Source organism: Polymorphobacter fuscus, from assembly GCF_011927825.1.
GTDB lineage: Bacteria > Pseudomonadota > Alphaproteobacteria > Sphingomonadales > Sphingomonadaceae > Sandarakinorhabdus > Sandarakinorhabdus fusca.
The window spans coordinates 1,140,307-1,196,172 of the sequence record NZ_JAATJI010000001.1 but is presented as its reverse complement, the minus strand read 5'-3'; the positions used below and the strand labels follow the sequence as shown (position 1 = coordinate 1,196,172).

The 55,866-nt window shown below is 68.6% G+C and carries 55 protein-coding genes (1 of these 55 only partly in view); 14 read left to right on the top strand and 41 right to left on the bottom strand.

Annotated elements, in window-relative coordinates; genetic code table 11:
- Positions 1–744, top strand: the 3' portion of a protein-coding gene (locus GGQ62_RS05725; protein ID WP_152579124.1) for an enoyl-CoA hydratase-related protein. The gene continues 81 nt to the left of window position 1, outside the view; 744 of the gene's 825 nt are visible here — the last part of the coding sequence; its start codon lies beyond the left edge, outside the window; the stop codon is at positions 742–744.
- On the opposite strand, the gene GGQ62_RS05720 is transcribed toward GGQ62_RS05725, so the two are convergent.
- From GGQ62_RS05720 to aptA, 6 genes are all read right to left on the bottom strand, one after another.
- Complete coding sequence (locus tag GGQ62_RS05720; protein WP_152579125.1) at positions 731–1,681, bottom strand: L-lactate dehydrogenase; 951 nt, start codon at positions 1,679–1,681, stop codon at positions 731–733. The two genes, GGQ62_RS05725 and GGQ62_RS05720, sit on opposite strands and share 14 nt — an antisense overlap.
- Positions 1,682–1,837: 156 nt before the next feature.
- The gene (locus tag GGQ62_RS05715; RefSeq protein ID WP_152579126.1) at positions 1,838–2,068 is read right to left on the bottom strand and encodes a biotin/lipoyl-containing protein; all 231 of its coding nucleotides are present in this window, start codon (positions 2,066–2,068) and stop codon (positions 1,838–1,840) included.
- 139 nt (positions 2,069–2,207) lie between these two features.
- Positions 2,208–3,650 (bottom strand): TolC family protein, encoded by a 1,443-nt coding sequence (locus tag GGQ62_RS05710; RefSeq protein WP_152579127.1) that lies wholly within the window; start codon positions 3,648–3,650, stop codon positions 2,208–2,210.
- A gap of 13 nt (positions 3,651–3,663) precedes the next feature.
- Complete coding sequence (locus tag GGQ62_RS05705) at positions 3,664–4,734, bottom strand: efflux RND transporter periplasmic adaptor subunit (RefSeq protein WP_152579128.1); 1,071 nt, start codon at positions 4,732–4,734, stop codon at positions 3,664–3,666.
- Entirely contained in the window at positions 4,724–6,418 is a 1,695-nt protein-coding gene (locus GGQ62_RS05700) for an ATP-binding cassette domain-containing protein (protein ID WP_243446698.1), read from the bottom strand. Before GGQ62_RS05700 ends, GGQ62_RS05705 begins: the two co-directional genes overlap by 11 nt.
- 178 nt (positions 6,419–6,596) lie before the next feature.
- Positions 6,597–7,910, bottom strand: a complete 1,314-nt coding sequence (gene aptA / locus GGQ62_RS05695) for an omega-aminotransferase AptA (protein ID WP_243446322.1) — start codon at positions 7,908–7,910, stop codon at positions 6,597–6,599.
- A 166-nt stretch (positions 7,911–8,076) separates the two neighbouring features.
- Between aptA and GGQ62_RS05690 the strand changes: the two genes are divergently transcribed.
- Positions 8,077–8,454: a hypothetical protein gene (locus tag GGQ62_RS05690; RefSeq protein ID WP_153401504.1), complete on the top strand. Its 378-nt coding sequence runs from the start codon at positions 8,077–8,079 to the stop codon at positions 8,452–8,454.
- A gap of 21 nt (positions 8,455–8,475) precedes the next feature.
- Here GGQ62_RS05690 and GGQ62_RS05685 read toward each other — a convergent pair whose 3' ends face one another.
- Complete coding sequence (locus GGQ62_RS05685) at positions 8,476–8,964, bottom strand: glutathione peroxidase (protein ID WP_152579130.1); 489 nt, start codon at positions 8,962–8,964, stop codon at positions 8,476–8,478.
- Positions 8,961–9,542, bottom strand: coding sequence for a thymidine kinase (locus GGQ62_RS05680; RefSeq protein WP_152579131.1), 582 nt, complete (start codon positions 9,540–9,542; stop codon positions 8,961–8,963). The genes GGQ62_RS05685 and GGQ62_RS05680 overlap by 4 nt, the downstream gene beginning before the upstream one ends.
- Before the next feature lie 105 nt (positions 9,543–9,647).
- On the opposite strand from GGQ62_RS05680, the gene GGQ62_RS05675 reads away from it, so the two are divergent.
- The 6 genes from GGQ62_RS05675 (at position 9,648) to GGQ62_RS05650 (ending at position 14,280) form a co-directional block, all read left to right on the top strand.
- Positions 9,648–10,337 carry a peptidylprolyl isomerase gene (locus tag GGQ62_RS05675; protein WP_152579132.1) on the top strand — a complete coding sequence of 230 codons (690 nt, stop codon included), beginning with the start codon at positions 9,648–9,650 and terminating at the stop codon, positions 10,335–10,337.
- A gap of 185 nt (positions 10,338–10,522) precedes the next feature.
- A complete protein-coding gene (locus tag GGQ62_RS05670) occupies positions 10,523–11,053 on the top strand; it encodes a GNAT family N-acetyltransferase (RefSeq protein WP_152579133.1) in 531 nt (176 codons plus the stop codon).
- Positions 11,054–11,114: 61 nt separating this feature from the next.
- A complete protein-coding gene (locus tag GGQ62_RS05665) occupies positions 11,115–11,909 on the top strand; it encodes a cytochrome c (protein ID WP_152579134.1) in 795 nt (264 codons plus the stop codon).
- Between the two features lie 42 nt (positions 11,910–11,951).
- Complete coding sequence (locus tag GGQ62_RS05660; protein WP_152579135.1) at positions 11,952–12,524, top strand: DUF1285 domain-containing protein; 573 nt, start codon at positions 11,952–11,954, stop codon at positions 12,522–12,524.
- On the top strand, positions 12,524–13,111 hold the full coding sequence (locus GGQ62_RS05655; protein ID WP_152579136.1) for a CoA pyrophosphatase: 588 nt from the start codon (positions 12,524–12,526) through the stop codon (positions 13,109–13,111). Before GGQ62_RS05660 ends, GGQ62_RS05655 begins: the two co-directional genes overlap by 1 nt.
- A complete protein-coding gene (locus GGQ62_RS05650; RefSeq protein WP_152579137.1) occupies positions 13,108–14,280 on the top strand; it encodes a CCA tRNA nucleotidyltransferase in 1,173 nt (390 codons plus the stop codon). Before GGQ62_RS05655 ends, GGQ62_RS05650 begins: the two co-directional genes overlap by 4 nt.
- Positions 14,281–14,300: 20 nt before the next feature.
- On the opposite strand, the gene GGQ62_RS05645 is transcribed toward GGQ62_RS05650, so the two are convergent.
- Both GGQ62_RS05645 and GGQ62_RS05640 read right to left on the bottom strand, forming a co-directional pair.
- Positions 14,301–14,522 carry a hypothetical protein gene (locus GGQ62_RS05645; RefSeq protein ID WP_152579138.1) on the bottom strand — a complete coding sequence of 74 codons (222 nt, stop codon included), beginning with the start codon at positions 14,520–14,522 and terminating at the stop codon, positions 14,301–14,303.
- Positions 14,523–14,527: 5 nt separating this feature from the next.
- On the bottom strand, positions 14,528–14,665 hold the full coding sequence (locus GGQ62_RS05640) for a hypothetical protein (RefSeq protein WP_153401506.1): 138 nt from the start codon (positions 14,663–14,665) through the stop codon (positions 14,528–14,530).
- Between the two features lie 248 nt (positions 14,666–14,913).
- On the opposite strand from GGQ62_RS05640, the gene paoA reads away from it, so the two are divergent.
- From paoA to paoC, 3 genes are read left to right on the top strand one after another with little or no spacing between them, the layout of a single operon-like run.
- A complete protein-coding gene (gene paoA, locus GGQ62_RS05635; RefSeq protein WP_152579139.1) occupies positions 14,914–15,549 on the top strand; it encodes an aldehyde dehydrogenase iron-sulfur subunit PaoA in 636 nt (211 codons plus the stop codon).
- Positions 15,546–16,508, top strand: coding sequence for an FAD binding domain-containing protein (locus GGQ62_RS05630; protein ID WP_152579140.1), 963 nt, complete (start codon positions 15,546–15,548; stop codon positions 16,506–16,508). The genes paoA and GGQ62_RS05630 overlap by 4 nt, the downstream gene beginning before the upstream one ends.
- Positions 16,505–18,688, top strand: coding sequence for an aldehyde oxidoreductase molybdenum-binding subunit PaoC (gene paoC, locus GGQ62_RS05625; protein ID WP_152579141.1), 2,184 nt, complete (start codon positions 16,505–16,507; stop codon positions 18,686–18,688). The genes GGQ62_RS05630 and paoC overlap by 4 nt, the downstream gene beginning before the upstream one ends.
- A gap of 3 nt (positions 18,689–18,691) precedes the next feature.
- Here the strand turns inward: paoC and ubiM are convergent, their stop codons facing one another.
- From ubiM to bchE, 7 genes are all read right to left on the bottom strand, one after another.
- Complete coding sequence (gene ubiM, locus GGQ62_RS05620; protein WP_152579142.1) at positions 18,692–19,861, bottom strand: 5-demethoxyubiquinol-8 5-hydroxylase UbiM; 1,170 nt, start codon at positions 19,859–19,861, stop codon at positions 18,692–18,694.
- Positions 19,851–20,768, bottom strand: coding sequence for a ubiquinone anaerobic biosynthesis protein UbiV (gene ubiV, locus GGQ62_RS05615; protein WP_243446323.1), 918 nt, complete (start codon positions 20,766–20,768; stop codon positions 19,851–19,853). Before ubiV ends, ubiM begins: the two co-directional genes overlap by 11 nt.
- A complete protein-coding gene (ubiU, locus tag GGQ62_RS05610) occupies positions 20,765–21,769 on the bottom strand; it encodes a ubiquinone anaerobic biosynthesis protein UbiU (protein WP_152579144.1) in 1,005 nt (334 codons plus the stop codon). Before ubiU ends, ubiV begins: the two co-directional genes overlap by 4 nt.
- Positions 21,766–22,431, bottom strand: a complete 666-nt coding sequence (gene ubiT / locus GGQ62_RS05605) for a ubiquinone anaerobic biosynthesis accessory factor UbiT (protein WP_152579145.1) — start codon at positions 22,429–22,431, stop codon at positions 21,766–21,768. The genes ubiU and ubiT overlap by 4 nt, the downstream gene beginning before the upstream one ends.
- A gap of 87 nt (positions 22,432–22,518) precedes the next feature.
- Complete coding sequence (locus GGQ62_RS05600; RefSeq protein WP_152579146.1) at positions 22,519–25,035, bottom strand: ribonucleoside-diphosphate reductase; 2,517 nt, start codon at positions 25,033–25,035, stop codon at positions 22,519–22,521.
- Between the two features lie 86 nt (positions 25,036–25,121).
- Positions 25,122–25,769, bottom strand: coding sequence for a bacteriochlorophyll 4-vinyl reductase (gene bchJ / locus GGQ62_RS05595; protein ID WP_152579147.1), 648 nt, complete (start codon positions 25,767–25,769; stop codon positions 25,122–25,124).
- Positions 25,756–27,375, bottom strand: a complete 1,620-nt coding sequence (gene bchE, locus GGQ62_RS05590; protein WP_152579148.1) for a magnesium-protoporphyrin IX monomethyl ester anaerobic oxidative cyclase — start codon at positions 27,373–27,375, stop codon at positions 25,756–25,758. The genes bchJ and bchE overlap by 14 nt, the downstream gene beginning before the upstream one ends.
- Before the next feature lie 103 nt (positions 27,376–27,478).
- Between bchE and hemN the strand changes: the two genes are divergently transcribed.
- From hemN to GGQ62_RS05575, 3 genes are read left to right on the top strand one after another with little or no spacing between them, the layout of a single operon-like run.
- Complete coding sequence (gene hemN, locus GGQ62_RS05585; protein ID WP_152579149.1) at positions 27,479–28,798, top strand: oxygen-independent coproporphyrinogen III oxidase; 1,320 nt, start codon at positions 27,479–27,481, stop codon at positions 28,796–28,798.
- Positions 28,799–28,845: 47 nt separating this feature from the next.
- On the top strand, positions 28,846–29,619 hold the full coding sequence (locus tag GGQ62_RS05580; protein WP_207790575.1) for a threonine/serine exporter family protein: 774 nt from the start codon (positions 28,846–28,848) through the stop codon (positions 29,617–29,619).
- Positions 29,620–29,647: 28 nt separating this feature from the next.
- Positions 29,648–30,115, top strand: coding sequence for a threonine/serine exporter family protein (locus GGQ62_RS05575; protein WP_152579150.1), 468 nt, complete (start codon positions 29,648–29,650; stop codon positions 30,113–30,115).
- On the opposite strand, the gene GGQ62_RS05570 is transcribed toward GGQ62_RS05575, so the two are convergent.
- The 24 genes from GGQ62_RS05570 to rnc all read right to left on the bottom strand — a co-directional run bounded on the left by GGQ62_RS05570 (position 30,112) and on the right by rnc (position 55,846).
- Positions 30,112–31,461, bottom strand: a complete 1,350-nt coding sequence (locus GGQ62_RS05570; RefSeq protein ID WP_152579151.1) for an NADH-quinone oxidoreductase subunit N — start codon at positions 31,459–31,461, stop codon at positions 30,112–30,114. The genes GGQ62_RS05575 and GGQ62_RS05570 overlap by 4 nt on opposite strands.
- Positions 31,462–31,465: 4 nt before the next feature.
- Entirely contained in the window at positions 31,466–32,920 is a 1,455-nt protein-coding gene (locus tag GGQ62_RS05565) for a complex I subunit 4 family protein (protein ID WP_152579152.1), read from the bottom strand.
- Complete coding sequence (locus GGQ62_RS05560) at positions 32,911–34,854, bottom strand: NADH-quinone oxidoreductase subunit 5 family protein (RefSeq protein WP_153401508.1); 1,944 nt, start codon at positions 34,852–34,854, stop codon at positions 32,911–32,913. The genes GGQ62_RS05565 and GGQ62_RS05560 overlap by 10 nt, the downstream gene beginning before the upstream one ends.
- A gap of 4 nt (positions 34,855–34,858) precedes the next feature.
- Positions 34,859–35,143: an NADH-quinone oxidoreductase subunit NuoK gene (gene nuoK / locus GGQ62_RS05555; RefSeq protein WP_152579175.1), complete on the bottom strand. Its 285-nt coding sequence runs from the start codon at positions 35,141–35,143 to the stop codon at positions 34,859–34,861.
- A 5-nt stretch (positions 35,144–35,148) separates the two neighbouring features.
- Positions 35,149–35,640: an NADH-quinone oxidoreductase subunit J gene (locus tag GGQ62_RS05550; RefSeq protein WP_152579153.1), complete on the bottom strand. Its 492-nt coding sequence runs from the start codon at positions 35,638–35,640 to the stop codon at positions 35,149–35,151.
- Positions 35,637–36,125, bottom strand: a complete 489-nt coding sequence (gene nuoI, locus GGQ62_RS05545; protein WP_152579154.1) for an NADH-quinone oxidoreductase subunit NuoI — start codon at positions 36,123–36,125, stop codon at positions 35,637–35,639. Before nuoI ends, GGQ62_RS05550 begins: the two co-directional genes overlap by 4 nt.
- The gene (gene nuoH, locus GGQ62_RS05540; protein WP_167649491.1) at positions 36,122–37,069 is read right to left on the bottom strand and encodes an NADH-quinone oxidoreductase subunit NuoH; all 948 of its coding nucleotides are present in this window, start codon (positions 37,067–37,069) and stop codon (positions 36,122–36,124) included. The genes nuoI and nuoH overlap by 4 nt, the downstream gene beginning before the upstream one ends.
- Complete coding sequence (gene nuoG, locus GGQ62_RS05535; protein ID WP_167649490.1) at positions 37,066–39,651, bottom strand: NADH-quinone oxidoreductase subunit NuoG; 2,586 nt, start codon at positions 39,649–39,651, stop codon at positions 37,066–37,068. The genes nuoH and nuoG overlap by 4 nt, the downstream gene beginning before the upstream one ends.
- Entirely contained in the window at positions 39,648–40,910 is a 1,263-nt protein-coding gene (locus GGQ62_RS05530) for a complex I 51 kDa subunit family protein (RefSeq protein WP_152579157.1), read from the bottom strand. Before GGQ62_RS05530 ends, nuoG begins: the two co-directional genes overlap by 4 nt.
- On the bottom strand, positions 40,907–41,413 hold the full coding sequence (gene nuoE, locus GGQ62_RS05525; protein ID WP_207790546.1) for an NADH-quinone oxidoreductase subunit NuoE: 507 nt from the start codon (positions 41,411–41,413) through the stop codon (positions 40,907–40,909). The genes GGQ62_RS05530 and nuoE overlap by 4 nt, the downstream gene beginning before the upstream one ends.
- Positions 41,410–43,173: an NADH-quinone oxidoreductase subunit C/D gene (nuoC, locus tag GGQ62_RS05520; protein WP_152579158.1), complete on the bottom strand. Its 1,764-nt coding sequence runs from the start codon at positions 43,171–43,173 to the stop codon at positions 41,410–41,412. The genes nuoE and nuoC overlap by 4 nt, the downstream gene beginning before the upstream one ends.
- 2 nt (positions 43,174–43,175) lie before the next feature.
- Positions 43,176–43,796 (bottom strand): NADH-quinone oxidoreductase subunit B, encoded by a 621-nt coding sequence (locus tag GGQ62_RS05515; RefSeq protein WP_152579159.1) that lies wholly within the window; start codon positions 43,794–43,796, stop codon positions 43,176–43,178.
- Complete coding sequence (locus GGQ62_RS05510) at positions 43,793–44,203, bottom strand: NADH-quinone oxidoreductase subunit A (protein ID WP_152579160.1); 411 nt, start codon at positions 44,201–44,203, stop codon at positions 43,793–43,795. The genes GGQ62_RS05515 and GGQ62_RS05510 overlap by 4 nt, the downstream gene beginning before the upstream one ends.
- A 128-nt stretch (positions 44,204–44,331) precedes the next feature.
- Positions 44,332–45,207, bottom strand: coding sequence for a CbbX protein (gene cbbX / locus GGQ62_RS05505; RefSeq protein WP_207790547.1), 876 nt, complete (start codon positions 45,205–45,207; stop codon positions 44,332–44,334).
- Positions 45,197–45,622, bottom strand: a complete 426-nt coding sequence (locus tag GGQ62_RS05500; protein WP_152579162.1) for a ribulose bisphosphate carboxylase small subunit — start codon at positions 45,620–45,622, stop codon at positions 45,197–45,199. The genes cbbX and GGQ62_RS05500 overlap by 11 nt, the downstream gene beginning before the upstream one ends.
- Positions 45,623–45,633: 11 nt before the next feature.
- Complete coding sequence (locus tag GGQ62_RS05495; RefSeq protein ID WP_152579163.1) at positions 45,634–47,091, bottom strand: form I ribulose bisphosphate carboxylase large subunit; 1,458 nt, start codon at positions 47,089–47,091, stop codon at positions 45,634–45,636.
- Complete coding sequence (gene fba / locus GGQ62_RS05490; protein WP_152579164.1) at positions 47,088–48,182, bottom strand: class II fructose-bisphosphate aldolase; 1,095 nt, start codon at positions 48,180–48,182, stop codon at positions 47,088–47,090. Before fba ends, GGQ62_RS05495 begins: the two co-directional genes overlap by 4 nt.
- Positions 48,182–49,057 (bottom strand): phosphoribulokinase, encoded by an 876-nt coding sequence (locus tag GGQ62_RS05485; RefSeq protein WP_152579165.1) that lies wholly within the window; start codon positions 49,055–49,057, stop codon positions 48,182–48,184. Before GGQ62_RS05485 ends, fba begins: the two co-directional genes overlap by 1 nt.
- A gap of 1 nt (position 49,058) precedes the next feature.
- The gene (locus GGQ62_RS05480) at positions 49,059–50,090 is read right to left on the bottom strand and encodes a class 1 fructose-bisphosphatase (RefSeq protein WP_152579166.1); all 1,032 of its coding nucleotides are present in this window, start codon (positions 50,088–50,090) and stop codon (positions 49,059–49,061) included.
- Positions 50,091–50,275: 185 nt separating this feature from the next.
- A complete protein-coding gene (gene parC / locus GGQ62_RS05475) occupies positions 50,276–52,549 on the bottom strand; it encodes a DNA topoisomerase IV subunit A (RefSeq protein WP_167649489.1) in 2,274 nt (757 codons plus the stop codon).
- A 45-nt stretch (positions 52,550–52,594) separates the two neighbouring features.
- The gene (gene recO / locus GGQ62_RS05470; protein ID WP_152579168.1) at positions 52,595–53,335 is read right to left on the bottom strand and encodes a DNA repair protein RecO; all 741 of its coding nucleotides are present in this window, start codon (positions 53,333–53,335) and stop codon (positions 52,595–52,597) included.
- 216 nt (positions 53,336–53,551) lie between these two features.
- The gene (locus tag GGQ62_RS05465; protein WP_152579169.1) at positions 53,552–53,977 is read right to left on the bottom strand and encodes a fasciclin domain-containing protein; all 426 of its coding nucleotides are present in this window, start codon (positions 53,975–53,977) and stop codon (positions 53,552–53,554) included.
- A gap of 283 nt (positions 53,978–54,260) precedes the next feature.
- The gene (gene era, locus GGQ62_RS05460) at positions 54,261–55,169 is read right to left on the bottom strand and encodes a GTPase Era (protein ID WP_167649488.1); all 909 of its coding nucleotides are present in this window, start codon (positions 55,167–55,169) and stop codon (positions 54,261–54,263) included.
- A complete protein-coding gene (gene rnc, locus GGQ62_RS05455; RefSeq protein ID WP_152576131.1) occupies positions 55,166–55,846 on the bottom strand; it encodes a ribonuclease III in 681 nt (226 codons plus the stop codon). The genes era and rnc overlap by 4 nt, the downstream gene beginning before the upstream one ends.
- Between the last annotated feature and the right edge of the window lie 20 nt (positions 55,847–55,866).

Sequence of the window (55,866 nt, the reverse complement as noted above, 5' to 3'; positions counted from 1 at the left end):
ACGCCGGACATGCTCAGCGGCTTTTTCGCAGCGGTGGCGCGGGCGGCAGAGGATGCGGCGGCGAAGGTCATCGTCGTCACCGGCGCCGGGCGCGGCTTTTCGGCGGGGCTCGACCTGGGCCTGATCGGGCAGGGCGCCGGCGCCACGGTCGAACCGCGGCCCGGCCATGTGCCGCAATGGGGGGACGATGTCGGCCCGGCGCTGGCGCCCTATTACAGCGGCGGCTGGCCGGTGCTGATCACCTGCCGCAAGCCGACGATCGCGGCGATCAACGGCCCGGCGTTCGGCTGGGGCTTCATCCTGTCGCTCCACTGCGACATCCGCTTTGCGGCGCGATCGGCGCTGTTCAACGCCACTTTCGCGCGCATCGGCGTGCCGGGCGAAAAGGGTTCGGCGTGGCTGCTGACCCGGCTGATCGGCCAGGCCCGGGCCATGGACCTGCTCTACAGCGCGCGCCGCTTCGACGGGGTGGAGGCGGAACGGCTGGGGCTGGTCAACGCCGTTCTCGACGATGCCGCGCTGATGCCGCATGTCATGGCCTATGCCCGCGACATCGCGACCTATTCGGCGCCGCGGGCGCTGGCGGCGATGAAGGCGCAGGTGTGGACGGCGCTGGACGAGGATTATGCCACTGCCTTTGCCGCCGCCGACCGCGAACAGGACATCGCCGTGACCACCGCCGATTTCCGCGAGGCCTTCGCCAGCTATCGCGAGAAGCGCGCGCCCGACTTCAGCGGGCGGTAGCGCTGTCCGCCGGCAGCCGCGCCAGCGCGGCACGCAGCGTGTCGGCCGAATGGCGCAGCGCCTCGATCTCCGCCGGGTCGAGCGCCGGCGGCAGGATGCGCTTGATACCGCCGCGGCCGAGGATGCACGGCAGGCTGAGGTACAGGTCGTCGATGCCGAATTCGCCGGTCAGGCGGCACGATACCGGCAGCACGGCATTCTCATCGCGCTGGATCGCCTCGCAGATCCGCACGATCGCGGTGGCGATGCCGAACGAGGTGAAACCCTTGCCGCTGACGATGTCATAGCCTTCCTGCCGGACCTGCACGGCCAGCGCGGTGCGGTCGCTGCCGTTGCTCGCCGGCAGCCAGTGATCGAGCGGCAGGCCGCCGATGCGGATGGTGGAAAAGGCGGTGACCGATGTGTCGCCATGTTCGCCCAGCACCAGGCCTTCGACCGCCATGGTGGCAACGTCGAAGCGGTCGGCGAGCGCCTGGCGCAATCGGCACGAATCGAGCAGCGTGCCGGTGCCGATCACCCGGCCGGCGGCCAGGCCCGAATGCGCCGCCGCCACCTGGGTCATCACATCGACGGGGTTGGCGGCGACCAGGATGATCCCGGTGAACCCGGCGGCCGCCAGCTGTTCGCTGCAACTGGCGACGATCTCGGCACTGCGCGCGGCGACGCCGAGCCGGCTTTCATTGCCGTGCGTAACCGCGCCGGCGGTGATCACCGCGATCCCGGCGCCGCCGGCATCGGTATAGCTGCCCGCCCAGATCCGCGCCGGCCGGCCCAGCGCATTGGCGTCGGCGATATCGGCGGCTTGCGCGGTGGCCAGGCCAGGGTTGGAATCGATCAGCACGATTTCGGAAAACAGCCCGCGCAGCATCAGCGCATAGGCAGCGGTGGCGCCGACATTGCCGGCACCGATGACGGCGACGCGCGATGACCGCGTCATGCCGCCACCCCGCGCATCGGTCGGGGGACAGGCTCGCGGCAAATCGGAAGGGTCTTGGTCATCACGGCTCCATCGGCGGGGCGATTCGGCCCGATCTTAGCCGATGTCGGGAACCGGCCTATCCGGGGACATCCCTATCGCCCGCGCCGCGCCCGTTTAGTGGATCGTGGCGAGCCGATGGCCCTTGTCGGCGACCGGCTCCGCATCGATGCCGATGCGCAATGTTCCGGTTGCCGGCGCGAACAATTCCAGCGTCGCCTTTTCGACCAGGATTTCGGCAACAAGGTCGCCTTCATGGACAAGCGCGCCATCGGGATAGAGCCAGACGACCATCGACGTGATGTCGTCATCCTCCCAAAGGTCGAACGGAAGATGCACATCGATCATGCGCCGACCCCTTGCTGCATTCCCGGCAGCGTCGCGTGCGGAATAGTCAGCCGGATCATAAGCCTGTTACCGACAGGCGCACCCTTGTCGAAATGTTAGCTGGGGAAACTACGCGTGACCCTGTGTCCAACGCGGCCGATTACAGGCCGAGCCGGTCGAGATCCCCGGTGGCGGCGGCAAGATCGGCATGCGCCACGGCCTGGCGGAACACCGCGTCGAGGCGGCGGACGCGCGCATCGGCCGCCGCCTCCTCGCGCACGTTGACGAGGAAATAGTCGCTGGCGCCCAGGGTGAACCGCCGGCGTTCCGCCACCGCCATCTCGGCGGCACGGTCGGCCTCGTCGGCGGCAAGGCTGACCAGCCGGGCGGTGCTGCGCGCCGCAATGCCCAGGCCATCGATATCGGCCATGATCTGGTCTTCCAGAAAGCGGCGGCGCGCCCGGAAGGCGTCGATCTCCGCATTGGTCTGCGCCAGCCGGCCGCGGGCGGCGCGCTGCTGCAGCGGCAGGGTGAAGGTGACGCCGACCTTCGATTCGACACCGTTGCGCGATGTGCCGCCATAGCCGACGCGGCCGAAGTCGTTCGATGTCTCCACCTTGACGTCGAGCTTGGGCAGAAAGGCATTGCGGTCGAGCGCCAGCCGCTGCGTTGCCTGCTGCATCCGCATGTCGATGGCGCGCAGGTCGGGACGCTGCAGCACCAGTTCCTGCGGCTGTGCCGGCAGCGGCAGCGGCGGCGTCGGCGCATCGGGCAGGCGGGCGGGATCGACGATGATCGGCGTGCCGTCGCCATCGCGCAGATACAGCGACAGCGCCGCCGCGGCGACGCCCAGCGCCTGTTCGGACTGCACCACAAGCGACTGGCGGCGCAGGATATTCTGTTCATTCTCGGTCAGCAGGATGGTCGGGCGCGCGCCTTCCTCGACCTGCCGCCGGAACCCCGCCTGCCGGTCCTGCGCCAGCTGCAGCAGGTCCTGGTAGACTCGCAGCCGCAGGCCGGCGAACACCCAGTTGTTATAGGCCTGGATGGCGCGCGCCTGCACGCCGATGGCGACGACGACGCGGTCGACATCGGCCAGAACGACATCGGTTTCGGCCTGCAGGCGGGCAAAACGGCGGTCGTCGATGCGCCGGTCGCGCATCAGCGACAGCACCGCCCCGGCCTTCAGTTCGCCCAGCTGGTTGGTATAGCGTTCGTCCTCATAGATGGGGAAGCGGCCGCCCGAAACGCGATAGCCGCCATAGACATAGCCGCCGCGGTCCGACAGCGGCTGGGTGACCTGGGTTTCGGCGTAGCGGCCGTCATAATAGCCGGTAACGCGGGTTTCGGCATTGGCGCTGAACACCGTGTCGAAGGCGGCTTCGGCACTGAGCAGCCGGCCTTCGGCACCGCGCACCCGCGCCAGCGCCTCGATCACCTGGGGGGCGTGGAAGCGGGCGGACGCGAGAACTTCCGGCAGCAGCAGCGGCGCCGCGCGCGGCACCGGTGCCGCAGCAGGCGCCCTCGCCACGGGCGCACGGCGCGGCGCGCCAACCGCCTCCGTTGCCGGAACCGTTGCCAGCGCCGTCACCAGCAGCGCCATCCCTGTGATCGCCCTATTTGGCACTGACCTTCGCCGGCGGCGGCGTCCCCGCTGCATCGGTTGTCGCCGCATCGGCCAGTGGCGGCGTATATTGCAGCGGGAAGTTATTGAGCAGGCGCCACAGTTCGAACCACACCTTGACCGTGTCCATCAGCACCCAGCCGCGCACGCTGGCGCCGAGCCGCACCGAGGGCTCGCTCGGCCAGGCCGGCTTGCCGGGGGTCGGTTCGACAAGGATCCGGTAGAGCCCGTTCGAGGACGCGGCGGTATCGACCGACATGACCTGGCCGTCGAAGAAACCGCGGGCGATGGACGGCCAGCCCGAAAACTGGATGGCGGGCCAGCCTTCGAATTCCAGCCGCACCTTGCGCCCGACGCGGATCAGCGAAATGTCGCGACCGTCCATGTACAGCTCGACGACGCGCCGGGTTTCTTCCGGCACGAAGCTGACAAGGACATCGCCCTGCTTGATGATGGCGTTGCTGGTGTCGCCGCGCACGCGCAGCACGCGGCCGGTGCGCGGCGCGACGATCATCTGGTTCGACTGGCGCTGGATATTGGTGTCGATGGCGTTGAGGCTGCCGACGGTCTGGGCGATCTTGGCGCGATAATCGGCAACCTTGATCTGCGCCAGTTCCCAGTCGCGCCGCGATCCCAGGCCTTCGCGAAACAGCGTGCCGGTGCGTTCCACGTCGAGCTGGGCGACGCGGGCGGCCTGGCGGGCGGCGTCGACTTCGACCTCCACCTGTGCCCGTTCGTTGCGCAGCCGCTCGATGTAGCGCGGGTCGATGTCGACGATCCGCACGATCGGGTCGCCGGCGTTCACGGCGTCGCCGTCGGTCACATACCATTTTTCGATCCGGCCGCCGACCAGCGCGGTGATGTTCTGCTGCCGGTCGAGCGGGTCGAGCGCGATGACATTGCCGCTGCCCGCCGCCGTCTGCACCCAGGGCACCGTCAGCACGAAAATGAGGATGGTGGCGATGGTGATGGCGATGAGCGCGCCGATGGTGCGGGCAATGCCGGGCGGATTGATCCCGGCGAGCGTCGGGAAATGCGCCAGATGCGCGCGATCATTTGCCATAGCCGACCTCCCGCTCCACCGCTTCGCGCCCGCCCGACGTCCGCAGTGCGTCGAATTCGGCCCGGGTGCGGACGATCGCCTGGGTTTCGCGGCCAAGCCAGAGGAAGCCGTCGAGCGTGACGTCCTCGGGCCGGTTGGTGAAATAGATCAGTGTCGTCGGCGATCCGGCAAAATGCGCGAACACCGCCTTCAACCGGTCGCGGCTGACCATGTCGTACAGCGGCGACAGCACCAGGATGCGCGGCTGCGCCAGGATCGCGCCGGCCAGCCGCAACTGCATGGTCTTGCCGAGCGAGAGCGGGAAACCGGTGGAGGACAGCACGGTCTGCATGGCGTTGGGCAGCACCGCGATGCGGTCGTCCAGCCCGACGAGCTTGAGCGCCCGCATCATCGCGCCGGAATCGGCATCGGGGTTCGACAGCCGCAAATATTCGGTGATGGTGCTTTCCACGATCGCCGGCCGGTCCAGAACCTCGACATCGCCGCGCAGTTCGAGCGGGTCGAGCGCAGTGATATCGACGCCGGCGATGGTGATCATGCCCTTGTCGGGGCGCCGATGCCCCTTGAGCAGGGTCGCAAAGGCCTGCTCCAGCCCGGGCGCGCCCTGCGCCACCAGCCGCATGCCGTCGGGGATGGACAGGTCGAACCGCACCGGCCCGGCGCTCTGGTCGAAATGGACATGCGCCATTGCCAGGCTGGAGCCTGCTGCCGGCAGCGCCACCGTCGGTCCCGCCGGCGCTTCCTGCGGGATATCGTACAGCATCGAAAGCTCCTCGATCGCCGCGATGAGGTCGTAATAATCGTCGAGGTACGAGGCGAGCTGCGAGATGCCGTAGAACACCCCGGACAGGATCAGCTCGGCTGCCACCAGCTGCCCGATCGACAATTGTTCCTGGATGACCAGCCAGCCGCCCAGTGCCAGCAGCCCGGCGCTGGCCAGCGCATACAGCACCGCCAATGCGATGCTCTGCGGGAAATAATAGCTGAAATGCTTCTTGTGCGCTTCGACATAGTCCGCGCTGACACGTTCCGACCGGGCATAGGCATAATCGAGATGGCGCGCGGACTTGTAGAAGCCGTTGGAGGCGCCGACGCTTTCCAGCCAGTGCGCCGCTGCATATTTCTGATGGCTCAGCGCGATCGACGACCGCATCGCGCCGCGCGACCAGATCCGCCAGATCAGCCACAGCAGCACGACGACGATGACGTTGAAGCCCAGAAAGAACGGGTGATAGAAGGACGTCACCGTCAGCCCGACCGCTGCCTGCAGCATGATGGTGAACCCGCCGATCAACAGCGACGGCACGGCTTTCTGGACGTTGATCAGCTCGAAATAGCGGTTGAAGACGTCGATGCGGCGGGTATCGGCAAAGAAGGGGTTGGCGGCGTTGATGGTGCGCACCGTCACATCGGCGACCAGCCGGACCATGAAGCGCCGGCGGAACAGCTCCATCATCCACGTGCGCATGGCACCCAGGATGCCCGACACCAGCAGCAGGAACAGCAGCACCGCCGACAGGGTGAACAGCGGCGTCGGCAGCGCCGTGTTGGCGATGCTGTTGATCAGCATCTGCACCGAAACCGGCGTCGCTAGCGTCAGCAGGCTGATGCCCAGGCCATAGATGATCGCCAGCCAGAAGAAGTTGCGCTCCGGACCGACGATCGGTCCGACCCAGGCAAGCACATCCTTCAAGTCGATTTTCTGGGGTCCAGGCCCGGCCATCGTCATCCCGTGGTTAGCGAGGCCGGTGGCGGCCGCACCTGTAATGGTGGGAGCCGATGCCCGATTTCTCAAGAGGACACGACAAAATAATTACAAAACCGACATCTTGTCGCAAGGACGGTTGCCGCAACGCCCGGGGTCACGGCAATTTCGACAGCGCGGCACCGATCATCGCCATCATCGTGTCGATCTGCGCGGCCTCGACGATCAGCGGCGGCGACAGGGCGACGATGTCGCCGGTGACGCGGATCAGCAGCCCGGTGTCGAACAGCGCGCGGAACAGGTCCTGGCCGCGGGCACCGGGTGCACCGCGCCGGGGGGCCATCTCGATGCCGGCGACAAGGCCGAAGTTGCGGATGTCGATGACATGCGGCGCGCCGGCAAGGCCATGGACGGCGGCCTCGAAATGGCCTTCGAGCGACCGCGCCCGGGCGAACAGCGCCTCGTCCTGGTACAGCGCCAGCGTCGCCAGCGCGGCGGCACAGGCGAGCGGGTGCGCCGAATAGGTATAGCCGTGGAACAGCTCGATGCCGGTCCCCGCATGCGTGACCGTGTCGTAGATGCCGCGGCGGCAGGCGACCGCGCCCATCGGCACGGCGGCGTTGGTGATGCCCTTGGCCAAAGTGATGATGTCGGGGGTGACGCCGAAGCGTTCGGCGGCGGTGGCGGCGCCGATGCGGCCGAAGCCGGTGATGACTTCATCGAAGATCAGCAGGATGCCATGGGCATCGCAGATGTCGCGCAGCCGCTGCAGATAGCCGGCCGGCGGCACCAGTACGCCGGTGGAGCCGGCCAGCGGTTCGACGATCACCGCGGCGATGGTTTCGGCGCCGTGCAGCGCGATCAGCCCCTCCAGCGCATCGGCGCGCGCGGCGCCGTGCGCCGGCTGGCCACGGGTGAAGGCGTTGCGGGCGATGTCATGGGTGTGTGGCAGGTGATCGGTGCCGGGCAGGCCGGGGCCGAAGGTTCGGCGGTTGGACACGATGCCGCCGACCGAAATGCCGCCGAAGCCGGTGCCGTGATAGCCGCGCTCGCGCCCGATCAGCCGGGTCCGCGTCGAATCGCCCCTGGCCCGGTGGTAGGCGAGGGCGATCTTGAGCGCCGTATCGACGGCTTCCGACCCCGAATTGGCAAAGAAGATGCGGTCGAGATCGGCGGGCATCAGCGCCCCGACACGCGCCGCGACCTCGAAGGCCAGAGGGTGGCCGAGCTGGAAGGTCGGCGCGAAATCGAGCCGGCCGGCCTGGTCGCGGATCGCCTCGACGATGCGGGAACGGCCATGGCCGGCGTTGACGCACCACAGCCCGGCGGTGCCGTCGAGGATCTCCCGGCCCTCGGGCGTCTGGTAGAACATGCCGCTGGCGCTGGCGAGCAGGCGCGGGTTCGCCTTGAAATAGCGGTTGTCGGTGAACGGCATCCAGAAGGCGTCGAGGTCGTTGGGGATCGAAGTCATCACGGCGCCCGTTCGCAACTGCGGATGGCCGGCCAAAAGCACGCTTTGGCCGGCGTTGGCAACGCCGGGTGCGGCGTTTTCGCAGCGGAACTCCACCCATCCGCCCCCGGTTGAACATGCGCCGTCGCAGACGCGGCGGCCGTAATTTTTGCTTGAGGAATTCCAGATGGCCATTCGTTTTGCAGCAACAATCAACGCCTTCAATCGTGGTATCGAAGACCTCAAGCCGGCGACCGCGGTGTCGCTGATCGAGGATTGGGAAACCGCGCTCGCCGATGTCGATGTGCCGGGCTCCAAGGGCATTGCCCGCGACCTGGCGGCCCTGCGCAAGCAGCTCGAAAGCGCCACGCCGGATGGCGAGCGGGTGTCGGCGATCGTCGCGCGTCTGGGTGACGCCGTCACCAAGATCGCCCCGCGCGCCGAAAAGGTTACCGACAAGTTGACCGACCTTGGCGAAGCGCTCGGCGACGCCGGCTCGGCGCAGCACGACGAGGAAATCGACGAAGCCGCCGCCGCCGCCCCGCGCCGCAAGAAGGCAGCGTAAGCCTCGGCCGCTCCGGCAGGGTCAGCCCTGCCGGAGCGCCTTTTCGATATCGGCGGCGATGGCCTCGGGCTTCGTCGTCGGCGCGAAACGACCGACGACCTTGCCACTGCGATCGACGAGGAACTTGGTGAAGTTCCACTTGATCGCTTCGGAGCCGAGCAGGCCAGGTGCAGCCGACTTCAGCTGCTTGAACAGCGGGTCGGCCTTGTCGCCATTGACATCGACCTTGGCGAACATGGGAAAATCCACGTCATAGGTCAGCTTGCAGAAATTGGCGATTTCCGCCTCGTCGCCCGGTTCCTGCGCGCCGAACTGGTTGCACGGGAAGCCCAGCACCGAAAAGCCCTTGTCGGCGTAGCTTTTCTGCAGTTTCTCAAGGCCTTCATATTGCGGCGTGAACCCGCACTTGCTGGCGGTGTTGACGATCAGCAGCACCTGGCCGCGCCAATCCGCCAGCGTTACCGCGCGGCCGTCGATGGTGCGGACGGTCCGGTCGTAGATGTCGGTCATGGCAAGTCTCCAGCTGCGGCGAGTTCGGCGGTGAAGTGGCGGCGGCAGAGCGCGACATAGCGGTCGTTGCCGCCGATTTCGGTCTGGGCGCCGGCAGCGACGGCGTTGCCATCGGCATCGATGCGCAGGTTCATGATCGCCTTGCGCCCACAGACGCAGACCGACTTGATCTCGGTCAGCACATCGGCGAGCGCCAGCAGCCATTGGCTGCCTTCGAACAGCGCCCCCAGGAAGTCGGTGCGCAGGCCATAGGCGAGCACCGGGATGCCGCATGCGTCGGCGATCCGCGCCAGTTGCCAGACCTGCGCGCGGGTGAGGAACTGCGCCTCGTCGACCAGCACGCAGTCGACAGGTGCAGCGGCAACGATGGCGTGAAGGTCGGTGCCGGCATCGAAGGGCATCGCCGGGCTCGACAGGCCAAGCCGCGAGGCGATGACGCCGGCTTCGGCCCGCGTGTCGATGGCGGCGGTGAACAGCGCCGTGGTCATGCCGCGCTCGCGATAGTTGAAACTCGCCTGCAGCAGCATCGTCGACTTGCCGGCGTTCATCGACGCATAATAGAAATACAGCTTGGCCATCGCCGCCGCTTGTCGGGCGCGGCCGGGCTTTCGTCAACGGATGGCTGACGTGGGGGCGCGCAGTTCGCAATTCCCTCCGCCGCCAAGACCGCCTAGATTGGGCCGATGATCCTCCGCCTCGCGCTCCTGCTGCTGCTTGCTGCCCCCGCCGCTGCCCAGACCGGCCCCGACGCCGCCCCGGTGCCGCCCGCGGATACGCCCGCAATCGCCCCGGACACTGCCCCGCCCGCACCCCCGCCCGCACCCCCGCCCGCACCCCGCCCGGCGACCACCCGCGTGCGGCTTGTGACGAGCGCCGGACCGATCGTGCTCGAACTCGAAAAGGTCCGGGCGCAGCTGACGACCGCCAATTTCCTCCGCTATGTCGACCAGAAGCGGCTCGACGGCACCACCTTCTACCGGGCGCTGAAGTTTCCGGCCGATACGCCGCTGGGCCTCGTCCAGGGCGGCGTCCGCGGCGTCGCCAAGCGGGCCTTGCCGCCGGTCGCGCACGAACCGACGAGCAAGACCGGGCTGACCCATGACAATGGTGCGATCTCCATGGCGCGCGGCGCCCCGGGGTCGGCGACGGGCGACTTCTTCATCATCCTGGGGGCGCTGCCGGCGCTCGACGCCAATCCGGCGGCGAGCGGCGACACGGCCGGCTATGCGGTGTTCGGCCATGTCGTCGAAGGGCTCGACACCGCGGTCAAGATCCTGTCTGCCCCGACGTCGCCGACGGCGGGCGTCGGCGCCATGAAGGGCCAGATGCTCGCGGCGCCGGTGACGATCGTTTCGGCGCGGCGGTTGCCGTAGCCGGGGGGACCGGCGCGCGGCATTCTTGTGCCGGCGGCCGATAACTGGTAGTGGCGACGCCGTGCAGAAGATTGCTCCGACGAGCCGACGAGGCTGATACGCCCGCCACCGAAAGGCTGGCCAGGCGTTGGTACTGCGCGACGTGCGATGCGTCGTCCTCTGTCTCCTCTCGAAAGTCTCCGTCGTTGATCCAGCTTTGCCCCGCCCTGCCGGCGGACCTTCCCGAAATCGACAGCCTGCTCGATGCGGCGTTCGGCCCGGCGCGGCGCAACCGCACCGCCTATCGCTTGCGCGACAATGCCGTTCCGCTGGCGGCGCTTTCGTTTGTCGCACGCGATGGTGACGGTGGCGGCGATGGTCCCATCATCGGCTCGCTGCAATGCTGGCCGTTGCAGCTGCGCTCGGTGTCGGGCGCCACCGCGCCGCTGATCCTGCTGGGGCCGGTGGTGACGGCGGCGGACTGGCAGGGCCAGGGCATTGCCTCGCGAATGATGAACGCCGCCATCGCCGCCGCCGACGCCCATGGCGCGCCGCCGATGCTGCTGATCGGCGACGCGCCTTTTTACGGCCGCTTCGGCTTTGCCGCCGCCGCGACCCGCAACTGGCAGCTGCCGGGGCCGGTCGATCACGACCGGCTGCTGCTGCGCGGCGATGCCTCCGCGCTTCCCGCCGCCGGCTGGGTCGAGGCCGGGGACGCGGTTCGACGCGCCGCCTGAGGCGGACGGCCTTTCGAAGCACCGGAATCCGGGTTAGGCTGGCATCCCCGGGGGTGCCGATATGGGTTTCGCGCCGATCATCGTGGCGATCGTCCTGGCCGCCGGCGCCGCGCCCGCGCCGGGGTGGCCGTTCGACCGGACTGGCGCCGATCCCGTCGCACATGGCGCCCGGCTGGCGGCGGTCCTGGGTTGCACGGGCTGCCACGGGGCAGCACTGACCGGCGAGGATTGGAGCGAGCCCGGCTTCATCCGGCTGTGGACCTCCAACCTGACCCGCACCGTGCCCGATTACAGCGATGCCCAGCTGCGCAATGCGATCCGCAGCGGCGTCCGCCAAGACGGCACGCCCTTGTGGGGAATGCCGTCGCACCTGTTCACCCAGCTCGGGCCGGCGGACATCGCCGCGCTCACCGCCTTCCTGCGCAACCGGCCGCCGGCGGGCACGGCGCATCCGCGTCCCGTGCTGGAAGATGGCGCCCGGCGCGAGATTGCCGCCGGCAGCTTCCGATCGTCGGTCGATGACGTGCGAAGATCGGGCGGGGCGTGGCCACCCGATGCCGGCGCGCGCTTCGCCCGCGGGCGCGCCATCGTCCGCGCCACCTGTGCCGAATGTCATGGCATGGACCTGCGCGGTGGCCCGCCCCATCCGGGCGCGGCCGCGCGGCCCGACCTGCGCATGGTCGCCGCCTATGATGCGGCGCAGCTCCGGCAGCTGTTGCAGACCGGCGTTGCCATCGGCGGCCGCGAGGTCGGGTTGATGAGCCAGGTGTCGCGCGGGCGGTTCCGCCATCTGACCGAGGCCGAACGCGGCGCCGTCCATGCCTATCTGCAGCGGGTGGCAAAGGTCGCACCCTGAACCGGCTGGTTCGCTGCTGCCGCCGCCGCTAAGGACAGTGCCATGACTGGTCCCTCGCGCGATTCGGCCGGACGCTCGCTGGCCGAGCTGGCGGCGCTGCTCGGCAAGGGCAGCCTGCCGCCGGTGCACCTGTGGCACCCGACGCATTGCGGCGATTCCGAAATGCGCATTGCGCGCGACGGAACCTGGTTCCACCAGGGTTCGCCGATCGGCCGCGCGCCGCTGGTGCGGCTGTTCTCGACGATCCTGCGGCGGGAGAAGGACGGCAGTTTCGTGCTGGTGACGCCGGTCGAAAAGCTCGACATCATCGTCGAGGATGCACCGTTCATCGCCGTCGAAGTCACCACCGAAGGCGAAGGCCGCGACCGCCGGCTGATCTTTCGGACCAATGTCGATGACCTTGTCGAGGCCGGCCCGGCGCACCCGCTGCGCATCGAAACCGCGCCCGACGGCACGCCGCGGCCCTATGTCCATGTCCGCGCCGGTTTGGAGGCGCTGGTCAATCGGCCGGTGTTCTACCAGCTCGCCGATCTGGCGCTGGCGGAGGGCGGAACCCCGCCGGGGCTGTGGAGCGGCGGTCTGTTCTTTCCGTTCATGGACGGCACCGGGGCCTGATGGCGATCGACCGGTTGCGGACCGCGCTGGCACGCCGCGTCGATGGCGCACTGATCGGGGATTGGGACCTGGCGCCCGACCCCGACCGGGCGCGGCCCGCGCTCACGCCGGCGGCGGTGCTGATCGCGGTGACCCGCGAGGCCGAGCCGCAGCTGCTGCTGACTCGCCGCTCGACGGCCTTGCGCCGCCATCCGGGGCAGATCGCCTTTCCCGGCGGGCGCGTCGATCCGGGCGACACCGATGCCGTGGCGGCGGCGCTGCGCGAGGCGGAGGAGGAAGTGGCGCTCGACCGCCGCGCCGTCGAACTGCTGGGAACGCTCGACCGGTACGAGACCGGCACCGGCTATGCGATCACCCCGGTGGTCGGGCTGGTGCCACCGGGGCTGGTGTTCACGCCGCAGGTCAGCGAAGTCGATGCGGTGTTCCATGTGCCGTTCGCCTTTGTCATCGACCCTGCCAATCACGAGGTGCGCACCGGCGAATGGCAGGGGCGCGAGCGGCGCTTTTATGTGATCCACAGCGGCGATCATGAAATCTGGGGGGCGACGGCAGGGATTTTGGTCAACCTGTCGCGGCGGCTGGCGTGACGCGGCTGCCCGACCAGGCCTGGGCAGGAACGCCGGCGGGGCGGGCGTTGCTGGACGCGCTGGACGCCGGCGCGGGGCGGACACGCCTGGTCGGCGGGGCGGTGCGCGACGCGCTGCTGGGCGCGGCCGGCGCCGACATCGATCTGGCGACCCAGTTGACGCCGCAGGATGTCATGGCGCGGCTGGCGGCGGCGGGGCTGAAGGCGGTGCCGACCGGGCTGGCGCATGGCACGGTGACGGCGGTGGGGGATGGGCTCGTCGCCGAGGTGACGACGCTGCGCCGCGATGTCGCCACCAATGGCCGGCACGCCGAAGTGGCGTTCACCGATGACTGGCAGACCGATGCCAGCCGGCGCGACTTCACGATCAATGCGCTTTACGCGGCGCTGCCGGGGGGTGCGATCAGCGACTTTTTCGGCGGGCTGGAGGATCTGGCGGCGCGGCGGGTGCGCTTCATCGGCGACCCGTTGCAACGCATTGCCGAGGACCATCTGCGCATCCTGCGCTTCTTCCGCTTTTCGGCGCGCTTTGCCGGGACGGTGGATGCCGACGGGCTGGCAGCGTCCATGGCGCGGGCCAATGACCTGATGGCGCTGTCGCGGGAGCGGATTGCCGGGGAATTGCGCGGAATCCTGAGCGTGGCCGACCCGGTCCCGGTGATGGCGCTGATGATCGACCGCGGCATCTGGGCGCCGGTGCTGCCGGAGATTGCGGCGGATCGCCTTGCGGTGCTGGCGCGGACGGTGGCGGCGGAAGCGGCGGCCGGGCTGGCGCCGGGGTGGCAGCGTCGCCTGGCGGCGCTGCTACCGGCCGATGCCGCGGCGACGGTCGCGTCGCGGTTGCGGGTGTCGAATGCCGATCGGATGCGGATCGTCGCCGCCGTCGCCGCCGATGTCGCGCCGCGCTGGCCGATCGTGTGGCGCGACGGCGTCGAGGCGGTGGCGGACCGGTTGCTGATCGCGGGCGATGCGGGCGGGGCGGCGGCAGTGCTGGCGTGGCAGCGACCCAGGCTGCCGGCGTCGGGACGCGACATCATCGCGCGCGGCGTGGCGCCGGGGCCCCAGGTGGCAAAGCGGCTCGGCGATTTCGAACGTGCCTGGGTCGCGGCAGGGTTTCCGGACGACCCCGACACCGTCACCGTCTTGCTGGACAAGGCGGCCGCTGGCTGAGGGAGCCGAGCGCCCTAGGGTCAGTCGCCGCCGTCACCGCCGCCATCGCTCCAGTCCCCCGAACTGCCGGCGCCGCCGAAGCGGCCACCGCCGCCCGCCACGGTATCGGCGCTGTCGACGGTGGTGTCGGGTCGGCTGTCGGAGGCGGAAGGGGTGTCGCGTCGCCGGGACGCGGCACGGCGCGACGCCAGCAGCAGGAGCAGCACCAGTGTCAGCAGCAGGATGGCAATGATCAGCAGCACCGGCGTCAGCCAGGCGGGTCGTCGTCATGCCTTATGTGGCGCTGCCGGCGTTTGAACAGATTGGCGGGGTCCTTGTACGCCAGCCAGCCGAAATAGCCGAACATGGCGAACAGAAGGAACAGAAAGGCAGCGATTGACCACATGGCGCCAGCCTAGGCCGGTGCGGCGCCCTTGGCCAGCGGCGGGATGCCGCAACGCCGTCCGGCTTGCTCACGGCAACGGCGGTTGCGAGATATTGTCGCAAGAACGCCAAAAATGCGGCGTGTCCTGGGATGGCTGTTTCGGCAGAAGACATTGCTGCACTGCGGAACGGGTCGCGTTTGCAGGCGTTACGGGTCGCAGAAAGCCGACCATTGGCCGCGGGTCGGCGTGAGCGGATGAGGATGCAACGGTGAACGGTTATGGCGATGTGGAAGTTTCAAGGCGCGGCGTGCTTGCAGGTGGCGTGGCAGGTGCGGCGATGACGGCGGTGCCGACGGGTGCACAGGCCCAGCCGGCGAGCCAGCCGGCGCCGACGGTGATGAAGGTCGCCTTCGAGGTCAATGGCAAGCCGCAATCGCTTGCGCTCGACACGCGCACGACGTTGCTCGATGCGCTGCGCGAGCATCTCAAGCTTACCGGGTCGAAAAAGGGCTGCGACCATGGCCAGTGCGGCGCCTGCACGGTTATGGTCGATGGCAAGCGGATCAACTCCTGCCTCAGCCTGGCGGTGATGCACGAAGGCGCCAAGGTCACCACCATCGAGGGGTTGGGCACGCCCGAAAAGCTGCATGCGATGCAGGCGGCCTTCGTCAAGCATGACGGTTATCAGTGCGGCTATTGCACGCCGGGGCAGATCTGTTCGGCGGTCGCGGTGCTCGGCGAGATCAAGGCCGGCGTTCCCAGCCATGTGACCGGCGACCTGACGGCGCGAACCGCGGTGACGGCGGACGAACTGCGCGAACGGATGAGCGGCAACATCTGCCGCTGCGGCGCCTATTCGAACATCATCGACGCCATAACCGATGTTGCAGGGGTTCGGGCATGAAGCCGTTCAGTTACGAGCGCGCCACCACGCCGGCGGCCGCGGCGGCTGCCGTGGCGGGCAAGGCGGGCGCCAAGTTCATCGCCGGCGGCACCAATCTGCTCGACCTGATGAAGCTGGAGATCGAGGCACCGGTGCATCTGGTCGACGTCAACGGGCTGGGGCTCGACACGATCGAAAAGACGTCCGACGGCGGCGTGCGCATCGGCGCGCTGGTCAGCAATACCGACCTTGCCAGCGATGACCGTATCCGCCGCGACTATGGCGTGCTGTCACGCGCCATCGTCGCCGGCGCTTCGGGGCAACTGCGCAACAAGGCGACCACCGCCGGCAACCTGCTGCAGCGCACTCGCTGTCCTTATTTTTACGACACCAACCAGGCGTGCAACAAGCGGCGGCCGGGGTCGGGCTGCGCGGCGCTGGGCGGGTACAGCCGTCAGCTGGGAATCATCGGCACCAGCGACGCCTGTATCGCGACCTATCCCGGCGACATGGCGGTGGCGATGCGCGTGCTCGACGCGACGGTCGAAACCGTCAACGCGGCCGGCGCGACGCGCGCCATCCCCATCGCCGATTTCCACCGGCTGTGGGGCACGACGCCGCATATCGAAACGGCGCTGGCGCCGGGCGAACTCATCACGGCGGTGACGCTGCCCAAGCCGATCGGCGGCGTGCATGTCTATCAAAAGGTCCGCGACCGCGCGTCCTATGCCTTTGCGCTGGTGTCGGTCGCAGCGGTCGTCCAGCCCGATGGCAGCGGGCGCGTCGCCATCGGCGGCATCGCGCCCAAGCCGTGGCGGGTCGAAGCCGCCGATGCGGCGTTGCCGCAAGGGGCCAAGGCCGTTGCCGGGCCGCTGCTGGCCGGCGCGCGGCCGACGCAGGACAATCAGTTCAAGGTCATGTTGACGGAGCGCGCCATCGGCGCCGCGATCGCACAGGCAAGTAAAGGGACGCGGGCATGAAGTTCGATACCCCCGCCGGGCAGAACCCGATCGACCGGCTGAAGGTCGTCGGCCAGCCGCTCGACCGCATCGACGGACCGCTGAAGACCAGCGGCCGCGCGCCTTATGCCTATGAGCGCCACGATGTCGTTCCGAACCAGGCCTATGGCTGGATCGTCGGCAGCGCCATCGCCAAGGGCCGGATCAAGTCGATCGACCTGGCGGATGCCAAGGCGGCGCCCGGCGTGATCGGTGTGGTCACCGCCGCCGATGCGGGGACGCTTGGCAAGTCCAAGCGCAACGCCGCCAGGCTGCTCGGCGGGCCGGAAATCCAGCATTATCACCAGGCGGTCGCGATCGTCGTCGCCGAAACGTTCGAACAGGCGCGCCATGCGGCCAAGCTGGTGCGGGTCAACTATACGCGCGCCGATGGCAAATATGACCTCGCTGCCGTTGCCGCCTCCGGCACCATGCCCAAGGAAGAACCCGACAAGAGCCATGGCGATTTTGCTGCGGCGTTTGCGGCTTCGCCCGTCAAGTTCGATGCGCGTTACGAAACCCCCGACCAGTCGCATGCGATGATGGAACCGCACGCATCGATCGCCGCCTGGGAAGGCCAGAAGCTGACGATCTGGACCTCCCATCAGATGATCGACTGGGCGACGAGCGATACGGCGGAAACCCTGGGGATCCCGAAGGCCGATGTCCGCATCGTGTCGCCCTATATCGGCGGCGGTTTCGGCGGCAAGCTGTTCACCCGGTCCGACGCGATCCTGGCCGCGCTGGCGGCGCGTGCGACCGGACGGCCGGTCAAGATCGCCTTGGCACGCCCGCAGATCTTCAATAACACCACCCACCGCCCGGCGACGCGCCAGCGCATCCGCATCGGCGCCGGCCGGGATGGCAAGATCACGGCGATCGGCCATGAAAGCTGGTCGGGCAATCTGCCGGGCGGCGACCCCGAAACCGCGACCGCACAGACGCAGCTGCTCTATGCCGGCGCGAACCGCATGACCAAGCTGCGGCTGGCGGTGCTCGATCTGCCCGAAGGCAATGCCATGCGCGCGCCGGGGGAAGCCCCGGGGATGATGGCTCTCGAAATTGCCATGGACGAAATGGCGGAGACCCTGGGCATGGACCCGGTGCAGTTCCGCATCATCAACGACACCCAGGTCGATCCGATGAAGCCCGAACGGCCGTTTTCGCAGCGGCAGCTGGTCAAATGTCTCGAGGACGGTGCGGCGAAATTCGGTTGGGACCAGCGCCGGAAGCCCGGCACGCGCCGCGACGGCGACTGGCTGGTCGGCATGGGCGTCGCATCGGCGTTCCGCAACAACATGGTCCAGAGTTCCGGTGCGCGCGTGCGGCTGGAAAAGGACGGCAGCATCACCGTCGAGACCGACATGACCGACATCGGCACCGGCAGCTACACCATCATCGCCCAGACCGCGGCCGAGATGATGGGCGTGCCAATCGACAAGGTCCAGGTCCGGTTGGGCGATTCGGCTTTCCCGGTTTCGGCCGGGTCGGGCGGGCAATGGGGCGGCAACAGCGCGACGGCGGGCGTCTATGCGGCGTGTGTCAAGCTGCGCGAGGCGGTGGCGCAAAAGCTCGGGTTCAACTCGGCCGATGCCGACTTTACCGATGGCCGCGTTTCGGTCGGGCGGCGCAGTGCGCCGTTGCGCGACGCCGGCGAACTGGTGGCGGAGGACACGATCGAATTCGACAAGCTGTCGGAAGCCTATCAGCAGTCGACCTTCGGCGGCCATTTCGTCGAAGTCGGCGTCCATGCGATGACCGGCGAAGTGCGGGTGCGGCGGATGCTGGCGGTGTGCGCGGCGGGCCGCATCCTCAACCCCAAGTCGGCGCGCAGCCAGGTGATCGGCGCGATGACGATGGGCGTCGGTGCCGCGTTGATGGAGGAACTTGCCGTCGACAAGCGCTTCGGCTTTTTCGTCAACCACGATCTCGCGGCCTATGAGGTCCCGGTCCACGCCGATATCCCGCACCAGGAGGTGGTGTTTCTCGACGAAGTCGACCCGATCTCGTCGCCGATGAAGGCCAAGGGCGTCGGCGAGCTCGGCATCTCCGGCGTCGCGGCGGCAATCGCGAATGCCATCTACAATGCCACCGGCGTGCGCGTGCGCGATTATCCGATCACGCTCGAAAAGCACCTCGACACGCTGCCGTCGATGGCGTGACCGTCAGGGCTGCATCAGCAGGCGACTGACGGCGCCGCGCACCAGCGGCAGGTGCGCGCCGGCGCGCAGCGTTGCGTGGCGGACCATGCGCGCCGGGGCGCGGTCGTCGGTGTAGAGCGCGACAATCATGTTGGTCGCGGCATAGATCGGTGCCGCGGCCAGCCGGTGCGCCGCCTCGTAGCGCCGCAGCAGCAGTGCCGAGGCGATGTTGCCGCCGCGCGCCTGCGCGGCGCACACCAGCCGGGCCAGCGTCGCCTGGCTTTGCAGCCCCAGGTTGAAGCCATGGGCGGTCACCGGATGCATGCCGACGGCGGCGTCGCCGATCAGCGCGGCACGGGTCGCGGCGAAATGGTGCGACCAGGTGATCGTCAGCGGGTAGACATTGGGGCCGGCAACCACCGTCATCTGCCCCAGGCGATGCTGGTAGCGGCGCGACAGCTCGGCGCCCAGCGCTGCGGGTGCGAGCGTCGCCAATATGGCGATTTCTTCCGAATCGAGGGTCAGCACCGCCGACGACATGCGCCCGTTGAGCGGCAGCATGGCGATGGTCTGGCCATTGTCGAACCATTCGGTGGCGATGCCGTGATGGTCCTCGTCATGGGCGACGCGGCAGAGCATCATCGACCGCCCGAGCGGGTGTTTCTGGGCGCCGATGCCGAGCTGGTCGCGCACGAAGGAATGGCGCGAGTCGGCGCCGACGAGCAACCGCGACCGCAGGACGCGGCCATCCGCCAGCGTGACACTGGCACCGGCGCGCGTCGTCGCGACGGCGGTAACCGCAACGCCGGTGACGATGTCGAGATCGGCCTGACCTTCGACGCTGCGAAACAGGGCGGCGCGGATCGCCGCGTTCGACACGAGTTCGCCCAGCCGGTCATCGCCGCCCGCGCCGGTGTCGAAGGCCAGGGCAAAGGGCGAGGCGCCGTTGAGCACCCGCGCTTCGCGCAAGGGCGCAATGTCCGCCGGGTCGATCCGGTCCCAGGCGCCCAGTGCCTTGAGCGTGGCGATCGAGCGGTGCGTCAGCGCGATCTCGCGGCCGTCGTCGGCGGGTGCCGCAAGGGTTTCCAGCGGGTCCCGCTCGACGACAGCCAGGGTCAGGCCGCTGTCGCCGAGCGAGCGGGCGAAGGCGAGGCCGGCCGGGCCGCCGCCGACAATGATGACATCATAGGGCATGGGGGATCTCGCTGGCCGGCACGACGAAGCGGTGGCCAGGAACGCCGTGGTGCAGGCCGTTGGCGAAGGGCAGGTCGGGGTGCAACCGGGCCAGCTGCGCGACCGCTTCGGATGACGACAGGACGCCATCGACCAGGCTGCGGAAGATCGCGGCGGTGGCCACCATGTCGCCGCTGTGCGGGGACAGGCGGAAGCGGGCGATCCCCTGCCGGCGCAGCCCGGCAATCTCGTGCGCGAGGTTGCCGCAGGTGTAGGACAGGGTCTGCAGCCCGTTGAGCGCGAGGAACGGCGCATCTTCGAGGGTGCGCACCGTCCGGCCATCGCTGTCGGCGCCGCAGGCGAAGCGGCAATTGCCCTTGGTGCGGCCTTCGGCGCGGGCGTGGAAGCAGCGCGCCGAAATCGCCAGCGGCAGCCGGCCGAAGACGGTCAGTTCGAGCGGGATCGCCGAACGCTGCGCCAGGACTTCGACGACGCTGCCGGGCACTTCGGGGTTGAGGCTGGCACCGACGGCGCCGCGCCCGGCGAGATAGGCCAGCGCATCCTCGTTGTAGATGTTGATGAACGGCCCGATCAGGTGCGGGCGGCCCTGCAGCCGGGTCAGCACCGACACGTCATTGGCCTCCACCAGCCCCGGCGCCGTGGCGATCAGGGCGTCCATCGCGACTTCCTCGGCGGCGTCGGACATCAGCGCCAGGGTCGACATCACCACTTGCTTGCCGCCCGCCTGAAGGCGTTCGACAACCAGGGGCAGGGTGTCGCTGAAGAACGGCATGCGCTTGGCGCAGACGACTTCGCCGACGCAGACGACATCGACATCGGCTTCATCGGCGACGCGGAAGTAGAAGTCGCGCAGCCGTTCGGCGGGCCAGTGAAACAGCACCGGGCCCATGACGAGTGTGGCGGTCATTGCCATCCCTTCTTGAAAGCGCCGCGGGTTTCCTCGCCGCCTTCGGCGAGGCGGCGCAGGCGTTGCAGCGCGCCGGCGTGCCTGGCGGCGGGTTCGCCGCGCGCCTCCGCGTCGATCAGTTCGCGAAACGCCGAGACGACTTCGGAGACATAGAAGCGACCGCGCTGGCGGCCTTCGATCTTGAAGGCGCAGATGCCGGCGGCGCGCATCGCGCCGATATATTCGGCGGCGTTGAGGCATTCCGGCTCTTCGAAGGCATAGCTCGGCTCGGCATCGCCGACGATGTAGCGGCCCTTGCAGACCGTGGGGTAGCCCGCCTGTTCGTCGGGGCCGAAGCTGTTCATGACGAAGTCGCCGAGCCGGCACAGCAGTTCGTCGTCCTCGACATCATAGCGGACACATTCGGCCGGCGAGCAGACGCCCGACAGGTTCGGCGAGCGGCCGGTGGCATAGGCCGACATGGCGCAGCGCCCCTCCGTCATCGGCGACATGCTGCCGAAGATGAAACATTCGATCTCGATCGGGGCGCGCGACTTCAGTTCGGCGATTTCGGCGACGGTGAACATGCGCGGCAGGATCATCCGGGCGATGCCGAAGGCTTCATAATAGAACTGGATCGACGAGATCGTCGACGCGCCCCCCTGCACGGAAAGGTGGCGGCGCAGCTTCGGGTGGCGCCGCGCGGCATAATCGATGAGCCCGATATCGGCCATGATGACGGCATCGGCGCCCAGGTCGGCGGCGGTGTCGATCGCCTTGTGCCACAGCGCCGTGTTGCCGGCGGAGGCATAGGTGTTGATGGCGATGTTGACCTTGCGGCCGCGGGCATGGGCATAGGCCAGCCCTTCGACCAGGTCGTCGGGGGTGAAGTTGAGGCCGGGATAGTTGCGGGCGTTGGTGGCGTCGCGAAAGCCGCAATAGACGGTGTCGGCGCCGGCATCGATGGCGGCGACCAGCGCTGCCGGCGTGCCGGCCGGGGCGACGATTTCGGGGATGATCATGCCACGTCTCCAGCGGCGGCGCGCGCCGCCCGGGGTTTGATGTCCTTCAGCCGGCGCACCTCGGTGCGCAGCCGGGCGATTTCGGCCTCCAGCCGGCCGGTGCGATCGCTGACCGGGCCGATGACGATGCCGGCGAGCCGGTCGACAAGCGCGCCGGCGCCGCGCACCAGCGGCCCGGCGGGGCCACGCATCGCGATGAATTCGGCGAACAGATCGACGCCGGCGCCATCCAGCGCGTTGCGCAGCGTCACCGCCGTCGCCATGTCGCCGGTGACGACAAGCTCCCGACTGAAGAACAGGGCATCGCCATCGCGGCCGCCGCGCACCAGGTCGTAGAACAGCCGCAGCGGCCCGCGCATCTGGGCCTCGCTGGCGGGCGGATCGGCAGGGTCGACAAGGGTGATGCCGACCCGGCCATCCGGAAAGCCGATGAGCAGCGCATAGGGCAGTTCGTCGGGGACGATGAGGATATGCCGGCCGTCGAGCTCGGCGAGGCGGTCGGCGAGCCGGGGGTGGCGCTTGCCGAGGCTGGCGGTCAGGCGGCGCAGCAGCAGCGCGATCAGCGGCTGCGGCAGCGTCGCCAGTGCCAGTGAGACGGCGAGGTCGTGGGAGCCGGGTTGCAGGGGCCGCCGGATCGGCCGAAGGATCGGTTGGAAGATCATGGGCGCGGGTATAGGGGCGAGGCGGCGGCGCAAACCTTGCGCCAGATCAAAGATCGGGGGCGTTCGTGCCGCCGCCGGCGCCTCGACCTACAATTGCTTGTAGGTGTCGACCGGGCAGGCGCCGCTGGCGCAGCCCATCTGGTCGTCGGTGATCGTTTCCTTCAGCCCGGCATCGTCGATGGCGCGGGCAAAGGCTTCGTATTCGGCCTTGGAAATCGCCTGTTCGGGCAGATATTCATAGGCCGAGCCGTCCTCCTGCGGCATCACCGAACAGGCGCGGACCTGCGACTGCATGGCGAGCAGCGTTTCGCGGAACAGCGCGAACGACGTCTCGTCGGGCTTGTACTTGAGCGTGTAGCTGACCTGGTTGCCGGTATCGGGCAGCGGCGCGCCATCGGCATGGGTGCCGCGGATATAATGCGCCTCCAGCAGCATCAGCCACTGATATTGCTCGAGCGGCGTCGCGTCGCCGGCGAGCACCAGCTTGTCGCCCATCCCCATCCGCGCGATCGTCGGTGCGGTCGGGAAGCCGACGATCGCCATGCCGCGATACTGCTTGAGATCGTCGCGCACCGGATAGCCCCTGGCGCGGTAATCGGCGACCAGCGGATCATCGGAGCGGAACTGCACCCAGCGCAGATATTCGGCGAGCGCCGGCAGATGCGCCGCCTCGGTGAGGCCGAACAGCTTCGACGTCGTGCCGGCCGGCTTCATCGTCGTGTCGGTGTGCGGGGTTTCAACTCCGAGGCGGGCCGAATAGGTCGCGGCTTCGTCCTTCACCGCGCGGCTGAAGCGCGACAGCGTCCGCCAGAAGGCGGCGGCGCGGACCTCGGCCGGCAATTCCAGCAGATGCGCAAGCGGCGCCGCCCCGTCGAACGCCGGATCGACGACACCGAACGCTGCCTCCAGCGCCGCGAAGTCGGGCGCCAGCATGTCGCGAAAGCCGACCTGGAAGAATTTCCAGGCGAATTCGTGCAGCCCGGTGATGCCGACTCCGATGCGGTTGGTGCGCGCCACTTCGCGGGCATAGAGGCAGTCCATGGTGTTGACCCGGATCAGCGCCCGCGCCGCGACGCGGAAGGCGTCCTCGGCTTCCGCCAGCGTGTCGGCGTGGAACGGCACGACATCGGCGATGACGCAGTAACCGCCCAGCGCGGTCAGCGCGATTTCCCCGCACGGGTTGGTGATCATCGGATAGGTCATCCGGTGCGCCGCCTTTGCCAGCCGCGCGAGGTAGAGCAGCGTGTCGTCATCGACCTGATATTTGTGCGACCCGACATAAGGCGTGTGGGCATAGTCCCAGCCCTTGCCGTTGGTGACGAGCTTGTCGACGTTGATCAGCCCCGGTTCGCCGGTGCCGTCGTAATAGGCGCATTGGGCGATGCGGTCGAAGACGCGCTGGGCATGGTCCCAGCGCCATTTGTTGCTCGCCTGTGACCGCGGCATGTGGAGCAGCTGCCAGAATTCATTGTCCACCGTCACGCTGTTGTTCGACGACCACAGGAACGCCTGGGGCGGCATGCGGGTGGCGGCGCGGAAGGCGGCGACCTGTTCGCCGTTCATGCCTTCATATTCGATCGGGCGCTTCACCTCGATGAAGTCGACGATGTTCTTGTCGCGCCACGACTTGGTGCTCATCCGCGCGGCGCGGCGGGCGCCGCCGACGAGCACGCATTCGGCAAGGAAGTGGTCGATATACAGCGCCTGGTGCCAGGGATCGAGCCCGGCGCCCTTGATCTGCGCGACCTTGGCGAGCGCGTCCATCAGCGGCACGGGGCCGGCGGAGGGGCGCATCTGCATGCCGCGGATCGGCGAATTTTTGCAGCGCACGGCACTGAAGTTGAGGACGAGGACCTTGCCTTCATTGACCTTTTCAAAGGCCATGGTTTCAAACACCTCGACCGCCTTGGCCCAGCCCTCGCGGCTGTCGGGCACGTCGAACCAGACGACGTTGCGGCCCTTGCCATAGAGATGCCGCGCGTCGCGCACCGAGGTGTGGCGACCCCAGACGAAATCGGCATGGCTTTCGTCGAGGACGCAGACCAGCTGCGGCGCATGGTCGAAATCGACCAGCGTCATCTCGTCGGAATAGTCGCGCCCGACGCCCGAGCCGTTGAGCAGCAGGTAGAACAGCGCGAAGCTGGTCGCGGCGGTCGCGCAGTTGGTGAACACTTCCTGGTTGCGCCCCGGCTGGCTGGCGTCGCCATGCTGGAGGTGGCGGCCGGACAACAGGATGGTGGCGCGGGCGATATGGCGTTCCAGGCCCTGTTGTTCGGTGTCGCCATGATGCGGGTCGTCGGGCAGCGACGGCATCAGCAGCGCATTGCCCAGCGAGACGCGCTCGGCGACTTCGCCCCAGCTTTCATATTCGATCGGCGGCCGCCCGACCGGGGCGGCGCCGGCGTCGTCGATGATCTCCAGCCCGGCATAATGGCCGGCGCGCAGCCAGTCGAAATAATGCGGATCGTGCAGCGCGATGTGCAGCTTGCCGCCGCGCCGGGCGACTTCGGCGGCGGTGACGCGCGGGCGCAGCACGGTTCGTTCGGCGACGGCCTGGCCCATTCCGGGGTCGAGCTGCCGCACGGGGCGAGTGTCGGGTGTCATGATCTGCTCTCTATATGTGGTGTATTCTGGAATCTGAATATACCCCATATAGTGTAATCCGTGCAATCAAACTTTGCCGAAATCGCCTACCAGCGAACGCGAAAACGACACGCCGGGGCGCCGCTGGCGCTGCATTCGATTTCCACGACGCGCGTCGTCGGGCCCAATATGGCGCCGAACACGCCTTCGAAGGTGGCGGCGAAATAATCGCACGCCGGGGCCGGCATCTCGGGGTCGCGGCACAGCGGCGAATCGATGATGTTGAGCCACAGCGTCCGGCGATCGGCGGGATCGAACACATGGTTGAAGCGGCCGCTGCCTGCAAAGGTCCAGGCATGTCCGGCGATCGCCCTGGCCATGATCCCCGCGGCGGTGCGGCGCGGCAACTGCCGCAGCAGCCATTGCGCGGCCCGCGGAATGCGCCGGGCCAGCAGATAGTCGGCGGTCCGCCTTCCGGCATCACGGGCCACGGCGACGCCATCGTGGCGCTGCAGCCGCGCCGCAACGGTCAGGTGCAGCCGCGCCACCTCGGTTTCATCGACCATGGCTTCGGGCGGTGTTGCCAGATAGCGGGCAAGGCCGGCATGGGCGAAGATGCTGGCGGTCAGGCCGCTGCCGCCATGTGCCGTCAGTGCCTCGGCCATCCGGGTGACGGCGTTGGGGCCGATGCGGCCGGTGGGCGGTGCGGCAACGACGGTGACGTCCCGGGGGGCAAGTGCCTCATTTGCGTACATCGATGATGTCCGTCACGGAGTCGGGGAGCTGGCCGCGACCGCCGCCGCAGGCCAGCGGCGCGGGCGGGGCGATGCGCTTTTCGCGGCGGCGGTGGCCCTTGGCGGGCTGCCATTCGACATCGCTGTCGAGCGCGCGGGTGCGCGTTTCGTCGAAGTTGAAATTGACCTTCTCGCGGCTCTGCGGGCCCCAGTAATCGACCTTGCCGAGATCGTAGAACTTGCGTTCGAAGCCTGCCTTGAGGAACGCCTTGAGGCAGCCGAGCAGATAGCGCCGGCGCACGCCGGTGCCGGCCCAGGGGTAGGAAAACAACGCCTTGCGCAGGTAGAAGCGCCGGTAGTTGTTCATCACCCGGTCGAGCAGTTCGCCGCGGTCCATCGCCAGCGGCTTGATGATCGGCGTGACGAAATTGTATTTTTCATAGTCGAACACTTCGACCTTGTCGCCCAGGTCCTTGAAAAGGTCCGAAAACGGCCAGGGCGTGTACATCGACCAGTTCGCCAGATCGGGCTTCCAGTCGCGCGCCATGCGATAATTTTCTTCCAGCGTTTCCGCCGTTTCATTTTCCATGCCGACGATGAACTGCGCCTCCACGACAATGCCGGCCTTGCGCAGCAGCTCGATCGCCTTCTTGTTCTGGGCGACGGTGGTTTCCTTGTTGAACAGGTCGAGTTTCAGCTGCGCCGCCGCCTCGGTGCCGAGCGAGACGTGGATCAGCCCGGCCTTGCGGTACATCGGCAGCAGCGCCTCGTCGCGCAGGATGTCGGTGACGCGGGTGTTGATGCCCCACAGGATGCCCAGGTCGCGGCGGATCAGTTCCTCGCAAAAGGCGATGAATTTCTTGCGGTTGATCGTCGGTTCCTCGTCGGCGAGGATGAAGAAGCCGACCTGGTGGTCACGCATCAGCCCTTCGATCTCGTCGACGACCTTGATCGGGTCGCGGACGCGATAATCGCGCCAGAACTTCCACTGCGAGCAGAAGGAGCAGGTGAACGGGCAACCGCGCGCCATGTTCGGGATGGCGACGCGCACGCCGAGCGGGATGTAGTTGTATTTGCTCCATTCGAGGATGCCCCAGTCGGCAACGATCGAATCGACATTCTTGATCGTGGGCGCTGCCGCCGTGGCGACGACCTTGCCATCGTCGATGAAGGCCAGGCCCGGGATGCCGGCGCGTTTCGCCTTCCAGTCACCGGCTTCGACGGCGCGGACGAGCGCGGTGATGATTTCCTCGCCCTCGCCGCGGACGATGGCATCGATCCACGGCGCTTCGGCGAGGACCTGGCGGTACATGAAGGTGGCGTGGACACCGCCAAGCACGGTGACGACATCCGGGTCGGCCTCGCGGGCGATCTGCAGGACGCGCTCGGCCTTGTAGATCGACGGGGTAATGGCGGTGCAGCCGACGATGTCGGGCTTGTAGCCGACGATCAGCGCCTGGATGTCATCGTCGTTGAGGTTGTTGGTCATCGCGTCGATGAACCGGATGTCGGTATAGCCCACCGCCTTCAGGGCGCCCGACAGATAGGCGACCCAGGCCGGGGGCCAGTTGCCGGCGATTTCCGCCCCTCCCGAATGATAGTTGGGGTGGATGAACAGGATGCGCATGGCGGGGACCCCCGGGGTTGAAGGGCGCTCCTCGCACGCCGTCCCGGCGTCCATCATTGATCCAGATCAAGGAATTGCCCGGCGCCGGCGTTAGGTCTGGACGATGATCCGCTATATCCCCGATCTCGCGGCGCGGCCGGTCCCGCGCTATACCAGCTACCCGACGGCGGCGCAGTTCGGCGATGGCGTGGGGGCCGCCGAACAGGCGGCGGCGCTCGATCGCATCGCGCCGGGAACGCCGGTGTCCCTGTATCTCCACATCCCCTATTGCCGGCAGATCTGCTGGTATTGCGGCTGCAACACCGGGGCGGTCCGCGGTGACCTGACCCGCGATGGCCGGCTTTCGACCTATGTGACCGCGCTGAAGGCCGAAATCGCCACCGTTGCGGCGCGGATGCGCGGCCGCGTCACCGGCATCCAGTTCGGCGGCGGCAGCCCCAACAGCCTGGCGGCGGCGGAACTGGGAGGCATCATCGGCGACCTGCTGAAGGCGTTCGACGTCGCCAGCGATGCGGAGATCGGTGTGGAACTCGATCCGCGCGCGCTCGATGCCGCCTATATTCCGGCGCTGGCCGCCGCCGGTGTCAACCGCATCAGCCTGGGGGTGCAGACCTTCGCACCGCATGTGCAGGCGCGCATCAACCGGGTGCAGCCGTTCGACATGATCGCCGACGCGGTGCGATCCGCCCGCGCCAGCGGCATCGCCGGGATCAATTTCGACCTGATGTACGGCCTGCCGCTGCAGACCGAGGTCGACCTTGCCGACAGCATCACCAGGGCCCTGACGCTGGCACCCGACCGGGTCGCGGTGTTCGGCTATGCCCATCTGCCGGCGATGATCGCCCGGCAGCGGATGATCGCCGATGCCGAACTGCCCGACGCCGAAACGCGCTTTGCCCAGAGCGCGCTCGCCAATGCGCTGTTCACCAGGGCCGGCTATGCCGCGATCGGCTTCGACCACTTCGCCCGGCCCGAAGACCCGATGGCGATCGCCGCCGCCGCCGGCACGCTGCGCCGCAACTTCCAGGGCTATACCACCGATCCGGGCAGCGCCACGGTCGGGCTGGGGGCGACGGCGATCAGCCAGTTCGACGACCTGATCGTCCAGAACGACAAGCATGTCGGCAGCTGGCGCGACACGGTGATGGCGGGCGACCTCGCCGGCGTTCGCGGGGTTGCCCGCACCGCCGACGACCGCGCCCGCGCACTGGTCATCGAGCGGCTGCTGTGCGACGGCGCCGTCGATGTCGGCAGCGATTACCCGCCGGCGATCGACGCGCTGCGACCCTATGCCGAAGCCGGGCTGATCAGCCTCGATGGCGGCGCGGTGCGGTTGCAGCCCGATGGCTGGCCCTATGCGCGGCTGGTCGCGGCGGCGTTCGACACGCATTTCACCGGCACAAGGCACAGCCAGGCGGTTTGACCGACTGCGGCGTGGACAGTCCCGACGATGTCGGTCTAGGTGGCGGCGTGCCCGATCAAAGCCACCGTCGCAACCTGGAGCAAGTCGCGCTGGCGACGCTGGCGGTCGGACGCGTGCTTATGCAGTGCGGCGCGCGTGGGCAGGTGGTGCGCACCGGCTGCGCGCTGGTCGCCCGCGGGCTGGGTGCGACGCAGATCGACACGCGCGCCGGCTACAGCTCCATCGAGGTGACGGTGCGCGATGGCGATGCCAGCGTGACTCGCATGACCAGCGTGGCGGCGATCGGCGTCAACCACCGGCTCGACCAGGCGGTGCGCCGGCTGGCGCGGGGTGCCGCCGACCGCACGCCGGCGGCGGTGGTCGCCGACCTGGAACAGCTGCAGGCGGCAACGCCGCGGCATCCGCCCTGGTTGGTGGCCGTTGCCGTCGGGCTGGCGTGCGCTGCGTTCGGAAAGCTGATCGGGGTGGACTGGCCGGCGTTTCCGGCGGTGGCGGTGGCGGCCGGCATCGGCCAATATCTGCGGCACCAGCTGCTGCATCGCGGCGTCAACGTCTTTGTCATGGCGGTGGTCGTCGCCTTTGTCGCCGCGGCGCTGGGTGTCCTGGGCGCACGGGCGATGGGCAGCGCCACCGCCTATACGGCGATGATCGCGTCGATCCTGCTGCTGGTGCCCGGCGTGCCGGCGCTCAACGCCCAGTCGGACATCATCGAAGGCGATCCGACGCTGGGCAGCGCGCGCGCCGTATGGGTGGCGATGCTGCTGATCTTCGTCGTCGCCGGCGTTGTCATCGCGCAGGCGCTGACCGGAGCGACACCATGATCGCGCAGGCGCTGACCGGAGCGACACCATGAGCGATTTGGGGCAACTGTTGCAGAACATGGCGTTCGGCGGAATCGCCGCCTGGGGCTTCGGCGTGTTGTTCAACTTCGGCTGGCGGGATCTCGGCTGGTGCGCCGCGGCCGGTGCGCTGGCGCTGGCGACGCGCACACTGGCGATGGACGCCGGCGTGTCGCTGGAGGCGGCGTCGTTCGCGGCGGCGGTGGTGCTCGGCTTCGGGGTGCGGGTGCTGCGCGGCCTGTTGGGCCCGGCGCGCAACGCGCTGGCGGTGGCGGGGTGCATTCCGATGGTGCCGGGCAGCTTTGCCGCCAAGGCGATCCTGGGAATGTTCGCGCTGTCGTCGGGCGCCTCGGGCGACGTATCGATGGTCACGGTGGCGACCACGCTGGAATATCTGCTGCGCGTCGCCTTCACCCTTGGCGCCATCGGCACCGGGCTGACGATCACCACGCAGCTGCTCGGCAACCGCGATTTCTAACCCGCCGCAAGCGCCAGATAATCAAGCAGGGGCGCCGGATACAGGCCCAGGATCAGCAGCATGGCGCCGCACAGCAGCAGCACGGCATGTTCGGGCCGCCGCAGCCGGGGTGCCGGCAGCGGGTCGTCACGGACGAACAGCGCCGTGAAGAAGCGGAAATAGACATACAGGCCCAGCCCCGAGCCGATGATGACCGCGCCGAACAGACCCCAGGCGCCCGATCGCATCAGGGCTTCGAGCAGCAGCAGCTTGGCGAGGAAGCCGATCGCCACCGGCAGGCCGGCGAGCGAGACCAGCGCCAGCGCCAGCACCCCGCCCGCCAGCGGCCGGCGCCAGGCAAGCCCGCGCAGGCTGGCAATGGTCGCCGGCGTGCCGAGGCTGGCCGCAACGCACAGCGCGGCGACAACGGCGGGGACATAGGCGGCGAGATAGAACAGGATCGCCGCCGGGGCCTGCGCGGCGCCGCAGACGATCATCGCGGCGAGATAGCCCGAATGGGCGACCGAGGAATAGCCGATCATCCGCGACAGCGACGGTTGCCGCAGCGCCGCCAGATTGCCGAGCAGGATGGAGGCGGTGGCGAGCGCCGCCAGCCCCATGTGCCAGACCGGCTGCGCCGGCAGGCCGGCATCGATGCGCAGGATGGCGATGACGACACCGGCCTTGGCGGCCGACCCGGCGATTGCGGCGGCGGCCGGCGGCGCGCCATCATAAATGTCCGGCGCCCAGACGTGGAACGGCACCAGCGACAGTTTGAAGCCGAGGCCGACGAGCAGCAGCGCCGTGGCAAAGCCCGCCAGCAGCGACGGCCCGTGCCAGGCGGTGAAATCGAGCCGGCCGCTGTCCGCATAGGCAAAGGCGGCGCCGAGCAGCAGCGCCGCCGATCCGGCGGCTCCTGGCAGCAGGAACTTGTACCCCGCCTCCAGCGCGCCGCGCGTCAACGGCAGCACGAACAGCCCGATCAACGCCAGCGAGATGATTTCGAGCGACAGGAACAGGCTGGCGACATGGGTGGCCGACGCCAGCGCGGCGGCGCCCAGCGCGACGATGCAGACCAGCGCCGGGCCTTCCTTTGCCGCCGGATGCCCGCGCAGGAAGCCGAGCACGGCAAGGCCCGACAGGCTGGCAAGCAGCGTGCCGAACCGCGCCAGGCCATCGTCGGCGAACAGCGGCGGCGCCGGCGCTTCGGGTGCCGCGATCCGGGCGATGACCGCGATCGCCGCCAGCACAAGCCCCGTGGCGGCGGCGGCGCGGACGGTTGCGGCGCCGAACCGCGGCGCCAGCAGCATCGCCAGCACCGCCGTCAGCCCGATGATGGCGAGCGGGACGAGCCCCGAAGTCAGCATCGTGTCACCGCGCCGCGTCGATGGCGGCGATGGCGGCTTCGACCGCCGGGGCCATCGGCACCATCAGCAGTTGCGGCAGCAGCCCGAACCAGATGGTGCAGGTGCCGAGCACGACGACCAGCGCCAGTTCGCGCGCCGACAGGTCGACGGTGATCGGCCGCGCCTGGGGTTCGCCGAAGACGATCTCCTTGAGCAATCGCGTCGCATAGACGACCGAGACGACGAGCGCTGCCAGCGCGATGGCGGCGAACACCCAGTTGACCTGGAACATGCCGGTGATGACCAGCGCTTCGCCGAGGAAGTTGGCGGTGCCCGGCATCGCCAGCACGGCAGCGAAGAACAATGCAAAGGCGGCGGCAAAGCGCGGCGCGGTGCGTTGCAACCCGCCGAGTTCGCGCAGGTCGCGCGTGCCGACACGGTCGTACACTGCGCCGATGAGCAGGAACAGCGCCGACGCCGAAAAGGCATGGGCGACCATTTCGATGGCGGCGCCCATCAGCGCGAAGTGGACGCCGCCGCAAATGCCCATCAACACGATGCTCATGTGCGCGACCGACGTATAGGCGACGAGCCGCTTGGCGTCGGTCTGCCCGCAGGCCATGACCGCGCCATAGAGCGCGCCGAAGCTGCCCAGCGCCAGCCCCCAGGGTGCCAGCACCAGATAGCCGTCCGGAAACAGCAGCGGCGGGAAGCGGAACAGGCCATAGGCGCCGGTCTTGAGCAACAGCCCGGCCAGCAGGATGGACCCCGCCGTCGGCGCCTGGGTATGGGCATCGGGCAGCCAGGCGTGGAACGGCGGCACCGCCAGCTTGACGATGAAGGCCAGCGCGAAGCCGCCGAGCAGCCAGACCTGCGCCGCCGGCGCGATGCCGCTGCCGGCCAGGACAAAGGCGTCGAAGGTGATCACCGGCGCGGTGGCCGCCATCCAGAACACCGCCGCCAGCAGCCCCAGCCCGGCAACGGCGTTGAAGATGAGGAATTTCATCGCCGCGGCTTCGCGTTCGCCATGGCCCCAGAGCGCGATGAGCAGGAAGCTGGGGACGACCATCAGCTCCCAGAAGAACGCCAGCACGAGCAGGTCGAACGTCAGGAAGACGCCGTTCGACGCCGCCACCGTCCACAGCAGCGCGGCGTGGAACAGGCCGGAATTGGCTTGCGTCTTCCACGACACGAACACCGCGATCAGCCCGAGGCCGAGCGAGATGGCGAGCATCGCCGCCGACAGGCCATCCATGGCGAACAGCAGTTGCACGCCCATCGCCGGCGCCCAGGGGGTGCGCGAGATCGCCAGCCAGCGGCCATCCCCGCCGCCATCGACGATGGCGGAAACCAACGCCGCCAGCCCGGCGATCAGCACCAGTACCGACAGCCAGCGTTCGGCATTGCGGCCGAGGCGCGCCGCGAACAGTGCGGCGCAGCCGCCGAGCAGCGGCAGCAGGATCATCGCAATCAGGGCCACGTCGTCATTCCCATCGTCGGTCTCGTGGTCATCAGGGCGAGCACCAGCAGCGCCGCCGCGCCGGCCGTCATCGCCATCACCGAATGGCGGACGCGGCCGGTCTGGCTGCGGCGCGCCGCGGCCCACAGCGGCGGCGCCGTGGCGGCCAGGCCCATCCACAGCCGGTCGAAGCCATCGCGGGTGAAGCGATCGATCGCCTGGCGTTTCAGCCACAGCACCAGCCGCACCGGCAGCGCGCCGAACGGATCGGGGCGATGGCCGCGGGCGCCGCTGAGGCGCTGCACCAGTCGCTGGAACGGCTGGACGAACCAGACATGGTAGCGCACGTCGATGCGCAGGCCCTGGCGCAGATGGCGCGCCGTGGCGACACGCTGCGCCAGCGCCGGAATGCGGGTGATGGCGACCGAGAACGCCAGCCCGGTCAGCGGCGCTGCCGCCGCGATCAACATGGTGAACGCCGGCATTTCGGGGTGGACGCCACCGAGCAGGTGGATGATCGGCCCGACCAGCAGCCCGCCGGTGATCGCGCCGATGGCGAGCAGCACCAGCGGCACCGCCGTCGCCGGCCCGGTTGGATGCGGATGCGCCTCCACCGCGCCGGGCTGCAACGCCGCCAGCACCGGGCGGAAGGCATAGGTCGCGGTCAGCACCGCCGACAGCAGCGCGGCGCCCCACAGCAGCGGCCCGAGCGGATCGGACGCCAGCGCCGCATCGAGGATTTCCTCCTTCGACCACCAGCCGGCGGTGACCAGCGGCAGGCCCGACAGCGAGGCAGCGCCGGCGGCAAAGGTGGCAAAGGCCAGCGGGCGGCGTTTGGCGGCGCCGCGCATCGCCGCGATCGAGGTGTCGTCGCCGGCGCTGTGCGCCATGTCGCCGGCGGACAGGAACAACAGCGACTTGAACAGCGCATGGATGACGAAATGCGCCATCGCCGCCGCCGGCGAGCCGACCCCCAGCGCCAGCAGCATGAAGCCGATCTGGCTGATCGAGGAGAACGCCAGCAACCGCTTCACATCATTCTGGAACAGCGCCGTGAAGGCGCCGAACAGCGCCGTGGCGGCACCGCCGATCGCCATTGCCATCATCACGCCGGGCGCTTCGGCGAGCAGCGGCGCAAAGCGCGCCATCAGATAGGCACCGGCGGCGACCATGGTGGCGGAATGGAGCAGCGCGGAGACCGGCGTCGGCCCCGCCATCGCCGACGGCAGCCAGGTGTGGAAGGGCAGCTGCGCCGATTTGCCGAGCGCACCGCCGAGCAGCATGGCGGCGATGATCGTGCGTTGCTGTGGCGGCAAGGCGAGCCCGGCCGGGATCAGCGCTTCGATCCGCACCGATCCGGCGGCGATGAACAGCAGCAGCAGCCCGGCGAGCAGCAGCGCATCGGCGATGCGCGACATGATGAAGGCCTTGCGCCCGGCAGCGATCGCCCGCGACGAACCGATATTATAGGCGATGAGGAAGAAGCTGCACATGCCCATCAACTCCCAGCCAAGGAAGTAGAGGATGGAATCGCCGGCGAGCACCATCGTCAGCATGGCGGCAAGGAACAGGTTCATCAGCGCAAAGAAGCGCCGCAGGTCGCTCGTCTTGGCGCCGGCCATGTAATCGACCGAATAGACCATCACGCAGGCGCCGATCTGCGTCACCGTCATGCCGACGACGGTGCTGAGCGGATCGAGCAGCAGCGCCAGGTCGACATGCGCCGGCCCGACCATCAGGTCGAAGATGGGGGCAACGCCCTGGCACTGGCCCGACAGGCACAGCGATGCCATGCCCGCCATCAGCAGCAGCGGCAGCACGCCGCCGATGACGGCGACGACCATGACGAAGCGACGCGACAGATAGACCGGCGCCAGCCCCAGGACGAGGAACGCCGCCAGCGCCGGGGCCGGCACGAACAGCAGCAGGTGGAAGATGGTCAGCGCCGGGATCATGCGATCAGCCCTGCAGGTCGCTGATCGAATCGCTGTCGGTCACATCGGCGATGCGCGACAGCCGCAAATAGAGCGACAGGCCGATGGCGACTTCGGCCGCCGCCAGCACGAGGATGAGGATGAACATGCCCTGGCCCTGGGGGTCGCCGCGGGCGCTGCCGGCGGCAACAAAGGCCAGTGCCGGGCCCGACAGCATGATTTCGAGCGACAGCAGCTGGAACAGCACGCCGCGCCGCGCCATGACGCCGAACAGCCCGATGGCGAACAAGGCCGCCGCAATGGCGAGCATGGCGGTCACTGGCCATCCTCCGGCGTGCGGCGGGCAAGGTGGCGGGCGCCGAGCAGCGCCGCCAGCAGCAGGAACGACGCCAGTTCCACCGCCAGCGCCCAGGGGCCGAACAGCAGCGCGCCGACCGCCTTGGCGGAAACCGGCAGGGCAGCGGCGGTGCCGGGGACAAGGCCAGCCAGCAGCGGCACCAGCAGCAGCGCGACCAGCAGCGCCGGCCCGCGCCAGGCACCCCGCAGGCGCGCGCGCTCCTGCGCCGCGATGGCGGGTCCGGCCTCCACTGTCATGACGACGAAGACGAACACCGCGACGATGGCGCCGGCATAGACGAGGATCTGCAGCGCCCCGGCAAAGCTCGCGCCGAGCGCGAAGAACATCGCCGCCAGTGCCAGCAGCATGGCGACCAGATACATCAGCGCATGGACGATGGTGGTGCGCGTCACCGTCATCAGCGCCGCCAGCAGCGCCGTGGCACCGGCCCAGAGGACGAAGCCGTTCATGGCTCCAGCCCCTTCACATCGACACTCGGCGGCGCGGGTTGCGCCTTGCCGGCGACATCCCAGTAGCGATAGCCCGGATATTTGCCGGTGCCGGCGATCAGCAGGTCGGGCTTGTCATAGACCAGCGACGCCCGGGCATAGTCGGCAAGCTCGAAATCGGGCGTCAGCTGGATGGCGGCGGTGGGGCAGGCTTCCTCGCACAGGCCGCAGAAGATGCAGCGCGCGAAGTTGATACGGAAGGTTTCGGGGTACCAGCGACCCTCCACCGTCTCGGCCTTGACGACCTCGATGCAATCGACCGGGCAGACGACCGCGCACAGGTTGCATGCGACGCAGCGTTCGGCGCCATCGGGATCGCGCGAGAGGATGATGCGGCCGCGATAGCGCGGTGCCAGCAGCGGCTGTTCTTCGGGGTACAGCTGCGTCTGGGTTGGTGCCAGCAGCTTGCGGCCGACCGCCCACAGCGATTTGAGCATGCCGATCATGCCACCACCAGCCAGCCGGTGACGAGCAGATTGGCCAGCGCCAGCGGCAGCGCGAATTTCCAGGCAAAGGCGATGAGCTGGTCATAACGCGGGCGCGGCAGCGCGGCGCGGACCCAGATGAAGACGAAGGCGAGCAGGCTGACCTTGAGCCCGAACCAAACCGGGCCGGGCAGCACGGGACCCAGCCAGCCGCCGAAGAACAGCGTCACCGCCAGCGCGCACACCAGCAGCACGGCGACATATTCGCCAAGGAAGAACAGCGCGAACGACATCCCCGAATATTCGGTCATGAAGCCGGCGACGAGGTCGTTTTCCGACTCCTGCAGGTCGAACGGCAGCCGGTGGGCAGCGGCGAGCGCGGCGATGAAGAACAGCACCGCGCCGATCGGCTGGACGATGATGAACCACAGGCCCTGCTGGGCAGCGACGATGTCGGCCAGGGCAAAGCTGCCCGCCAGCACCACCACCCCCATCAGCGACAGGCCGAGAAACGCCTCATAGGCGAGCATCTGCGCCGCGGCGCGCAGGCCGCCGAGCAGCGCATAGCGGTTGCGCGATGCCCAGGCACCGAGCACCAGCGCATAGACGGTCAGCGCCAGCATGCCGATGATGAACACCAGCCCCATGTCGAGCGGCGCGACGGCAAGGCCATTGCCGAAGGCGACCACGCCGAAGCCGGCGAGTGTCGGCAGCGCGGCGAGCGCCGGGGCGAGGCGGAAGGCGGCGGCATCGGCGCCCTGCGGCGGCGCGTCTTCCTTGGTCAGCAGCTTGATGGTGTCGGCGACCCATTGCAGGAAGCCGAACGGTCCGACGCGGTTGGGGCCAAGCCGTTCCTGCATGAACCCCAGGACGCGGCGTTCGACCCAGGTGAACACCCCGGCGGCGACCAGCAGCGCCGCCACGAGGACGAGCGAGAACAGCAGGACGGGCCAGGCCGCGATCATGGCCGGCCCTCCAGCCGGATGCGGCGCGGGCTGGTGTGGCGGGTGGTCAGCCCGACGTGACCGCGGGGCATGGCGGGGTCGAGCGTGAGGGCCGGCGCGGGGGCGCCATCGGCCGACACGGGGTCACCGGCGGACAGGCCCAGCGCAGCGGCGTCGGCGGGGTGGAGCAGCAGGCGCGGTGCGGGCGCCCGGGCGGCGAGGATGGAGCTGGCCTGGTCGGTCTCTCCGCCGCGGAAGGGATCGTGAAGCGGGATGAGGCGCAGGCCGCTGCCGGACGGTGGGGGTGGCGCAACAGCGACCGGGGCCGGGTGACTGCCGGCGACGATCACCGGCGCGCCGGCGAACAGCATTTGCGGCAGCGATTCGAACGCCGCGCCTTCCATCGTCCAGCTGAAGGGGGAATCGGGGTCGGTGGGCGGCGTGGCATCGCCGATGCGGCCGGCGCGGTCCGATGCGGTGCGACCGGAAAAACGTGCCGGGGCGCGGGCGATGCGGCCGACGGCGGTGGTGAAGCCGGCGCCGGGGGCGGCGTCCAGGACGGCGGCGAGGTGCGGGCAATCGTGGACCAGCGCGGCGAGCAGGCTGTCGAGGTCGGGCTCGGCTGCCCGACGGGTTTGCAGCGCGGCTCCACCCTCCCGCTCATCCCGAGCGAAGTCGAGGGACGCTCGGGATGAGCGGATTTGGTTTGTGTCGCGTGACACCGCGCCCAATGCCGCCAGCATGCGCCACGCCGCCGGCGGGCCATCGGCGATGGCGGCGAAGGCGCGTTGGGCGCGGCCTTCGTGGTTGATGAAGGTGCCGGCGGCGTCGGCGATGCTGGCGACGGGAAGCACGATGTCGGCACGCCCGGTGGTCGCGGTGTCGATGCAATCGAGCGCGATGACGGTGCGGCCGGCGAACAGCGCATCGACCTGCGCTGGGTCGCAGCGCGCGAAAAGGTCGTTCTCGAGGACGATCACCGTCCCGGCGTTGGCGGGCCGATCGCACAACGGCAGCGCGCCGAGCAGCGAAAGCCCGAGCGAATTGGTTTCGGGCGGGAACAGCGCCAGCCGGGCGCGGGCCCCGAGCGCGGCGGCGACCGCCGCGGCTGCGTCGATGATGGCGATGTCGCCGAGGCCGGCGCCGGCGATGACCAGCGGCGCGGCGGCCCCGGCAAGCGCGGCCGCGGTCGCGGCGACGTCCGCATCGGCGGCCGGCGCACCGCCGATGGCGGCCGCCACCGCATGGCCGAAGGCGGCGATGGCGTCCGGCGTGCGGCGCAGCGGCAGGGCGGCAATGGAGTCGAGGGCGTCGGGCAGCGGCGTCACCAGCGTGATCGGCGAACGGCGGCCCTCGCCGGCGACGCGGACGGCGCTGTCGAGGAACGCCGGCACGCCTTTTTGCGCCGCCAGGTCGCGCTCGGCGCCGCGCGCCATCTGGCGCAGCGAAAGCGCGGCGCGCGGGGCGGTGCCGGTCAGGTCCTCGCCCAGAACCAGCGCGGCATCGGCGGTTTCGATATCGGCGAGGCTGGCGATCTGCGCCGCCCCGGCGAGCTGCGCGGCGATGCGATCGACCAGCGCCGTCTCGCTGTCGCTGACGCCGGCGAAGAAGCGATCCGGCCCGACCAGCCGGCGCAGCGCATAATTGGCCTCCAGCGAGGCGCGGGGTGAGCCGATGCCGATGGCCGGACCCTGTGCCAGCAGCGCTGCGACACGATCGAGCGCTGCCGCCACGGCGACGGGCTGGCCGGCTGCGCGCGCATCGACCAGCCGGCGCGGCGACTGGGCGAACGTCGCACCATAGCGGCCGCGATCGCACAGGAAGTCGCCGTTGATCGCGTCGTGGCGGCGGTTGATGGCACGGCGCAGGCGCCCGGCGCGCGCCGACAGGGTGACATTGCAGCCGACCGAACAATGGGTGCAGACCGATGGTGTTTCGGCCATGTCCCACGGCCGGGCATAGACGTTCGACCAGCCCTTGTCGTTGAAGACGCCGGTCGGGCAGACTTCGTCGAGGTTGCCGGCAAACGGGCTTTCGAGAACGCCGTCCTCGGCACGGCCGAAATAGACGCGGTCGTGCGCGCCGAAGACGTCGAGATCGCGGCCGCCGGCATAGTCCCGATAGAAGCGCGTGCAGCGATAGCAGGCGATGCAGCGGTTCATCTCATGCGTCAGCAGCGGCCCCAGATACTGGTTGCGATGGGTGCGCTTCTCCGGCCCTGCCCGGCGCCGGTGGTGACCTGACGCGATGGTCATGTCCTGCAACTGGCAGGCGCCGCCTTCCTCGCACACGGCGCAATCGTGCGGGTGGTTGACCATCAGCCATTCGATGACGCGGGCGCGGAAGAAGGCGGCCTCCGGATCGGCGACCTCGATACGCTGGCCGTCGGCGACCGCGGTCATGCACGCCATCTCGATATGGCCGGGGTCATCGGGGCTGTTGTAAACCTTGACCGCGCACAGCCGGCAGGCGCCGACGGACCCCATGGCGCGGTGCCAGCAGAAGTGCGGCACCGCCACGCCGGCATCGAGGCAGGTCGACAGCAGGTCGCGCCCGGCCGGCACCGTCACCGCACGGCCGTCGATATGGATGCGCGCCGTCAATGCCGGGCTCCGATGGTGCAGCCATGCGCCAGATGGTCGTCGAAAAGGTCACCGAAGCGCGCCAGTGCCGAGCCGAGCGACTGCATGGCGCCACCCATAAGGTCGCAGAAGCTGCGTCCGCGCGGGCTGCCTTCGGCCGCCGTCATGCGCAGCACGTCGAGGTCGGTGGCGCGGGCGGTGCCGGCCTCCAGCGCGTCGAGGATGCGCGCCGCCCAGGGCAGGCCTTCGCGGCACGGCGTGCACCAGCCGCAGCTTTCGCGGGCATAGAAGCGCATGTGGCGGGCGACGACGCCGATCGGGCAGGCGCTGTCATCGAGGACGATCATCGTGCCGGTGCCGAACATCGATCCGGCGGCGGCGACATGACCGAAGTCGAGCGGCACGTCGAGATGTTCGGGGCCGAGAAAGCCGCTGGCGCCGCCGCCGGGTTGGAAAGCGCGCAGCACGCCGCTGCCCGACACGCCGCCGCAGCGGTCGATCAGCTCGCGCGCCGTCGTCCCCATCGGCGCCTCGATCAACTGCGGGCGGTGGACGCGGCCGGAGATGCCGAACAGCTTCGTGCCGCCTTCGCCGGTGCGCGACAGGGCGCGAAAGGCGTCGGCGCCCCCGGCGAGGATGACCGGCGCATTGGCGATGGTTTCGACATTGTTGACCGTCGTCGGCCGCCCCCACAGGCCGGATTGCGCCGGAAACGGCGGGCGCTTGCGCGGCACCGCGCGCTTGCCCTCCAGCGCTTCGATCAGCGCTGTTTCCTCGCCGACAATATAGCGGCCGGCCGAGCCATGGACGCGCATGTGCAGCCCGCCGAGCAGGCCCGCCGCCTCGGCCTCGGCAATGGCGGTCTCCATCGCGGCGATGCCGGTGCGATAGGCGTCGCGGACGAGCACGATCGCCTCGGTGACGTGCATGGCATGGGCGGCGATGATCGCGCCTTCGATGAGCTGGTGCGGCAGCGCTTCGAGGAACAGCCGGTCTTTGAAGGCGCCCGGCTCCATCTCGTCGCCGTTGACGATGAGGTAGCTGGGGCCGTCGCCGGGTGTCGTGCCGGGCGCCGGCATGAAGCGCCACTTCGTCGCCGCGGGAAAGCCGGCGCCGCCGCGCCCGTTGAGCGCGGCCGCCGCGACCATGTCGACGACGGCGGCCGGGGCCATGGCGCGCGCCGCCGCCACCGCGTCATAGCCGCCGAGCGCGCGCCATTCGGCCAGGCTGTGCGGCCGGCGGTCGGGCCGGGCGTGGCGGGTGAGCGGCAGCCCGGTCATTCGGCGTCGGCCAGCAGCGCGTCGAGATCGCCCGGCGCCAACGGCCCGCACAGGCGCCGGTCGCGGCCGGTGACGGCGGCCGGCGCCCGGTCGCAGCCGCCGACGCAGCAGACATTGAGCAGCGTAAACTCGCCGTCCGGGGTGGTTTCGCCAAAGCCGATGCCGAGCCGCGCCTGCACCGCATCGCGCAGCGCATCGGCGCCGTTGAGGTAGCAGCTGGCACCGTCGCACAGCATGATCAGGCGCTTGCCGACGCGGCGGCGGAAGATATGGCTGTAGAAAGTGGCGAGGTTGTCGATTTCGGCCGTCGTCATGCCGAGCAGCGCGGCGATATCGGCGACGCGGTAGTCCGACACCCAGCCTTCGGCGTGCTGGACCAGCCGCAGCGCCTCGAGCACCGCGCCGCGCGGATCGGCGTTGCCGTCGGACCCGGCGCCAACGCCGGGGGCATGGCTGGCGACGGCGTGGCGGATGTCCGCTGCAAGGGGCTCGGGCAGGCTCACCGGTCGACGTCCGACATGACGAAATCGATGGAGGCGATATAGGCGACAAGGTCGGCGACGCTCATGCCTTTGGCCACCAGCGGCAGCAGTTGCAGATGCGCGAAGGACGCGGTGCGGATCCGGGTGCGATAGCTCGTCGGCCCGCCGTCCGACACGATGGCATATTGGGTAAGGCCGCGGTGCGTCTCGATCTGGCCGGTGGCTTCGCCGGCCGGCACGTCGAGGCCACGGCTGACGCTGACGAAATGCTGGATCAGCGTTTCGATGTCGTGGCGCATGGCATTGCGGTCGGGCGGCATCGCCAGCGGGTGATCGGCCTTGATCGGCCCGCCGGGCATATTGTCGAGGCACTGGCGGATGATGCGCAGCGACTGGCGCATTTCATCGGCGCGGACCTTCGTGCGGTCGAAGATATCGCCGCGATTGCCCGTCGGCACATCGAAGTCGAACTGGTCATAGCCACCATAGGGGCGGCGCTTGCGCCAGTCCCAGTCGCACCCCGTCGCGCGCAGCTGCGGCCCGGTGGTGCCCCATTCGAGCGCGGTCGCGGTATCGAAGGCGCCGATGCCGACCGTGCGCGCCCTGAACAGGCCGGACTTGAGCACCATCGTCTCGTAATCGTCGAGGCGTTTGGGCATCCAGTCGCAGAAGTCGCGGATCATCGTGTCCCAGCCCGGCGGCAGGTCGAGCGCGACGCCGCCGATGCGGAAGAACGCCGGGTGCATCCGCGCGCCGGTGATCGCCTCCATGATGCGATGGGCGCGCTCGCGATCGGTGAACATGTAGAACACCGGCGACATCTGGCCGACATCCTGCGCCATCGTGCCATAGAAGAGCAGGTGGTTGGTGATGCGGAACATCTCGCACAGCATTACCCGGATGGTTTCGGCACGCGGTGGCACGGTGATGCCGCACAGCCGCTCGACCGCCATCAGATAGGGCAGCTCGCTCATCACCCCACCGAGGTAATCGATGCGGTCGGTATAGGGCAGAAAGCCGTGCCAGGTCTGGCGCTCCGCCATCTTTTCGGCACCGCGATGGTGGTAGCCGATGTCGGGCCAGGCCCAGGCCACATCTTCGCCATCGAGCCCCAGGACGATCTTGAAGACGCCATGGGTGGACGGATGGTGCGGGCCGAAATTGAGCTGCATCAGCTCGCTGCCGTCCTGCGTCGTCGGCAGGCCATGGGCGACGGGGTCGAAGGTCGATGCGGCTTCTTCCGCCGCGAAATATTCGGGCGTCATCCGGAACGGCGGCTTTTCGGTGGCGCGGGCATGGTGCGTCTTGCGCAGCGGGTGGCCGTCCCAGGTCGGCGGCATCAGGATGCGGCGGTGGCTGTCACGGCCGTCGAAGTGGACGCCGAACATGTCGAAGGCTTCGCGTTCATACCAGTCGGCGTTGGGATAGACGGCGGCGATCGACGGCATGCGCGGCGCATCGGCATCGCACGCGATCTTGAGCCTTATGTCGCTGTTGCGGTCGAGCGAGATCAGGTGGCTGGCGATGGTGACTCCCGAGGCGGGCTGCGCGTCGCGGTGGACGCGGGTCGTTTCGTCGATCGCCCAGAGGTCGGCGAGGAGGGGGAAGGGGCGGTCGATCTCGCTCTTGAGGAAGCGGTGGATGGCGGGCGCGGCCTCGGGGGCGATCCACAGCACCGGGAAGTCCTCGGCCGTCGGCTGCTGGGCGAGGATCGCCGGGCCGAAGCGCTGGCGCAGCGCGGCCGGCACGTCGGAAAGGTCGGCGCGAGGCTCCGCAAGCATCGTCAGGCGTCCGGATTGCGCAGGGTGGTGACTGCCATGCGCGCGGCGCTGCGGACGTCGCGGCGGGCCGGCGGGTCGAAGGCCGGCGTCATCGGGGCCGGCCCGCCGAGGGTGAGGCCGAGCGGGCGCGGCGCCGCGGCGATCTTGCCCTGCAGCAGGATCATCGCGTCGAGCAGCGCCTCGGGGCGCGGCGGGCAGCCGGGGATATAGACATCGACGGGCAGGAAGCTGTCGACGCCCTGCACGACCGAATAGATATCGTACATGCCGCCCGAATTGGCGCAGGCACCCATCGAAATGACCCAGCGCGGTTCGCGCATCTGTTCATAAAGGCGCTTCAGCGGCACCGCCATCTTGGTGAAGACGGTGCCCGACACGATAAGCAAATCGGCCTGGCGCGGCGTGGCGCGGATGACTTCGGCACCGAAGCGCGCCTGGTCGAACACCGGAGTCAGCGCCGTCGCCATTTCGACATAGCAGCACGACAGCCCGAAGTTGAACGGCCACAGGCTGTTCTTGCGCGACCAGGCGACAAGGTCGTCGAGCCGGGTGAACAGCTGGCTGCGCGCCATCGCTTCGCCTTCGGGCGTCGCATCGGCGAGGCGAGTGAGTTCGGCGGTCATGGCGTGCGGCGCTTTTTATGGCGGTCGGGGCCGGTATCGAGCGCGCCATCGGCCCAGAGATAGGCGAGCGCTGCCAGCAGCAGCACGACGAACACCGTCGCGGCGACCAGGCCCGGCCGCCCGACCTCGCGCGCCGCGCCAGCCCAGGCGAACAGCAGCGCCGCCTCGACATCGAAGATCATGAAGCAGACGGCGATGAGGACATAGGAGGCGGTGACCGGCGCCAGCCGCGCCGGGCCGGGGGGCGCGCCGCTTTCATAGACGCCGAGCCCGTCGCGCCGCGGTTCCCGCAACCACGCCGCCAGCCCGAGCGCGATGGCCAGCACCAGCGCCGCGATGCCGATGTGCAGCGCGAGCGCAAAGCGCGGGTCGATGCCAGCGAGATCAGGGGCGGCGAAAGACGGCATCGGTTCCTTGTCGATAGAAGGCACATGGCGGTGCATGGGGGTGTATGGGCAGCCGTCCCGGCGTGGCTATCAGGCAAATCCCGGATGCGCGCTTGGCGACAGCGTCCGGAAATTGCGCGATCGAAACGTCAGGCCTGTGTCATGAACACCCGACTGGCGCGGATGTCGATGGCCTCGATCACCGAAAGGTCGGCGCTGGCGACCGGGGTCGGGCTGGCGAACAGCCGGCTGGCCTGGCGCAGGCGGGCGCGGTCGAGGGCATTGCGGATCGACCGGGCATTGGCGAACAGCGGCTGCGCCTTGCGCAGGGCGATATAGTCGGCGAGCGCGTCGCGCGCCGCGGGGCTGAGGCGGTAGTTGAGCTGGCCGACCATGATTTCGCCGATGGCGAGCAGTTCGTCGTCGCCGAAATCCGGAAAATCGATGTGGTGGGCGATGCGCGAGCGAAAGCCCGGGTTGGAGGCAAAGAATCGGTCCATCGGCGCGCCATAGCCGGCAAGGATGACAACCAGGTCGTCGCGCTGGTTCTCCATGATCTGCAGCAGGATCTCGATGGCTTCCTGGCCATAGTCGCGCTCGTTTTCGGGGCGGTAGAGATAATAGGCTTCGTCGATGAACAACACGCCGCCCATGGCGCGTTTCAGCACGTCGCGCGTCTTGGGCGCGGTGTGGCCGATATACTGGCCGACAAGGTCATCGCGCGTCACCGAGACGAGATGGCCTTTCCTGAGATAGCCGAGCTTGTGGAGGATGCCGGCCATGCGCAGCGCCACCGTCGTCTTGCCGGTGCCGGGGTTGCCGGTGAAGCTCATGTGCAGGGTCGGCGCTTCGGTGACGAGGCCCAGCCGCTGGCGCACCCGGTCGACGAGCAGCAGCGCCGCGATCTCGCGGATGCGCGCCTTGACCGGGGCGAGGCCGACGAGATCGCGGTCGAGCTGGTCGAGGTCGTCGCCCAATCCGGCGGCAGCGAATTCGGCCTTCAGGTCGACCGTCTCATCGCTCATAGCGGGCGCCGTCCGGGCGATCGGTGCCATAGCCATGGGTGGTATAGGCCGTGTGACGGCCGCCGAGTTCCTGCCGCACCAGCGCAAAGCCGCTTTCCTTCGCCGGGCGATCGGTGATGAACGACAGGCGCAGCGATTCCCAGCCATGGGCGTTGTCGAACGCCGACAGGCGAATGTAATGGGTGCCGGCTACCGCCTTGCGGCAGGCGGCGAGTTCCAGCATCACCCCGGCGGCGTCGGGAATGTCGAACATCGGCGGCCCCCACATCTCCCAATAGGTGTTCCGTGGGTGCGGGTCGTCGGTATATTCCAGGTTCACCGCCCAGCCCTTGTCGAGGCAATATTGCACCTGGGCGGCGATTTGGGTGTCGCTGAGGTCGGTCAGGAACGAGAAGGTGCCCTGGGTGATGCGCATCGTCGGTCTCCTTACACCGACGCCGTGGCGGTCGGGGCGTAATCGGGGGTGTCGGTGGAGGCATAGTTGAAGGTCACGTCCTTCCACGTTTCCAGCGCCGCCTTGAGCGGGCCGCACCAGCGGGCGGCGTCGCGCAGGATCTCCGGCCCTTCGTTGGCGATGTCGCGGCCTTCGTTGCGCGCCTGGACCATGCATTCGATGGCGACGCGGTTGGCGGTGGCGCCGGCCTGGATGCCCTGCGGATGGCCGATGGTGCCGCCGCCGAACTGCATGACGCAGTCTTCGCCCAGCAGGTCGAGCAGCTGGTGCATCTGGCCGGCGTGGATGCCGCCCGATGCCACCGGCATGACGGCGTTGAGGCTGGCCCAATCCTGGTCGAAGAAGAGGCCGCGTTCGAGATGGACCGGGTTGAAGGTCTCCCGGCAGACGTCATAATAGCCCTTGGTGGTCTCGGGGTCGCCCTCCAGCTTGCCGACGATGGTGCCGGCGTGGATATGGTCGACACCCGCCAGCCGCATCCATTTGGCGATGACGCGGAACGACACGCCATGCGTTTTCTGCCGCGTATAGGTGCCATGGCCGGCGCGGTGGAGGTGGAGGATCATGTCGTTGCGGCGGCACCATTTCGACATCGACTGGATGGCGGTATAGCCGATGACGAGGTCGATCATGATGATGGCGCTGCCGAGCTGTTTGGCGAATTCGGCGCGCTCGTACATGTCCTCCATCGTCGCTGCGGTGACGTTGAGGTAGGTGCCCTTGATCTCGCCGGTGGCGGCCTGCGCCTTGTTCACCGCCTCCATGCAATAGAGGAAGCGGTCGCGCCAATGCATGAACGGCTGCGAGTTGATGTTCTCGTCGTCCTTGGTGAAATCGAGCCCGCCTTTCAGCCCTTCATAGACCACCCGGCCATAGCTGCGCCCCGACAGGCCGAGCTTGGGCTTGATGGTGGCGCCGAGCAGCGGCCGGCCGAACTTGTCGAGCCGTTCGCGTTCGACGACGATGCCGGTCGGCGGCCCGTCGAAGGTCTTCACATAGGCGACCGGGAAGCGCATGTCCTCCAGCCGCAGCGCTTTCAACGGCTTGAAGCCGAAGACATTGCCGATGATCGAGGCGGTCAGGTTGGCGATCGACCCGGGTTCGAACAGGTCGAGATCATAGGCGATATAGGCGAACCATTGCCCGGGCGCGTTGGGCACCGGATCGACGCGATAGGCCTTGGCGCGGTATTTTTCGGCCGCGGTCAGCCGGTCCGTCCACACCACCGTCCAGGTCGCGGTGGAGCTTTCGCCCGCCACCGCCGCCGCTGCCTCGATGGCATCGACCCCGTCCTGCGGGGAAATGCGGAACAGCGCGATGACGTCGGTGGCGCGGGGTTCGTAATCGGGTTGCCAATAGCCCATGCGGGCATATTCCATGACGCCCGATTTGTAGCGGGCGGCGCCTTCGGCCGGGGCGGATGCGTTCATGCCTGTGTCTCCTGTGCAATGTCCGGCCGGCGGACCCTGGGATCGAGCGCGCCGCTGGCGTAGCGTTTCGCCATGGCGGCCATGGGGATGACCTTGATGCGCGACGCCCGCCCGGCGGTGCCAAAGGCTTCGAACCGGTCGCGGCAGATCGCCGTCATCGCCGTCATCGCGGCCGCGGTGAACTTGCGCGGGTCGAACTCGGCCGGCGCGGTGGCCGCGATGCGGCGGAATTCGGCCGCGCCGGCGAGGCGCAGGTCGGTGTCGATGTTGATCTTGCGGACACCCATCTTGATGCCGCGCACCAGCTCGTCGACCGGCACGCCCCAGGTCGGGCGCATCGCGCCGCCATGGGCGTTGAAGACGTCCTGCCATTCCTGCGGCACCGTCGACGATCCGTGCATGACGATATGGGTATCGGGCAGCCGCGCGTGGATGCGCGCGATGACGTCCATCGCCAGGATGTCGCCGGTTGGCTGGCGGGTGAATTTATAGGCGCCATGGCTGGTGCCGATCGCCACCGCCAGCGCGTCGACGCCGGTAGCGCGGACGAAACGTTCCGCCTCCTCGGGGTCGGTCAGCAGCTTGTCGCGGGTCAGCGTGCCTTCGAAGCCATGGCCGTCCTCGGCCTCCCCGGCGCCGGTTTCCAGGCTGCCGAGGCAGCCCAGTTCGCCTTCGACCGACGCGCCGACCATGTGCGCCAGTTCGGCGACCTGCGCGGTGATGCCGACATTATAGGCATAGCTGGCCGGTGTCCTTGCGTCTTCCTGCAGCGACCCGTCCATCATCACCGAAGTGAAGCCGTGGCGGATCGCCGACAGGCAGGTGGCGACGTTGTTGCCATGGTCCTGGTGAACGACCATCGGCAGGTCGGGGTGCATCAGTTCCAGCGCCTCGACGATCTTTTCGAGCATGATGTCGCCGGCATAGGCGCGGGCGCCGCGGCTGACCTGGAGGATCACCGGCGCGTCGCACGCCGCCGCCGCGCCCATGATCGCCAGGCCCTGTTCCATGTTGTTGATGTTGAAGGCGGGGACGGCATAGCCATGCTCGGCGGCGTCATCGAGCAATTGCCGCAGGGTGATGCGCGCCATCAGCCCATCCTTCGCTTGTTGTCGATCAGCCGCATAATCATCGGAGTGAGGATCAACTGCATGGCGAGATCGAGCTTGTTGCCGGGAATGACGATCGAATTCGCCCGGCTCATGAAGCTGTCGTGGAGCATCGCCGTCAAGTACATGAAGTCGATGCCGCGCGGGTTGCGGAAGCGGATGACGACCATCGATTCGTCGGGTGTGGGGATCCAGCGCGCCGTGAACGGGTTCGACGTGTCGACCGTCGGGATGCGCTGGAAATTGATGTCGGTGACGGTGAACTGCGGGCAGATGAAGTTGATATAGTCGGGCATGCGCCGCAGGATGGTGTCGGTCACCGCTTCGGTCGAATGGCCGCGCATGGCCCTGTCGCGGTGGATCTTCTGGATCCATTCGAGGTTGATGACCGGGACGACGCCGATCTTCAGATCGGCATGGCGGGCGATATCGACGCTGTCGGTGACGACGGCGCCGTGCAGGCCTTCATAGAACAGCAGGTCGGTGCCCGCCGGCAGGTCGGTCCATTCGGTGAAATTGCCCGGCGTGACGCCGTGCAGCGCCGCCTCGCGATCGTCATGGACATAATGGCGGGTGCGGCCGCTGCCGGTTTCGCCATAGCTGCGAAACGTGTCCTCCAGTTCGGCGAACAGGTTTTCGCCCGGGCCGAAGTGGCTGAGGTGGCGGTTGCCCTGCGCTTCGGCCTCGGCGAGCCGGTCGCGCATTTCGGCGCGGTTGTAGCGGTGGAAGGCATCGCCTTCGATCGTCGCGGCGCGCACGCCTTCGCGGCGGAAGATCGTGTCGAAAGTGTTCTTCACCGTCGTCGTGCCGGCGCCCGACGAGCCGGTGACCGAGATGATCGGATGACGCTGCGACATCTCAGGCCCCCTTGAACAGCCCGCGGCGGTGGAACAGCGGGGCCCGCCCGACGACCAGATTGGGGTCGGACTTGTAGCGGGCGATGCGGTCGATCTCGTCGGCCGACCCGAAGATCAGCGGCACGCGCTGGTGGATCGCGGTCGGCACCAGGTCGAGGATGCGGGTGCGGCCGTCGAACGCCTTGCCGCCGGCCTGTTCGATCAGAAAGGCGATCGGGCTGGCTTCGTACAGCAGCCGCAGCCGGCCCTGTTCATAGCCCGGCCGCAGGTCGCGCGGGTAGAGATAGACGCCGCCACGGCAGAGGATGCGATGCGCGTCGGCGACCACCGCCGCCACCCAGCGGGTGTTGGTGTCGGCACCGCGCGGCCCGTCGGTGCCGGCGATGCAATCATCGACATAGGCGCGCACGGTGGCGCCCCAATGGCGGTGGTTGGAACCGTTGATGGCATATTCGCGCGTCTGCGGCGGGACATGGACATCGATGTCGACCAGCCGGAAGACATGGTCGACCGGGTCGAGCACATAAAGCTGCGTGCCGTTGCCGATGGTCAGGCCCAGCGAAGTCTGCGGGCCGAACAGCACATAGCCGGCGGCGACCTGGGCGCGGCCGGGCTGGAAGAAGCTGGCGGCGCCGCCGATATCGGGAAGGACGGAGAAGATCGTGCCGATCAGCCCGTTGCTGGCGATGTTCGACGAGCCATCGAGCGGATCGAAGGCGACGGCGACACCGTCCGACCCGCCGAGCATGACAACGTCGGGGCGTTCTTCCGACACCAGCGCGCCGACGCCGGCGGCGCCCAGCGCTTCGACAAGGGCATTGTCTGCCCATTGGTCGAGCGCCTTCTGGCCGTCGCCATCGAGGCTGTCACCGACCAACGCGCCATGGTCGGCGACCAGCGCGCCGCCGGCGACGCGCGTCTGCATCACGGCGCAGACATCGGCGATGGCGAGGATGGCGCGGGTGGCGGCGGCGTTGCGCGCGTCGGCGGCGGCCCAGGGCGCGAGGAAGCCGGCCAATGTCGGCGCCGTCATCGGGGCACCGGACCAGGGCCCGGGGCGGCGGGGCCGGAAGCAGGTGTTTTTGCACCACAGTGTGACGGGATCGCCATGGCGCCTGCATAGGCAATGACGCCGGCAGCACTTTGAGGCAGATCAAGTTTCGGCGCCGGGCCGTGCGGGCGGCAGGGGCTGCGGCAATGCGCCGCCCCTGCCGCCGGTCAGGCGAACCGGTTATCGCGCGGGAAGCCGGTGGGGGGCAGGCGGCCCGCGGTGCCGCGCGGCCCCTTCCAGAAGCTCAGGTCGCTTTCGGTGCGGGTGCGGTTGCCGGCGCCGCCCATCGGCCAGCTGAGCCCGTCGGCCATGACGAAGCTGCGCGCGTCGGCCATGCCGCCGTCCTTGTATTTCTGCAGGGCGACACCTTGCCCGCGCGCCATCACCGGCAGGTCGGCAAGGTCGAAGACCAGCAGCTTGCGGTTCTGGCCGATCACCGCGACCATGTCGTCGCCCGGCGCAATGATGCGCACCACGGTCAGCCGGCCCTTGTCGCGCGGCGTGACGACCTGCCGGCCCTTGCGGGTTTCGGCGAGCACGTCGGCGGCCTCCACGACGAAGCCGCGGCCGTCGCTGGCGGCGAGCAGCAGCCGGCTGTTGGCACGCCACGGCGCCAGCGCGACGATGTCGGTGCCTTCGCCCAGGTCGATCATCAGCCGCAGCGGTTCGCCGAAGCCGCGGCCGCCGGGCAATTTGTCGGGGGCGAGCGTGTAGAAACGGCCGTCGGACGATGCGACCATGATCTTGTCGGTGGTATGGGCGTGAAAGGCATGGGCCGGGCCATCGCCTTCCTTGAACTTGATGGCGTCGCCGGCGCCAAGGTCGATATGGCCCTTCATGGCGCGCACCCAGCCCTTCTGGCTGGCGATGATGGTCAGCGGTTCCTTGTCGATCATGTCTTCAAGGCTGAGCATCCTGACGTTCGGCGCGGCGGCGATGGCGGTGCGGCGGCGGCCGAGCGGAGTGTCCGGGCCATAGACGGCGCGCAGGCGCGACATATCGCCGGCGAGCCGCGCGGTCTGTTCGGCGGGCGAGGCGATGAGGCCGCGAAGGCCCTTGGCCTCCAGCGTCAGTGCCTTGTTTTCCTTGCCGATCTCCATTTCCTCCAGCTTGCGCAGCGAGCGCAGGCGCATGTTGAGAATGGCTTCGGCCTGGGTGGCGGTGAGGGCGAAGGTGGCGATCAGCTGCGCCTTGGGGTCGTCTTCCTCGCGGATGATGCGGATGACCTCGTCGAGGTTGAGATAGGCGATGAGGAAGCCGCCGAGGATTTCCAGCCGCGCCTCGATCTTGTCGAGCCGATATTGCGACCGGGCGACGAGCACCGCGCGCTGGTGGACGAGCCATTTGGCGATGACGGCCTTCAGCGACAGCACGCCGGGGCGGCCATGGTCGAGGACGTTCATGTTGAGCGAGATGCGGACTTCGAGGTCGGTCAGCTTGAACAGGCTTTCCATCAGCACATCGGCGTCGACGTTGCGCGAGCGCGGTTCGATGACGATGCGGACCTGTTCGTCCGATTCATCGTCGATGTCGCCCAGGATCGGCAGCTTCTTTTCGGTGACCAGCTCGGCGAGCGCCTCGATCAGCTTGCCCTTGACCACCTGATAGGGGATTTCGGTGACGACGATCCGCCACATGCCCTGGCCCAGGTCCTCCTTTTCCCAGCGCGCCCGCAGGCGGAAGCTGCCACGGCCGGTGGCATAGCTTTCGGCGATGCTGGCAGCGCCTTCGACGCAGATGCCGCCGGTCGGAAAGTCCGGGCCCTTGACCCATTGCAGCAACGCTGCGTCGGGCAGGTCGGGGTCGGCGAGCAGCGCCATCGCGGCATCGAGGATCTCGGCGGCGTTGTGTGGCGGGATGTTGGTCGCCATGCCGACGGCAATGCCCGACGAGCCATTTGCCAGAAGATTGGGGAACAGGCCGGGAAAGACCTCGGGTTCCTCCTCCTCGCCATTGTAGGTGGCGCGAAAGGCGACGCTTTCCTCGTCGAGCCCGTCCATCAGCGTGCCGGCGGCGGCGGTGAGCCGGGCTTCGGTATAGCGCATGGCGGCGGCGTTATCGCCGTCGATGTTGCCGAAATTGCCCTGGCCGTCGATCAGCGGGTAGCGCAGCGCGAAATCCTGGCTGAGGCGGACGAGCGCGTCGTAGATCGACTGGTCGCCGTGCGGGTGATATTTGCCCATGACGTCGCCGACGACGCGCGCCGATTTCTTGTAGGCGGACGCCGGATCGAGCTTCAGCAGCCGCATGCCCCACAGGATGCGGCGGTGGACGGGCTTCAGCCCGTCGCGCAGGTCGGGCAGCGAGCGCGCCGTGATCGTCGACAGTGCATAGACGAGGTAACGGTCCCCCAGTGCCGTGTCGAACGGCGTGTCGAGAATGCGGTCGCCAGGGGGATTCAGCGGCGGTTCGGGCGGAAGCTTGGTGGTGGTTCTGGCCATGGCGCCCGGATAGACCGGTGCCAAGGGCAGGTCCACACCCGCCGGTCAGGCGGGCGGCGCGGCGATGGCGGCGACGATCCGCGCAACGGCGCGGTCGCGTGCGACGCTGATGTCGGTACCGCGCCCGGCGAGGACGTCGGCGCCAAGGAAATGGCCGGTAAGGGTCAGGCCGGCGCGCACGCCTTCGGCATCGACCGGCCCGCCGCGCAGCAAGGCGGGCAGCGGCAGCAGCCGGGCGGCATAAGGCGCCCCGGCGGCGGCCGATACCGCCTGGCGCGAGCGCGGCGAAACGAACACCAGGTCGTCGGTGGTGCCGGTCGCGGCGCAGCGGGTCAGGTCGAGCCCGAAGCCGAGTTCGGCGAGCAACAGATGTTCGTAGCGCACGATCGCTTCCCCCAGCGCCAGCGGCCCGGCGCCGGCGGCGATGCCGTCGATGATGGCGTCGAGGGTGCGGTAAAGCGCCGGATGCGGCACCTCCTGCGCCAGCGCGGTCGCGGTCAGCGCGGTCAGCCAGTCGAGTACCGCCAGCGCCTGGGCGGTTGTTGCCAGCGCGGCGCGGGCGCGGGTGAGTTCGACGGTTGCGGCCGCCAGCTGGGTATCGACCCGCGCGCGCAGCGACAGCGCGACTTCATTGCCAGCCTGAAGCACCGGCCGCAGCCGCCGCGAACGCCCGCCGCGGACATAGCCGGCGACCAGGCCATGGTCGGGGGTGAGGAAGCGCACGACGGCGCCGTGTTCGCCATGGGACAGCAGGGCGACAATGATGGCGGGCGTATCGAGATGCACGTGACCGTCTTATCGCAGTCGCGCGCGATCGGCGATGGCCAGTCGGCCATCAAGGTTACGCCTTGCAGGTGATGAAGGTGACGCCGTGCAGGCAATAGCGACGACGCCCTGCAGGCAGCGTCAGGCCCGGGTCGCCGCGCCGGCCAGCAATTCTGAACACTGGAACGCCCGGCCGCAACGGCCGGGCGTTCGAACGCCGCCATGGCGGGGGCAGGATCAGCCCTTGGGCAGCAGCACGGCATCGATGACGTGGATGACGCCGTTGCTGCAGGCGATGTCCGCGGTGACGACATGGGCGCCATTGACGGTGACGCCATCGGTGCCATCGACATGGAGTTCTTCACCATTGACCGACGCCGGCGTCAGCGTCTTGCCGGCGACATCGGCAGCGTGAACAGCGCCCGACATCACATGGAGGGTCAGGATCGCGGTCAGCTTCTCCTTGTTCTCGGGCTTGACGAGTTCTTCGACGGTGCCGGCGGGCAGCTTGGCAAAGGCGTCGTCGCTGGGTGCGAAAACGGTGAACGGGCCAGCGCCCTTCAGCGTGTCGACAAGGCCCGCAGCAGTGACAGCGGCGACGAGCGTGGTGAACGAACCGGCCGCAACGGCGGTATCGACGATATCATGGGTCTGGTCGGTCATGGACAAATCCTTGAAATGGAGATTCCCGATTGCACAAAGTCAACAACGACTTTCCAAAGTCATTCGGACAATAGCTGGCAATAGCTGCAATCAACGGGCAGAAAACCGATCACCAAACCCAAACAGGTGATGATCAGGTCTCTGCAATATCGAAATAGAAGCCGACAGGGTTGTTGGCAAGCACCGCGACAGCCCTGCGGCAATGCAGACAGACTTGTTGCGTTATTACAAAACAAAGACATTCATTGCAGAAAAATTTTGCCGGGCGCGCCGCCTCGCGGTTTCAATCGACCCAGTCGAGCCCCGAATCGCGATAGACAGCGCGGTCCTCGGCCCAGTCTTCCTTGACCTTCACATGCAGGAACAGATGGACCTTCTTGCCGGTCAATTCCGAAATGCCGGCGCGGGCGGTGGTGCCGATCTCCTTCAGCCGCGATCCGCCCTTGCCCAGCACGATGGCGCGCTGGGTGTCGCGCTCGACGAGGATCTGCTGGTGGATGGCGATGCTGCCGTCGCGGCGTTCCTCCCACTTCTCGGTCTCGACGGCGCTGGCATAGGGGAGTTCGGCGTGGAGCTGGTTGTAGAGCTGCTCGCGGGTGATCTCGGCGGCCATGATGCGGGTGGTGGCGTCGGTCAGCTGGTCTTCGGGGAAATGCCACGGGCCTTCGGGCATCCGCGCCGCCAGCGCCGATTTGAGTTCCGCCACGCCGTCGCCGGTGCCGGCCGAAACGAAGAACGTGTCGGCGAACGCGGCAAAGGCATTGGCATGGGCGGCGAGTTCGAGCAGCCGGGTCTTGGCGGTGATGTCGACCTTGTTGAGCACCAGCAGCTTCGGTTCGGGCCGGTTCGACAGGTTTTCGAGGATCGCCGTCGCATCGTCGCGAAAGCCGGTCTTGGCATCGACGATGAAGGCGATCAGGTCGGCGTCTTCCGCGCCTTCCCAGGCGGCGCGGACCATGGCGCGATCGAGCCGGCGGCGCGGCGCGAAAATGCCCGGCGTGTCGATCAGCATCAGCTGCGTCGACCCATCGACGGCAATGCCCATCAGCCGGGTCCGCGTCGTCTGCACCTTGGCGGAAACGATCGCGACCTTCTGGCCGACAAGGGCGTTGGTCAGCGTCGATTTGCCGGCGTTGGGGGCGCCGACGATGGCGACCGATCCGCAGCGTTGCACAGGCGTGTCCATGGTCATTCCCCGATTGTGCCGAGCAACGCGACGGCGGCGGCTTTTTCCGCTTCCTGCTTGTTCGATCCTTCGCCGCGTGCCGGCGCTTCGCCGCGCACGCTGACTTCGATGGTGAAGCGCGGCGCATGGTCGGGGCCCTGGCGATCGACGACGGCATAGACCGGCATGCCGCGGCGACGCTTCAGCGCCCATTCCTGCAGCCGCGACTTGGGGTCGGCGAGCAGCCGCGGGCGATCGACGAGCAGCTGTGCCCATTCGCGGCGGACAAAGGCGTCGGCGACCGCCCAGCCGCCATCCAGATACAGCGCCGCGACAAGGGCTTCGGCGACGTCGCCCAGCACATTGTCGGACTGGTGCAGCCCCTTGGCGCGGGCATTGTGTTCGATGACGATGCGTTCGGTGACGCCCAGGCTGCGCGCGACGGCGGCGTTGGCGGGCCCTTCGACAAGGGCGTGGAGGCGCGCCGTCAGCCGGCCTTCGGCTTCGTCGTGATCGGCGTAGAGCCAGGCGGCGACGGCACAGCCAAGGACACGATCGCCGAGGAATTCGAGGCGCTGGTAGCTGCCCGGGCCGCTGCTGGCGCTGCTGTGGGTCAGCGCCCGGCGCAGCAGCGCGATCGACGTGAAATCATGGCCGAGCCGGGTACGCGCCCAGTCGGCAAGGTCGGCGTCGCTGTGGCTCATGAAACGACGCGGGGGAGACC

Bases quoted from the DNA above. Each gene is read 5' to 3' on its own strand.
- GGQ62_RS05720 (WP_152579125.1), bottom strand. From the start codon at position 1,681: ATGACGCGGTCATCGCGCGTCGCCGTCATCGGTGCCGGCAATGTCGGC.
- GGQ62_RS05715 (WP_152579126.1), bottom strand. From the start codon at position 2,068: ATGATCGATGTGCATCTTCCGTTCGACCTTTGGGAGGATGACGACATC.
- GGQ62_RS05710 (WP_152579127.1), bottom strand. From the start codon at position 3,650: ATGGCGCTGCTGGTGACGGCGCTGGCAACGGTTCCGGCAACGGAGGCG.
- GGQ62_RS05705 (WP_152579128.1), bottom strand. From the start codon at position 4,734: ATGGCAAATGATCGCGCGCATCTGGCGCATTTCCCGACGCTCGCCGGG.
- aptA (WP_243446322.1), bottom strand. From the start codon at position 7,910: ATGACTTCGATCCCCAACGACCTCGACGCCTTCTGGATGCCGTTCACC.
- GGQ62_RS05690 (WP_153401504.1), top strand. From the start codon at position 8,077: ATGGCCATTCGTTTTGCAGCAACAATCAACGCCTTCAATCGTGGTATC.
- GGQ62_RS05685 (WP_152579130.1), bottom strand. From the start codon at position 8,964: ATGACCGACATCTACGACCGGACCGTCCGCACCATCGACGGCCGCGCG.
- GGQ62_RS05680 (WP_152579131.1), bottom strand. From the start codon at position 9,542: ATGGCCAAGCTGTATTTCTATTATGCGTCGATGAACGCCGGCAAGTCG.
- GGQ62_RS05675 (WP_152579132.1), top strand. From the start codon at position 9,648: ATGATCCTCCGCCTCGCGCTCCTGCTGCTGCTTGCTGCCCCCGCCGCT.
- GGQ62_RS05665 (WP_152579134.1), top strand. From the start codon at position 11,115: ATGGGTTTCGCGCCGATCATCGTGGCGATCGTCCTGGCCGCCGGCGCC.
- GGQ62_RS05660 (WP_152579135.1), top strand. From the start codon at position 11,952: ATGACTGGTCCCTCGCGCGATTCGGCCGGACGCTCGCTGGCCGAGCTG.
- GGQ62_RS05655 (WP_152579136.1), top strand. From the start codon at position 12,524: ATGGCGATCGACCGGTTGCGGACCGCGCTGGCACGCCGCGTCGATGGC.
- GGQ62_RS05640 (WP_153401506.1), bottom strand. From the start codon at position 14,665: ATGTGGTCAATCGCTGCCTTTCTGTTCCTTCTGTTCGCCATGTTCGGC.
- GGQ62_RS05630 (WP_152579140.1), top strand. From the start codon at position 15,546: ATGAAGCCGTTCAGTTACGAGCGCGCCACCACGCCGGCGGCCGCGGCG.
- paoC (WP_152579141.1), top strand. From the start codon at position 16,505: ATGAAGTTCGATACCCCCGCCGGGCAGAACCCGATCGACCGGCTGAAG.
- ubiM (WP_152579142.1), bottom strand. From the start codon at position 19,861: ATGCCCTATGATGTCATCATTGTCGGCGGCGGCCCGGCCGGCCTCGCC.
- ubiV (WP_243446323.1), bottom strand. From the start codon at position 20,768: ATGACCGCCACACTCGTCATGGGCCCGGTGCTGTTTCACTGGCCCGCC.
- ubiU (WP_152579144.1), bottom strand. From the start codon at position 21,769: ATGATCATCCCCGAAATCGTCGCCCCGGCCGGCACGCCGGCAGCGCTG.
- ubiT (WP_152579145.1), bottom strand. From the start codon at position 22,431: ATGATCTTCCAACCGATCCTTCGGCCGATCCGGCGGCCCCTGCAACCC.
- GGQ62_RS05600 (WP_152579146.1), bottom strand. From the start codon at position 25,035: ATGACACCCGACACTCGCCCCGTGCGGCAGCTCGACCCCGGAATGGGC.
- bchJ (WP_152579147.1), bottom strand. From the start codon at position 25,769: ATGTACGCAAATGAGGCACTTGCCCCCCGGGACGTCACCGTCGTTGCC.
- bchE (WP_152579148.1), bottom strand. From the start codon at position 27,375: ATGCGCATCCTGTTCATCCACCCCAACTATCATTCGGGAGGGGCGGAA.
- hemN (WP_152579149.1), top strand. From the start codon at position 27,479: ATGATCCGCTATATCCCCGATCTCGCGGCGCGGCCGGTCCCGCGCTAT.
- GGQ62_RS05575 (WP_152579150.1), top strand. From the start codon at position 29,648: ATGAGCGATTTGGGGCAACTGTTGCAGAACATGGCGTTCGGCGGAATC.
- GGQ62_RS05570 (WP_152579151.1), bottom strand. From the start codon at position 31,461: ATGCTGACTTCGGGGCTCGTCCCGCTCGCCATCATCGGGCTGACGGCG.
- GGQ62_RS05560 (WP_153401508.1), bottom strand. From the start codon at position 34,854: ATGATCCCGGCGCTGACCATCTTCCACCTGCTGCTGTTCGTGCCGGCC.
- nuoK (WP_152579175.1), bottom strand. From the start codon at position 35,143: ATGCTCGCCATTGCGGCGGCCTTGTTCGCCATCGGGCTGTTCGGCGTC.
- GGQ62_RS05550 (WP_152579153.1), bottom strand. From the start codon at position 35,640: ATGAACGGCTTCGTCCTCTGGGCCGGTGCCACGGCGCTGCTGGCGGCG.
- nuoI (WP_152579154.1), bottom strand. From the start codon at position 36,125: ATGATCGGCATGCTCAAATCGCTGTGGGCGGTCGGCCGCAAGCTGCTG.
- nuoH (WP_167649491.1), bottom strand. From the start codon at position 37,069: ATGATCGCGGCCTGGCCCGTCCTGCTGTTCTCGCTCGTCCTCGTGGCG.
- GGQ62_RS05530 (WP_152579157.1), bottom strand. From the start codon at position 40,910: ATGACCGGGCTGCCGCTCACCCGCCACGCCCGGCCCGACCGCCGGCCG.
- nuoC (WP_152579158.1), bottom strand. From the start codon at position 43,173: ATGCTTGCGGAGCCTCGCGCCGACCTTTCCGACGTGCCGGCCGCGCTG.
- GGQ62_RS05515 (WP_152579159.1), bottom strand. From the start codon at position 43,796: ATGACCGCCGAACTCACTCGCCTCGCCGATGCGACGCCCGAAGGCGAA.
- GGQ62_RS05510 (WP_152579160.1), bottom strand. From the start codon at position 44,203: ATGCCGTCTTTCGCCGCCCCTGATCTCGCTGGCATCGACCCGCGCTTT.
- cbbX (WP_207790547.1), bottom strand. From the start codon at position 45,207: ATGAGCGATGAGACGGTCGACCTGAAGGCCGAATTCGCTGCCGCCGGA.
- GGQ62_RS05500 (WP_152579162.1), bottom strand. From the start codon at position 45,622: ATGCGCATCACCCAGGGCACCTTCTCGTTCCTGACCGACCTCAGCGAC.
- GGQ62_RS05495 (WP_152579163.1), bottom strand. From the start codon at position 47,091: ATGAACGCATCCGCCCCGGCCGAAGGCGCCGCCCGCTACAAATCGGGC.
- fba (WP_152579164.1), bottom strand. From the start codon at position 48,182: ATGGCGCGCATCACCCTGCGGCAATTGCTCGATGACGCCGCCGAGCAT.
- GGQ62_RS05485 (WP_152579165.1), bottom strand. From the start codon at position 49,057: ATGTCGCAGCGTCATCCGATCATCTCGGTCACCGGCTCGTCGGGCGCC.
- GGQ62_RS05480 (WP_152579166.1), bottom strand. From the start codon at position 50,090: ATGACGGCGCCGACATTGGCCGGCTTCCTCGCGCCCTGGGCCGCCGCC.
- parC (WP_167649489.1), bottom strand. From the start codon at position 52,549: ATGGCCAGAACCACCACCAAGCTTCCGCCCGAACCGCCGCTGAATCCC.
- GGQ62_RS05465 (WP_152579169.1), bottom strand. From the start codon at position 53,977: ATGACCGACCAGACCCATGATATCGTCGATACCGCCGTTGCGGCCGGT.
- era (WP_167649488.1), bottom strand. From the start codon at position 55,169: ATGACCATGGACACGCCTGTGCAACGCTGCGGATCGGTCGCCATCGTC.
- rnc (WP_152576131.1), bottom strand. From the start codon at position 55,846: ATGAGCCACAGCGACGCCGACCTTGCCGACTGGGCGCGTACCCGGCTC.